The organism is Paenarthrobacter sp. MSM-2-10-13, assembly GCF_011605365.1.
Taxonomy (GTDB): domain Bacteria; phylum Actinomycetota; class Actinomycetes; order Actinomycetales; family Micrococcaceae; genus Arthrobacter.
This window is the reverse complement of sequence record NZ_JAAOXO010000001.1, coordinates 575260-632930: the sequence shown is the minus strand read 5'-3', so window position 1 is coordinate 632930 and position 57671 is coordinate 575260. Positions and strand designations below refer to the sequence as shown.

At 62.4% G+C, this 57671-nt stretch carries 47 protein-coding genes, 3 tRNA genes and 1 pseudogene (1 of these 51 running past the window's edge); 27 read left to right on the top strand and 24 right to left on the bottom strand.

All coding sequences use genetic code 11. The annotated features are described in order from the left end of the window. Positions 1 to 17: 17 nt before the first annotated feature. Complete coding sequence (locus tag HAV21_RS02960; protein ID WP_166840286.1) at positions 18 to 1070, bottom strand: 3-isopropylmalate dehydrogenase; 1053 nt, start codon at positions 1068 to 1070, stop codon at positions 18 to 20. Between the two features lie 136 nt (positions 1071 to 1206). On the opposite strand from HAV21_RS02960, the gene HAV21_RS02955 reads away from it, so the two are divergent. From HAV21_RS02955 to HAV21_RS02940, 4 genes are all read left to right on the top strand, one after another. Beyond that, complete coding sequence (locus HAV21_RS02955) at positions 1207 to 2391, top strand: histidine kinase (RefSeq protein ID WP_166840284.1); 1185 nt, start codon at positions 1207 to 1209, stop codon at positions 2389 to 2391. Between the two features lie 2 nt (positions 2392 to 2393). Further along, a complete protein-coding gene (locus HAV21_RS02950) occupies positions 2394 to 3107 on the top strand; it encodes a response regulator transcription factor (RefSeq protein ID WP_208095797.1) in 714 nt (237 codons plus the stop codon). A 110-nt stretch (positions 3108 to 3217) separates the two neighbouring features. Next, positions 3218 to 4012, top strand: a complete 795-nt coding sequence (locus tag HAV21_RS02945; RefSeq protein WP_166840281.1) for an ABC transporter ATP-binding protein — start codon at positions 3218 to 3220, stop codon at positions 4010 to 4012. Between the two features lie 3 nt (positions 4013 to 4015). Further along, the gene (locus HAV21_RS02940; RefSeq protein ID WP_166840279.1) at positions 4016 to 6481 is read left to right on the top strand and encodes an FtsX-like permease family protein; all 2466 of its coding nucleotides are present in this window, start codon (positions 4016 to 4018) and stop codon (positions 6479 to 6481) included. A 118-nt stretch (positions 6482 to 6599) separates the two neighbouring features. Here the strand turns inward: HAV21_RS02940 and metG are convergent, their stop codons facing one another. The 8 genes from metG to ilvD form a co-directional block, all read right to left on the bottom strand. Next, positions 6600 to 8159, bottom strand: coding sequence for a methionine--tRNA ligase (gene metG / locus HAV21_RS02935; protein ID WP_166840277.1), 1560 nt, complete (start codon positions 8157 to 8159; stop codon positions 6600 to 6602). A 34-nt stretch (positions 8160 to 8193) separates the two neighbouring features. Further along, positions 8194 to 8949: an ATP-binding cassette domain-containing protein gene (locus HAV21_RS02930; protein WP_166840275.1), complete on the bottom strand. Its 756-nt coding sequence runs from the start codon at positions 8947 to 8949 to the stop codon at positions 8194 to 8196. Then, complete coding sequence (locus HAV21_RS02925) at positions 8946 to 11756, bottom strand: FtsX-like permease family protein (protein WP_166840274.1); 2811 nt, start codon at positions 11754 to 11756, stop codon at positions 8946 to 8948. Before HAV21_RS02925 ends, HAV21_RS02930 begins: the two co-directional genes overlap by 4 nt. A 210-nt stretch (positions 11757 to 11966) precedes the next feature. Next, positions 11967 to 13562: a phosphoglycerate dehydrogenase gene (serA, locus tag HAV21_RS02920; RefSeq protein ID WP_142938727.1), complete on the bottom strand. Its 1596-nt coding sequence runs from the start codon at positions 13560 to 13562 to the stop codon at positions 11967 to 11969. A gap of 284 nt (positions 13563 to 13846) precedes the next feature. Continuing rightward, positions 13847 to 14872, bottom strand: coding sequence for a ketol-acid reductoisomerase (gene ilvC, locus HAV21_RS02915; protein WP_142938726.1), 1026 nt, complete (start codon positions 14870 to 14872; stop codon positions 13847 to 13849). Between the two features lie 68 nt (positions 14873 to 14940). Beyond that, a complete protein-coding gene (gene ilvN, locus HAV21_RS02910; protein WP_011775174.1) occupies positions 14941 to 15453 on the bottom strand; it encodes an acetolactate synthase small subunit in 513 nt (170 codons plus the stop codon). A gap of 2 nt (positions 15454 to 15455) precedes the next feature. Further along, positions 15456 to 17360, bottom strand: coding sequence for an acetolactate synthase large subunit (locus tag HAV21_RS02905; RefSeq protein ID WP_011775175.1), 1905 nt, complete (start codon positions 17358 to 17360; stop codon positions 15456 to 15458). A gap of 294 nt (positions 17361 to 17654) precedes the next feature. Then, complete coding sequence (gene ilvD, locus HAV21_RS02900; RefSeq protein WP_142938725.1) at positions 17655 to 19376, bottom strand: dihydroxy-acid dehydratase; 1722 nt, start codon at positions 19374 to 19376, stop codon at positions 17655 to 17657. 230 nt (positions 19377 to 19606) lie between these two features. Between ilvD and HAV21_RS02895 the strand changes: the two genes are divergently transcribed. From HAV21_RS02895 to HAV21_RS02880, 4 genes are all read left to right on the top strand, one after another. Further along, positions 19607 to 20623: a hypothetical protein gene (locus tag HAV21_RS02895; protein ID WP_243753088.1), complete on the top strand. Its 1017-nt coding sequence runs from the start codon at positions 19607 to 19609 to the stop codon at positions 20621 to 20623. Positions 20624 to 20639: 16 nt separating this feature from the next. After that, on the top strand, positions 20640 to 21854 hold the full coding sequence (locus HAV21_RS02890) for a PQQ-dependent sugar dehydrogenase (RefSeq protein ID WP_166840270.1): 1215 nt from the start codon (positions 20640 to 20642) through the stop codon (positions 21852 to 21854). 117 nt (positions 21855 to 21971) lie between these two features. Continuing rightward, a tRNA-Lys gene (locus HAV21_RS02885) sits at positions 21972 to 22044 on the top strand. A 198-nt stretch (positions 22045 to 22242) separates the two neighbouring features. Continuing rightward, positions 22243 to 22318, top strand: a tRNA-Lys gene (locus tag HAV21_RS02880). 91 nt (positions 22319 to 22409) lie between these two features. Here the strand turns inward: HAV21_RS02880 and HAV21_RS02875 are convergent. Next, positions 22410 to 22877 (bottom strand): MarR family transcriptional regulator, encoded by a 468-nt coding sequence (locus tag HAV21_RS02875; RefSeq protein ID WP_142938722.1) that lies wholly within the window; start codon positions 22875 to 22877, stop codon positions 22410 to 22412. 84 nt (positions 22878 to 22961) lie between these two features. Here HAV21_RS02875 and bcp point away from each other — a divergent pair, with 84 nt between their 5' ends. The 7 genes from bcp to HAV21_RS02840 all read left to right on the top strand — a co-directional run bounded on the left by bcp (position 22962) and on the right by HAV21_RS02840 (position 32032). Continuing rightward, a complete protein-coding gene (gene bcp / locus HAV21_RS02870; RefSeq protein ID WP_142938721.1) occupies positions 22962 to 23435 on the top strand; it encodes a thioredoxin-dependent thiol peroxidase in 474 nt (157 codons plus the stop codon). A gap of 63 nt (positions 23436 to 23498) precedes the next feature. Beyond that, positions 23499 to 23580 (top strand) — tRNA-Leu (locus HAV21_RS02865). A 180-nt stretch (positions 23581 to 23760) separates the two neighbouring features. Beyond that, positions 23761 to 25413, top strand: coding sequence for an ABC transporter substrate-binding protein (locus HAV21_RS02860; protein WP_208096105.1), 1653 nt, complete (start codon positions 23761 to 23763; stop codon positions 25411 to 25413). A gap of 79 nt (positions 25414 to 25492) precedes the next feature. Next, a complete protein-coding gene (locus HAV21_RS02855) occupies positions 25493 to 26998 on the top strand; it encodes a malate:quinone oxidoreductase (protein WP_142938719.1) in 1506 nt (501 codons plus the stop codon). Between the two features lie 66 nt (positions 26999 to 27064). After that, positions 27065 to 30289 (top strand): efflux RND transporter permease subunit, encoded by a 3225-nt coding sequence (locus HAV21_RS02850; RefSeq protein ID WP_166840268.1) that lies wholly within the window; start codon positions 27065 to 27067, stop codon positions 30287 to 30289. Between the two features lie 151 nt (positions 30290 to 30440). Continuing rightward, on the top strand, positions 30441 to 31571 hold the full coding sequence (locus HAV21_RS02845) for an LLM class flavin-dependent oxidoreductase (RefSeq protein WP_142938717.1): 1131 nt from the start codon (positions 30441 to 30443) through the stop codon (positions 31569 to 31571). Beyond that, positions 31571 to 32032 carry a MarR family winged helix-turn-helix transcriptional regulator gene (locus HAV21_RS02840; protein ID WP_166840266.1) on the top strand — a complete coding sequence of 154 codons (462 nt, stop codon included), beginning with the start codon at positions 31571 to 31573 and terminating at the stop codon, positions 32030 to 32032. The genes HAV21_RS02845 and HAV21_RS02840 overlap by 1 nt, the downstream gene beginning before the upstream one ends. Here the strand turns inward: HAV21_RS02840 and HAV21_RS02835 are convergent. Both HAV21_RS02835 and HAV21_RS02830 read right to left on the bottom strand, forming a co-directional pair. Next, on the bottom strand, positions 32029 to 32835 hold the full coding sequence (locus tag HAV21_RS02835) for a transglutaminase family protein (RefSeq protein WP_166840264.1): 807 nt from the start codon (positions 32833 to 32835) through the stop codon (positions 32029 to 32031). The two genes, HAV21_RS02840 and HAV21_RS02835, sit on opposite strands and share 4 nt — an antisense overlap. Positions 32836 to 32905: 70 nt before the next feature. After that, entirely contained in the window at positions 32906 to 33745 is an 840-nt protein-coding gene (locus tag HAV21_RS02830) for a hypothetical protein (protein WP_166840262.1), read from the bottom strand. Positions 33746 to 33799: 54 nt separating this feature from the next. Between HAV21_RS02830 and HAV21_RS02825 the strand changes: the two genes are divergently transcribed. Further along, entirely contained in the window at positions 33800 to 34468 is a 669-nt protein-coding gene (locus HAV21_RS02825) for a DUF1684 domain-containing protein (protein WP_166840260.1), read from the top strand. Here HAV21_RS02825 and HAV21_RS02820 read toward each other — a convergent pair. After that, the gene (locus HAV21_RS02820) at positions 34465 to 35661 is read right to left on the bottom strand and encodes an SLC13 family permease (protein ID WP_166840258.1); all 1197 of its coding nucleotides are present in this window, start codon (positions 35659 to 35661) and stop codon (positions 34465 to 34467) included. The two genes, HAV21_RS02825 and HAV21_RS02820, sit on opposite strands and share 4 nt — an antisense overlap. Positions 35662 to 35809: 148 nt before the next feature. Here HAV21_RS02820 and HAV21_RS02815 point away from each other — a divergent pair, with 148 nt between their 5' ends. From HAV21_RS02815 to HAV21_RS02805, 3 genes are all read left to right on the top strand, one after another. Next, entirely contained in the window at positions 35810 to 36295 is a 486-nt protein-coding gene (locus tag HAV21_RS02815) for a DM13 domain-containing protein (RefSeq protein WP_243753087.1), read from the top strand. A gap of 162 nt (positions 36296 to 36457) precedes the next feature. After that, on the top strand, positions 36458 to 37336 hold the full coding sequence (locus HAV21_RS02810; protein ID WP_166840256.1) for a fumarylacetoacetate hydrolase family protein: 879 nt from the start codon (positions 36458 to 36460) through the stop codon (positions 37334 to 37336). Between the two features lie 18 nt (positions 37337 to 37354). Further along, on the top strand, positions 37355 to 37846 hold the full coding sequence (locus HAV21_RS02805; RefSeq protein WP_142938709.1) for a GtrA family protein: 492 nt from the start codon (positions 37355 to 37357) through the stop codon (positions 37844 to 37846). Between the two features lie 15 nt (positions 37847 to 37861). Here the strand turns inward: HAV21_RS02805 and HAV21_RS02800 are convergent, their stop codons facing one another. The 6 genes from HAV21_RS02800 to HAV21_RS02775 form a co-directional block, all read right to left on the bottom strand. Further along, positions 37862 to 39031, bottom strand: a complete 1170-nt coding sequence (locus HAV21_RS02800; protein WP_166840254.1) for a cysteine desulfurase family protein — start codon at positions 39029 to 39031, stop codon at positions 37862 to 37864. Positions 39032 to 39038: 7 nt separating this feature from the next. Then, complete coding sequence (gene nadC, locus HAV21_RS02795; protein WP_142938707.1) at positions 39039 to 39911, bottom strand: carboxylating nicotinate-nucleotide diphosphorylase; 873 nt, start codon at positions 39909 to 39911, stop codon at positions 39039 to 39041. After that, positions 39904 to 41736 carry an FAD-binding protein gene (locus HAV21_RS02790; protein ID WP_166840252.1) on the bottom strand — a complete coding sequence of 611 codons (1833 nt, stop codon included), beginning with the start codon at positions 41734 to 41736 and terminating at the stop codon, positions 39904 to 39906. The genes nadC and HAV21_RS02790 overlap by 8 nt, the downstream gene beginning before the upstream one ends. Positions 41737 to 41808: 72 nt before the next feature. After that, a complete protein-coding gene (nadA, locus tag HAV21_RS02785) occupies positions 41809 to 43116 on the bottom strand; it encodes a quinolinate synthase NadA (RefSeq protein WP_166840250.1) in 1308 nt (435 codons plus the stop codon). Then, entirely contained in the window at positions 43113 to 43832 is a 720-nt protein-coding gene (locus HAV21_RS02780; protein ID WP_166840892.1) for an NUDIX hydrolase, read from the bottom strand. The genes nadA and HAV21_RS02780 overlap by 4 nt, the downstream gene beginning before the upstream one ends. Positions 43833 to 43942: 110 nt before the next feature. Then, a complete protein-coding gene (locus tag HAV21_RS02775; RefSeq protein ID WP_014922130.1) occupies positions 43943 to 44416 on the bottom strand; it encodes an Lrp/AsnC ligand binding domain-containing protein in 474 nt (157 codons plus the stop codon). A 174-nt stretch (positions 44417 to 44590) separates the two neighbouring features. Here HAV21_RS02775 and HAV21_RS02770 point away from each other — a divergent pair, with 174 nt between their 5' ends. From HAV21_RS02770 to HAV21_RS02750, 5 genes are all read left to right on the top strand, one after another. Then, on the top strand, positions 44591 to 45976 hold the full coding sequence (locus HAV21_RS02770; protein ID WP_142938699.1) for an amino acid permease: 1386 nt from the start codon (positions 44591 to 44593) through the stop codon (positions 45974 to 45976). Positions 45977 to 46114: 138 nt separating this feature from the next. Beyond that, positions 46115 to 47167 carry a thiamine pyrophosphate-dependent enzyme gene (locus HAV21_RS02765; RefSeq protein WP_166840248.1) on the top strand — a complete coding sequence of 351 codons (1053 nt, stop codon included), beginning with the start codon at positions 46115 to 46117 and terminating at the stop codon, positions 47165 to 47167. Then, the gene (locus HAV21_RS02760) at positions 47160 to 48233 is read left to right on the top strand and encodes an alpha-ketoacid dehydrogenase subunit beta (RefSeq protein ID WP_166840246.1); all 1074 of its coding nucleotides are present in this window, start codon (positions 47160 to 47162) and stop codon (positions 48231 to 48233) included. Before HAV21_RS02765 ends, HAV21_RS02760 begins: the two co-directional genes overlap by 8 nt. Beyond that, entirely contained in the window at positions 48226 to 48555 is a 330-nt protein-coding gene (locus HAV21_RS02755; protein WP_014922133.1) for a biotin/lipoyl-containing protein, read from the top strand. The genes HAV21_RS02760 and HAV21_RS02755 overlap by 8 nt, the downstream gene beginning before the upstream one ends. A gap of 1 nt (position 48556) precedes the next feature. Then, the gene (locus HAV21_RS02750) at positions 48557 to 49387 is read left to right on the top strand and encodes an alpha/beta fold hydrolase (protein WP_166840244.1); all 831 of its coding nucleotides are present in this window, start codon (positions 48557 to 48559) and stop codon (positions 49385 to 49387) included. 3 nt (positions 49388 to 49390) lie between these two features. Here HAV21_RS02750 and HAV21_RS02745 read toward each other — a convergent pair whose 3' ends face one another. Continuing rightward, positions 49391 to 49804: a MarR family transcriptional regulator gene (locus tag HAV21_RS02745; RefSeq protein ID WP_142938695.1), complete on the bottom strand. Its 414-nt coding sequence runs from the start codon at positions 49802 to 49804 to the stop codon at positions 49391 to 49393. 86 nt (positions 49805 to 49890) lie between these two features. Here HAV21_RS02745 and HAV21_RS02740 point away from each other — a divergent pair, with 86 nt between their 5' ends. Then, positions 49891 to 50559 (top strand): phosphoribosyltransferase family protein, encoded by a 669-nt coding sequence (locus HAV21_RS02740; protein WP_208096097.1) that lies wholly within the window; start codon positions 49891 to 49893, stop codon positions 50557 to 50559. 72 nt (positions 50560 to 50631) lie between these two features. Here the strand turns inward: HAV21_RS02740 and HAV21_RS02735 are convergent, their stop codons facing one another. Beyond that, positions 50632 to 51966: an MFS transporter gene (locus tag HAV21_RS02735; RefSeq protein WP_142938693.1), complete on the bottom strand. Its 1335-nt coding sequence runs from the start codon at positions 51964 to 51966 to the stop codon at positions 50632 to 50634. 129 nt (positions 51967 to 52095) lie between these two features. On the opposite strand from HAV21_RS02735, the gene HAV21_RS02730 reads away from it, so the two are divergent. Further along, positions 52096 to 52842, top strand: a complete 747-nt coding sequence (locus HAV21_RS02730) for an IclR family transcriptional regulator (protein WP_142938706.1) — start codon at positions 52096 to 52098, stop codon at positions 52840 to 52842. Positions 52843 to 52849: 7 nt separating this feature from the next. Here the strand turns inward: HAV21_RS02730 and HAV21_RS02725 are convergent. After that, a pseudogene (locus HAV21_RS02725) lies at positions 52850 to 54324 on the bottom strand (APC family permease). 235 nt (positions 54325 to 54559) lie between these two features. Here HAV21_RS02725 and HAV21_RS02720 point away from each other — a divergent pair. Continuing rightward, on the top strand, positions 54560 to 55534 hold the full coding sequence (locus tag HAV21_RS02720) for a helix-turn-helix domain-containing protein (protein ID WP_142938691.1): 975 nt from the start codon (positions 54560 to 54562) through the stop codon (positions 55532 to 55534). Positions 55535 to 55537: 3 nt separating this feature from the next. Here the strand turns inward: HAV21_RS02720 and HAV21_RS02715 are convergent, their stop codons facing one another. Further along, on the bottom strand, positions 55538 to 56917 hold the full coding sequence (locus HAV21_RS02715) for an MFS transporter (protein ID WP_166840242.1): 1380 nt from the start codon (positions 56915 to 56917) through the stop codon (positions 55538 to 55540). Between the two features lie 86 nt (positions 56918 to 57003). After that, on the bottom strand, positions 57004 to 57671 hold the 3' portion of the coding sequence (locus HAV21_RS02710; RefSeq protein WP_166840240.1) for an SMC family ATPase. Its footprint extends 2383 nt past the window's final position; the window shows 668 of its 3051 coding nt (coding positions 2384–3051); the start codon falls outside the window, past its right edge — the gene reads right to left on this strand; it ends in the stop codon at positions 57004 to 57006.

Sequence of the window (57671 nt, the reverse complement as noted above, 5' to 3'; positions counted from 1 at the left end):
ACGCCTGAGTATTGGGCCTAAAGTGCGGCCGCAATAGCGTCGCCAATGGCAGCTGTGCTGCGTGGCTCGCCGGTGCGGCTTTCGACGTCGGCGACTACTGCCGCTTCGATCTTTCGGGCCGCCGTGGTGTAGCCAAGGTGGTCCAGGAGCAGCACTGCGGAGAGGATGGCCGCGGTGGGATCGGCTTTCTGCTGTCCGGCGATATCCGGGGCTGAGCCGTGGACGGGTTCAAACATGGATGGTGCCGTACGGTCCATGTTGATGTTGCCCGATGCCGCCAAGCCGATGCCGCCGGTAATGGCTGCGGCGAGGTCGGTGAGGATGTCGCCGAACAGGTTGTCGGTGACGATGACATCAAAGCGGGAGGGGTCGGTCACCATGAAGATGGTGGCTGCGTCAATGTGCAGGTAGTCGTGGGTGACCTCGGGGAATTCCTTGGCCACGGCCTCGACGGTCCGCTTCCACAGGTGCCCGGCAAACACGAGCACATTGTGCTTGTGGACAAGGGTGACGTGCTTGCGCGGACGCTCGCTGGCGCGGCGGAAGGCATCGCGTACCACGCGCTCCACACCGTGGGCGGTATTGAGGGAAACTTCCGTGGCTACCTCATGGGGTGTCCCGCCTCGCAATGTGCCGCCGTTGCCCACATAGGGACCTTCAGTGCCTTCGCGGACAACGATGAAATCGATGGCGCCGGGGTTGGCCAACGGGCTGCCGACCGTACCGAAGAGGCGGGACGGGCGCAGGTTTACATAGTGGTCCAGGCTGAAGCGGAGCTTGAGCAGCATCTCGCGTTCAATAATGCCGGACGGGATGCGGGTATCGCCCGGAGCTGCGCCTACTGCGCCAAAGAGGATTGCATCGCGGGTGCGCAGATCCGCCAGGACCTCGTCCGGGAGGGTCTCGCCGGTCTCAAGCCAGTGCTGGGCACCGAGCTTATAGTTGGTCAGTTCGAGGGCGACGCCTTCGGCGGCTACAGCCTTTTCGAGGACCTTGACGGCTTCGGCGATGACCTCTGGGCCAATGCCGTCGCCAGGGATGACAGCGAGATTGATGGACGTTGCACTCATGGTTCTATCTAGCCAAGCAATCCACATGCTGGTCAAAATCGTCTCACTCCTTGAACAACGGCATCTGGTTGCAGCAACGGAAGGCTCAGACCACGGCATGATGCCCATGCCAGGACCCAGCGCATAGAGTCATAGCGTGGATAGAAGGCACGCAGCTTACGAATGGTTCCGGATCAACCGCTTTAAAGTGGACATGACGGCTACCTGCCTGCTGATTCTCCTCTTCGGTCCCGTATATCTGGTCGCCGACAGGCCCTGGCTGTTCCTTCTGTCCTGCAGCCTCCTGTTTCCCCTCGCCTGGCGACGTACGCGCCCGGCTGTGGCGGCCGGCGTCGTGATCCTTGTGTGCCTCATCCAGTGGGCCGTGGGTGCGGAACCGGTAGCGGGCCAAATCGCGGTCCCGCTGGTCATCTACGCAACGGCTGCCTACGGACCCGCGTGGGCGAGCCGGACGGTTCTGCTGGCCGGGCTCGTCGGTGGGGTCATGCTCACCACACGGCTCTTTTCCACTACCGCCGAATCCGGAATTCTGGGCCTGACCATAGGCGCGCTCTATACCGTGCTGATATGGATGCTTGTATTGGTGAGTTGGACACTTGGTGACCTGACGCGCGTCCGCCGCCTCCAGCTTCAGGCACTGGAGGACCGAACACGGCGACTCGAAGTGGAGCAGATGCAGGAACGGAAACTGGCCGCTGCCGACGAACGCTCCCATATAGCCCGCGAGATGCACGACATCGTGGCGCATTCGCTGTCCGTCATCATTACCCAAGCGGACGGCGCACGATACGCGGCTGCGGCACAACCCGAGCTCGCCACCGAAGCATTGGCCACCATCGCAGCTACAGGCCGGGATTCCTTGGGCGAAATGAGAAGGCTGCTGGGGGTCCTCCGCTCGGACGCGGACTCCCCTACCCGCCCACAACCCCGGCTTTCGGATCTCGATGAACTCCTCCTCGGCTTCCGCGCTGCGACACTTCAGGTGGCCTTCGAACAGACCGGTGTGCCCCGCAGGGCCCTTCCTGCCGGCGCCGAACTCACTGCCTATCGAATCATTCAGGAAGCACTCACCAATGTGATGAAACACGCCGGCCCCAAGGCGACGGCGGCGGTAACGCTCACATGGCAGGCCCGAGGCCTGCAAGTGGACATCATCGACGACGGCCGGGGTGCCGCTGCTGATCCGCCAACGGCAGGCGGCGGTAACGGGCTTCCGGGAATGGGCGAGCGAGTCTCCCTCTACGATGGTTCCTTGACCGCAGGCCCGGTACAGGGCGGCGGTTTCCGTGTGTCCGCATTCATCCCCTATTCGGAGGCCTAGCCATGCCTGAAGTTCCTGCGCCCATTCGTGTGGCACTCGTTGATGACCAGCAATTGGTGAGGTCCGGTTTTGGCATGTTGATCAATTCCCAGCCGGACCTGGAGGTGGTGGCTGAGGCAGGAAACGGGATTGAGGCGGTACAGGCTCTGAGCGCCACTGCCGCCGACGTAGTCCTGATGGATGTCCGCATGCCAGGGATGGACGGCATTGAAGCAACCCGTCGACTTTTGGAACAAGCTGCGGCACAGCCCTCCGGCTCCCAGCGGGCCGAAATCAAAATCGTGGTGCTCACCACCTTCGATTTGGACGAGTACGCCCTTGCCGCGATTCAGGCCGGTGCCAGCGGGTTCCTCCTCAAAGATGCACCGCCAGAGGAACTACTCGAGGCCATCCGCACCGTCTACCGCGGTGACGCCGTGATCGCTCCTTCCACCACCCGGCGCCTGCTTGACCACGTGGCACCGCTCCTGAGGACTCAATCGCCGGAGCAAACTGAACATGCAGCCGCAGTCGAGCGCCTGACCACCCGCGAGCGCGAGGTATTCCAGCTGATCGCACAGGGACAGTCCAATCCGGAGATAGCAGCGGGCCTGTTCCTTTCCGAGGCAACGGTGAAGACCCATGTGGGCCATATTCTGGCCAAGCTTGGTGCACGGGACCGCGTCCAGATTGTAGTCATTGCCTATGAGACCGGCGTGGTGGCGCCGGGTACTTAGGCAGCCCTGCACTGCGGCGGCCAGTCTCAGACCACGGTATGAGCAGGCCCCCGGAATAATGGGCCCGCAGCCCGATCCTCCAGCGTAGGGCTGAAACATAGCGTGGAACCATGACAACATTCACGTCTCTCCCCCACCCGTCAGGAACCGATCGTCCGGCAGGCTCGGCAGGCGCTCAGGCCCGTCCCGCTGTGGAGGCTCATGAGCTGACCAAGAGCTACGGCCGCGCCGATACCACCGTGACTGCCCTGAACAAAGTGTCGGTGAGCTTCGACGCCGGAAAGTTCACTGCCATCATGGGGCCGTCCGGCTCCGGCAAATCCACTTTGATGCATTGTCTCGCCGGCTTGGATACGGCTGATTCCGGACGGATTGTGCTGGGCGGCACGGAACTGACAGGGCTCAACGACCGCCAGCTCACGGCTCTCCGCCGTGAGAGGATCGGCTTCGTTTTCCAGGCATTCAACCTGGTGCCCACCTTGACTGCCGAACAAAACATCACGCTCCCCCTCGCCTTGGCAGGAACCACTGCCGACGCCGGATGGCTGGATACCGTTGTCACAACCCTTGGGCTCAAGGACCGTATGAAGCATCGGCCACATGAGCTCTCCGGTGGCCAACAGCAGCGCGTGGCTGTTGCCCGGGCGCTGCTGACTCGTCCCGACGTCGTGTTTGGTGACGAACCAACCGGCAACCTCGACTCAAAGGCCGGCGGGGAAGTATTGGCACTGCTGCGCCGGAGCAGCCAGGAGATGGGGCAGACCATCATCATGGTCACCCACGATCCCGTGGCCGCCAGCTACGCGGACCGCGTAGTACTGATGAGCGACGGAGGCCTGGTGGGCGAGATTCACCATCCAACGGCAGACTCTGTGCTGACCGCCCTCGGCAAGCTGGGGGCCTGAGGCATGTTGCGTGTTGCCGTCTCGCAATTGACGACGCATTTCCGACGATTCGTCGCTATCGGGCTTGCAGTCATGTTGTCCGTCATGTTTCTCTCGGCCACCCTTATGGTGGGCGCCAGCACCAATGCCTCACTGGGCGCGAGTATCGGCGAGGCGTACCGCAACGCCGATGTTGTGGCTACGTCCAAGAACGGGGAGCCGTTCACCCAGGCTGCGGTGGATGCAGCCGTTTCATCCCCTGCAGTCCAGGACAGCTACGCCGAGCGTTCCACGTATGTGACGTTCGTGGCCGGTGGCGGTGAGCAGTACGGGCGCCTGCGCAATGCGGCGCCGGTTTCCCTGGAGAGTGGCATGCTGTCCTCAGGGTCCATGCCATCGAGCGGCTTGGAAGCCGCAATTGACGTCAAGACTGCCGAGCATTTGGGCCTCACAGTCGGCAGTGCCGTGGAGTTGCGCGGCGCGGGACCGGTCAAGACAGCGAAGGTCACCGTATCGGGCCTCATGAAAGCCACCAACGATCCTTTCTCGTCATCGGCTGCCCAGTTGGTGGGTTCGGAATCGGTTCTGAACGCCGTGCAGGACGCGGGCGCCGGGTATTCGGGGCTTCAGTTCGCGCTCAAGCCCGGGGAAGACGTCACCGCAGCCAAGGACTTCATCGCACACCGTATGGAAGCGGCCGGCACCGTTGGACCCGTGCTGGAAACGGCGCAGGAGAAGGTCACCTCCACAGTGGCCATGCTCAGTGCCGGCCAGGATCAGTTGACCGTTGTGTTGCTCGCTTTCGCTGGAGTGGCCATCCTTGTTTCCACTTTGGTGGTAGCCAATACGTTCTCAGTCCTGGTTGCCCAACGGACCAGGGAGTTGGCTTTGCTTCGGTGCCTTGGTGCCGGCCGGTCACAGATCCGCGGATCCGTCATGCTGGAGGCGCTGGTGGTCGGTTTCATTTCCTCGGTTGTGGGCGTCCTCGCTGCCACCGGCCTGATGACCGGCTTGATTGCCTGGGCCAAGTCCCAACCTGAGCAAGCCTTCGCCACACTGGCGGTACCGCCGTCGGCCATCATTGCCGGCCTGGTAGCCGGCACGCTCCTGACGGTGGTGGCTGCCCTGGTACCCGCGAAAGCGGCAACAGCCGTGGCACCACTGGCGGCCCTCCGACCGGCCGACGACGCCACCGTGGGCAACCGGCGAGGCAAGATCCGCCTTATCCTGGGCCTCGTGGCCGTGCTGGGCGGAGCCGTCGTGCTGGTGTACGGCAGCCTGACGGTCTCCTTGCTGGTGGCGTTGCTCGGGGGTGCTGCCTCGTTTGTGGGCATCCTGCTGTGCTCCACCCTGTTCATCCCATCCGTGGTAGCCATGGCAGGCCGGTTGGCAGCACCGGCCGGTGTGCCCGGCAAGCTCGCAGCCGTCAACGCGACGCGAAACCCTGCCCGCACTTCCGCTACGGCCGCTGCACTGCTGATCGGGGTCACGCTGGTCTCCCTCATGATGACGGGGGCGGCGACGTCCAGGCAGGCATTCAACGACACCTTGGCGGAAAACTATCCGGTGGACCTGTCCGCTCAGACAGCAGTGGACGGCACCGACCCCACGCAGGCCCTGTCTCGAATCAAAGCCCTCGACGGCGTCAGCGCTGCGGTGCTGCTCCAACCGTTGGGAACGCTGCAGGACGGAGCGACGCCTGACGCCGCCACCACCGTCTACGGGCTCTCCGCCGTTGATGCCGCATCCGTACTGCGCGACAACAAACTCAAGCCGGCGCCAGGCACCGTCTACCTGCCTGAAGACTCCGGGCAGGGAGCAGCAGACATCTCGACGGCGGCAGGCAGCGTTACGCTCGATGCCAAGGTTCTGCGAACCCGCCACGTACCCGCCTTCGTGGAGAGTTCGAGCATCTCTTCAGCTGCGTTGCCGGAAACGCCGGGCATGGTGTGGGTGAAACTGGACGATTCGGTATCCGGGGACCGGGTTCAGGCCATCCAGAAGGACATCGCGTCCGCTCTGGGTGTTCATGAGCGCACTGTCAGCGGTGCAGCAATTGAGCGAGTGACCTTCAACAGCATCATCGATGTCCTGTTGCTGGTGGTCACTGGGCTCCTTGGTGTCGCAGTGGTGATCGCGTTGATCGGCGTGGCCAACACCTTGTCGCTGTCGGTCCTGGAGCGGACACGCGAGAACTCGTTGCTCCGCGCCCTTGGCCTGACCAAGGGGCAGCTTCGCGGGATGTTGGCTATTGAAGCCGTGCTCGTCGCGGGCGTGGCAGCGATCATGGGAGCCGGCATGGGCGTCGTTTACGGATGGCTTGGAGCGCAGGCAACCCTGGGCGGCGTGGCCACTGTTGTTCCGGCGGTGCCGTGGCTGCAGTTGGCAGCTGTCTTTGGCGTAGCCGTAGTTGCCGGACTTCTGGCATCGGTGGTGCCTGCCCGGCGGGCGGCACGGTTGTCACCGGTTGAGGGGCTAGCTACCGCCTAAGCCCCCGACGCTCTATCAGCTAATCACCCTTAAACAGAAACGCTCTCTCACTTCCCTGGATAGACCGGCAGGAAGTGAGAGAGCGTTTCTTGTTTACGGCTGTGATGTGAGAGAAGGTTTATGCCTCGGCGGGTTCTTCGTAACGCGGGAAGACCGGGGCAGGCGCCGGAAGCTGGGTGCCGGCAACAATGGGTATTGCCACCGCGGCGAACTGGCGGGACTCGCCTTCCGGTTGCCCAAGAACTTCCAGGAGCTTCGCGGACGACGACGGCATTACCGGTTGGGCGAGGATCGCCACAATACGGACAACCTCCAAGGTGACGTACAGGACGGTGTTCATGCGCTCAAGGTCAGTCTTACGCAGCACCCACGGAGCCTGCTCCGCGAAATACGCATTGGTGTCGCCCAGGACGGTCCAGATCGCTTCGAGGGCCCGGCTGAATTCCTGCTTTTCGAAGGCAGCGCGTGCAGTGTCCAGCAGCTGGCCGGCCTGGGCCAACAAAGCGTTGTCCTCAGCGGTAAAGGTTCCGGGAACCGGGACCTTACCTTCACAGTTCTTCGCCACCATGGACAGCGAACGCTGAGCAAGGTTGCCGAAGTTGTTGGCCAGATCCGAGTTCATGCGGCCCACGATTGCTTCATGGTTGTAGTTGCCATCAGCACCAAAGGGAACTTCGCGGAGGAAGAAGTAGCGGCACTGGTCCAGGCCGTACTGTGCCACGAAGTCCTGCGGTGCCACAACGTTGCCCAAAGACTTGGACATCTTCACACCATTGTTGGTGAGGAAGCCGTGGATCATGACGCGCTTGGGCAACTCCAGGCCTGCACTCATGAGGAAAGCGGGCCAGTAAATAGCGTGGAAGCGTGAGATGTCCTTGCCGATCACGTGGACGTCGGCAGGCCAGAACTTCTTGAATGATTCCGACTCGATGTCCGGGTAGCCCACGCCGGTCAGGTAATTGGTCAGGGCGTCGACCCAGACGTACATGACGTGCTTTTCATCGCCGGGGACGGGAACGCCCCAGTCGAAGGTGGTGCGGCTGATGGACAGGTCTTCCAGGCCGCGCCGGACAAAACTGATGACCTCATTAAAGCGCGACTGCGGCGCACCAAACTCCGGTTGTTCCTCGTACAGGGCAAGGAGTTTCTCCTGGTAATTGGAGAGCCGGAAAAAGTAGCTTTCCTCGGCGGTCCACGTCACCAGAGTGTCCGTTTCCTTGGAGTAGCGAAGCCCGTCCTCCTTCACCACGGTGTCGTCCTCGACGTAATATGCCTCGTCACGGACGGAGTACCAGCCCTCGTACTTGGACAGGTAGATATCGCCGTTGGCTTCCATCTTCTTCCAGATGGCTTGGGAGGCGGCGTAGTGGTCCTGGTCCGTGGTGCGGATGAAGCGGTCATGGGAGATGCCCAAGTCCTGGCTCATCTGCTTGAAGGCTGCCGAGTTGCGGTCAGCGAGCTGTTTGGCAGAGATGCCTTCCTTCTCGGCTGACTGCTGCATCTTGAGTCCGTGCTCGTCCGTTCCGGTCATGAAGAACACTTCATGGCCGTCAAGGCGCTTGAAGCGTGCCATGGCATCAGTCGCAATGACCTCGTAAGCGTGGCCGATGTGCGGCACGCCGTTGGGGTAGCTGATTGCGGTGGTGATGTAGAACGGGGATTTCTCTGGAGACGTCACTCTAAGAAGTTACCTTTTTTTGGGATGAAATAGCTTAGTTAAGTTCGGTCAGCGTATCGCTGAGCCGCACGAGCTCGTGGTCGTGGGAGGCAACCAGGACGGCAATGCCATCGCTGGTGGTGTCCTTCAGAATGCCGATGATGCGGTTGGCCGCCGCACGGTCAAGGCTGGCCGTGGGCTCGTCCACCACCAATACGCGGGTTCCCAGGATCAGGGCGCGGGCAATAGCCACGCGCTGACGTTCACCACCGGAAAGCTGCGCAGGACGGTGGCGCATGCGGCGTCCCAGGCCCACGAGGTCCAGGAGGTCCTTGGCCATCTCGGTACGCTGTTCCACTTCGCCATCGGGCACGGCGGGGAGCAGGACGTTTTCCAACGCGCTCATGCCGTCAATCAAGGCACCGCCCTGATCCACGTAGCCGATCAGCGCCCGGCGGCGGTCCGCGATCTCGTCGTCGCCCATGCTGTCCAGGGGCTGGCCCTCCCAGAAGACTTTGCCCGACGTCGGGAGCGTCAGTCCTGCGCTGACGGTCAGGATGCTGGTCTTACCGGAGCCGCTTCGACCGGCAACACAGTGCATTTCGCCGGAATGAAGGGTGAGGTTGAAGTCGTCCACCACGTCAACTTCCTCGGCTCCGCCTTTGTCGCCACCGTAGTGGATGGTGACCCGGCTCAGTTCCAGGGGTGTTGCGTGATCCGTGGCCCTCACGATGGTGTTGGCACGGGTCTGCAATGACTCTTCCGCCGATTCCGGGGTGGCCGTCAGCTCGGGGTTGGGATTGTCAGTCATTTGACTACTTTCGTTGCAATCGGAATCCAGCAAATTACGGCCAGCAGACCGGCCAGCCCGGCCCAAAGAGCCGCGTAGGGAGCCAGGAGCAGCCCCAGCCCCAAGGCGCCGAGGACACCCAGCGGAAGTGCCACCGTGCCCACAAGTGCGTTTTCAAAGAAGCGGACCTGGCCCAGCATGTCCGGGTTCCAGCCCATGGCACGCAAGGTACCGAGGTACTCCCGTTTGGCATGGAGTTCGAAGCGGCCGGTGACCAAGGTCAACAGGAGCCCGACAACCACACCGAAAACAGCGAGGATGACGCTCGGCAGGGCGATGCTTGCTGCGGCGAGACCACTCAGTGCGCTGGCGCCGGCTGCCCGGGGAATGTCGATCAGGAGCGCGATGAGGGCACCCACTGCGGCACCAAACACACCCACTGCCACGGCCAGAGAGATCGAGTTGAACCGGTTGGTTGTCAGCTGCCTGTTCGCAAATGTCAGCGGCGAGTCCACGGTGACCAGCCGGTCGTCGTGCTGCGGCTCCTGATCAATCACCACGCGGTGGCGCAACTGCTGGGCGGCCAGCAATGCAGCACCACAGTAAATGACAAGCATGGTCACCGAGACGATCACGGTGGCGATATTCCAGCTCAGCAGGCTCAGGACAATGCCGGCGGCAGCGAGAGCAGCGGCACCTACGCCGAACTCTTCCAGGACCCAGGATCGTATGCGTTTTTGCGTCCACCCCATGGCGCGAAGAATTCCGGCTTCGCTCCTGCGCTGGCGGATGTAGCTCACGGTGGAGGCACCCGTCAGGAGTGTGGCGCCAAGAAGGGTCAGGAACAGCAGGGTGATATTGGTTCCGGTGAGGGAGCCGGAGACGGCGTCGGCCGCGTCCTGCCGTACCCACGACTGCTGGACGGTGCCCAGCGGTGATTCCTTACCGGCGTCGTCTTTGCTATAGCCGGGGACAAAAATGTTGGCGTCCTCGCGGGCGGATCCAGCCACCACAGTGGCCTCAAGGCCCAGCTCGCGGATCTGGGTGGCAAGTTTCTCCACCTCGGGCTGTGCCGTCTTCCAGTTGCCGCTTGCTGATGCTTTGACCCGGATGGCGTCAATGACATCTGCGTTGCTGTCGTAGCCACGAGCTGCTGCCAGACCGTAGTAGTCGGTGATGGCTCCGGCGGACTGGCTGACCAGGCCCGTAGCGCTCAGGGACGGCTTCAGTTCCGTGCCCTCCAACTCTTTGCCCTCAGCGTCCTTGCTCAGCGTCATGGGAGTGGGGTCATAGCCGCCCAAGGGAAGCTTGTTGACGTCCCCGGCCGCAGACTTTACGGCGGCAGGGTCGAAGGTTCCGTACACCATGGGCAATGGTGTAGCCGGCTTCTTGCCCGTCTCCAGGTCCTCCCGGTAGGAACGTTCGTCAACCGGCTTGCGTTGCGTCTGGTCCACGGCTGCCCCGAAGGAGGACTTCTCAGGCAAACGGTTGACCGTCACCCAGTCTCCCGGGATGGCGCTCTTGTCTGTTGCACCGTTGGCGGCTTCATCGCCGTCCTTGTACTGCGGAGCGGCGGCAAAAGCGGTGCTCCAAGCGGCCGGGTTGTACAGGCCCTGGCTGAAGGAAGCCGTGCTGCCCAGCAATTGGCTGTGGTCAGTGGATCCCGGCCATTCGAGGGCGAACGGGGACTTGGATACGAACGGGAGGTAGTCCTTGTCCAAGGACCGCGTTACGGTGCCAACATCCTTGACCACCTTGCCACTTGCATCAAGTTCCTCGATCTTTACCGAGTACTGGAGGTCAAGGGAGGTGCCGGAACGGACAATCAGCGGGATGGCCTTGGAATCATTGGTCAGTAGGCCGTCGCGCTTGGCTTGCTGGTACTGCGTCATCAGCGGCGCCCAGTATTTGAGCTTTACACCCAGGAAATCCGGTCCTTCTTCCAGCTGGTCCATGCTGAGGCCGGTGGTGAAAAGACTTTCGAAGTGGCGTCCGATTGCACCGGCGTCACGGGCGTCTGCCGGAGGAGCTTTCTCCAGTGGTGCCAGGAAGTCTCCTGCGGAGCCCAGCAGCGCGCGCTCAGCGGCGGGGTCGACGGCGACGACGGACTCTGTCACCTCGGGCGCCAAGGGAAGCGCTACGGAGAGATTGAAGAGGTTATGCTCGGAGCCCAAGGCGGGGGCCGGGAACTTGACGCCGGTCTCGCCCTCGGGGCCCGCGATCCGGACGTTGGTGCCGCCCGCAGTCTGTTCCTGGATCAGCCGGCCCTTGCCCAAAGTACCTTCGGCGCTGGTCTTGAAGAGAGTCTGCTGGTTAACGCCGTCAGAGCTGGTGGCAGAGGCGGTCAGACGATACTTCTTGGGGGAATCAGAGAGCACGGATTCCGCTGCAGGCCATTTGCTGGAGTCCATGGCGGAGGGGTCCCCCGCCGTTACTGCCCCGGCAAGTCCCGCGTTGTACCCCAGGTAGTCCATGGCGTTAAGGCGAGGGGCCTCAAGGTTTTGCGATACGCGCGAGACCAGGCTGATGGGCGCGGCCACGGCCGTTTGGCCCATGGTCCGAATCTTCTCCAACTGTTCAAAGCTGATGCCGCCCTGGCCGTTGGCGATTTCCGGCTGGATCAATGCACCGCCGTCGCCATCTTGTGACTGGTCAGGCTTTGCCTGGACCAGGATGTCGTAGAGTCCCCGCGAGTTCTCGTCCACTGTCCTGTTCAGAGCCGCCTGCGACTGGCTCTGGACGAGGACGGACAAGCACATGGCGACGATCAAAATGGCCGCGGTCAGCAGCAGCACACGGCTTCTGATGAACCTTTGGACGGCGTTCATTGGGCTCCCTGAGACCTTGATTACGGGCGCGCACACATGCTCCGTGATTCCTCAAAAGACACAAAGGAATACCGGGCTGTATGTGCAAAAAAGTTGTGGCCGGCCTGCTGCCGGGTCCGAATTCCGGACCCAGCCATTGTAAGCAGACCGGCCACTCCTGCGTGCCAAGGTGTGTCGCCGGCACGCGAACCTAACTGATACGGATCAGTGCTAGTCCTCCAGGTCCACTTCGCGAACCATCTCAGCGCCAATACCGGCCTTGATGGCTTCCAGCACTTGCTGCGGAACGGAGCTGTCGATGGTCAGGAGTGCCAGTACCTGGCCGCCTTCGGTCTGGCGTGCCACCTGCATCCCGCCGATGTTGATGTTGTTCATGCCCAGGATGTGTCCAATGGTGCCAATCACGCCCGGACGGTCGGCGTAGGCTACAACCACCAGGTGTTCGCTGATGGGAATTTCGACGTCGTACCCGTTGACGCCCACAAGCTTCTCCACCTGCTTGGGACCGGTCAGGGTTCCGGCGACGGAAATCTGGGAACCGTCGCTGAGCGCACCACGGATGGTCAGGACATTGCGGTAATCCTCAGCGTCCGGGGTGGTGATGAGGCGGGTGTTGATGCCGCGCTGTTCGGCGATCACCGGAGCATTCACGTAGGAGACCTGCTCCGTGACGACGTCCGCGAAAACGCCCTTCAGTGCGGCGAGCTCGAGCACCTTGACGTCCAGTGCGGCAATCTCACCGGCTACCTCAACGTCGATCTGCGTCAAGGAAGCGTGGGTCAGCGCGGTGAAGATCCGCCCCAGCTTCTCGATCAGCGGGATGCCAGGACGCACGTCCTGAGCAATGACTCCGCCGGCTACGTTCACGGCGTCCGGTACCAGCTCGCCGGCGAGGGCGAGGCGCACGGACTTGGCAACTGAAACGCCTGCCTTCTCCTGGGCCTCATCCGTGGACGCCCCTAGGTGGGGGGTCACAATGACGTTGTCGAACTCGAAGAACGGCAGATCCGTACTGGGCTCCTTGACGAAGACGTCAACGCCTGCTCCGGCAATCTGGCCTTCCTTCAGCGCAATGTGAAGTGCTTCCTCGTCCACGAGGCCACCGCGGGCCACGTTGACCACGTAGGCCGTTTCCTTCATCTTGCGGAAAGCATCGGCGCCGAGCATCCCCACCGTTTCAGGTGTCTTAGGCATGTGAATGGTGATGAAGTCCGAGTTTTCCAGCAACTCATCCAGTGTGACCAGCTTGACGCCCAGCTGGGCTGCGCGGGCGGACGTGATGTAGGGGTCGTACGCCAGGATCTGAGTGTCGAAACCCTGGAGGCGTGCAGCCACCAAAGCACCAATGCGTCCCAGGCCGATGATGCCGATCTTCTTCTCAAAAAGTTCGATTCCGGTGTACTTGGAACGCTTCCACTCGCCGTTCTTCAACGCAGAGCTGGCCTGCGGAATGTGGCGGGCGAGGCTCAGGATGTGACCCACGGTGAGCTCAGCGGCAGAGACAATGTTGGACGTCGGGGCGTTGACCACCATAACGCCGGCCTGCGTTGCAGACTTGATATCCACGTTGTCCAAGCCCACGCCAGCACGGGCGATGACCTTGAGGTTCTTAGCCGCCGCGATTGCTTCGGCATCCACTTGGGTGGCAGACCGGACCAGGATGGCATCGACGTCGGCAATGGCGGACAGCAGCTGGGAACGGTCGGCGCCGTCGGTCTGTCGGATTTCAAAGTCCGGGCCCAATGCCTCGACTGTGGCGGGCGAAAGTTCCTCGGCGAGGAGGACGACGGGTTTGCTGGCTGACACGGGTGGCACCTTACTTTGGACAACTTTGGACAGAACTGGACAAGGAGCGGATGCGTGGCCCGGGGCACGGCGCCGGGACCAGCCCAGAATATCGAATCCGGGCCGGGATTCCGTTGCCGGGGAGCGATGTTACGGCCGGACCGGCGGCGGTTGTGAAGAAGTTCACAGCCCACACTGCTGTGCTATTCGGTGGAGAAACAGTGGATCATACGCAACAACGCCCGCCCGGCTGTGTTCGCCGGACGGGCGTTGTAGTGCGCGGCCTTCAGGCCGGCACGGAAGGATCAGCGGGCTGCGGAACCTTCAACGTAGTCAGCGTCCTGCTGCTGCCAGGAGAACAGGGAGCGCAGTTCGCGGCCGACCTCTTCGATGGGGTGCTGCTCAGCCTTGGCACGCAGTTCCTTGAACTCGGCGCCACCGTTATCCTGATCATCGATGAAGCGCTTGGCAAAAGCACCGCTCTGGATGTCCGCGAGGACAGCCTTCATGTTTTCCTTCACCTCGGGGGTGATGACGCGCGGGCCGGAAACGTAGTCGCCGTACTCTGCGGTGTCGGAAACGCTCCAGCGCTGCTTGGCAATGCCGCCTTCCCACATGAGGTCAACAATGAGCTTGAGCTCGTGGAGAACCTCGAAGTAGGCGATCTGCGGCTGGTAGCCGGCTTCGGTCAGGGTTTCGAAGCCGTACTGGACCAGCTGGGAAACGCCGCCGCAGAGGACGGACTGCTCGCCGAAGAGATCGGTTTCGGTCTCTTCGGTGAAGGTGGTCTTGATGACGCCGGCGCGGGTTCCACCGATTGCCTTGGCGTAGGACTTCGCCAGGTCCCAAGCGGAACCGGATGCGTCCTGCTCAACAGCGATGATGTCCGGGATACCGCGGCCGGCTTCGAATTCGCGGCGCACAGTGTGGCCGGGAGCCTTCGGGGCGATCAGGATGACGTCAACGCCGGCCGGAGCTTCGATGTAGCCGAAACGGATGTTGAAGCCGTGTGCGAACGCAAGTGCCTTGCCCTCGGTCAGCTTGTCCTTGATGGAGTCGTTGTAGATCGCACGCTGGTGCTGGTCCGGTGCCAGGATCATGATGACGTCGGCCCATTCGGCGGCGTCAGCAACGTTCTTGACAGTGAAGCCTGCGTCCTCTGCCTTGGCGGCCGACTTTGAGCCGTCCTTGAGCGCGATAACGACCTCGACGCCGGAATCGCGGAGGTTCAGTGCGTGGGCGTGGCCCTGCGAGCCGTAGCCAACGATTGCTACCTTGCGGCCCTGGATGATCGACAGGTCTGCGTCATCGTCGTAGAACATTTCAGTCACTTGCGTAACTCCTCTTGAGTGGTTTTTCGTAGATATTGATAGTGGTGCTGCGGTACTGGACGCAAGGCTCACGCGGAGCGGAGCGCCCTGTCACTCATGGAGCGGGATCCCCGTCCAACGGCCAAGGTGCCGGACTGCACGATTTCACGGATGCCGAACGGCTCGAGCACTGACAGCAGCGCGGCGAGCTTCTCGGGGGTACCGGTTGCCTCAATCACCAACGAGTCTGTGGACACGTCGACGACTGCGGCACGGAACAGGTCTGCAGCTTGGGTTACCTGCAGACGTGTCGCGGCATCCGCACGTACCTTGACCAGGATGTGGTCACGTTGTACGGAAGATTCTGAAGTCAGTTCAACAATTTTGATCACGTTGACCAACTTGTTGAGCTGCTTGGTGACCTGCTCAATGAGGTCGCCGTCGGCGTCGACGACAACCGTCATGCGGGACATCCCCGGAACCTCAGTGGGTCCCACAGCAAGGGAATTGATGTTGAACGCGCGCCGGGCGAAGAGGCTGGCCACGCGGGTCAGCACGCCGGGCTTGTCTTCGACCAGAACGGACAGTGTGTGACGGCTCATGCCTAGTCCTCCTCTTCCCATTCCGGGGTCATGTTGCGGGCAACCTGGATCTGGTCATTGCTGACGCCCGAAGGCACCATCGGCCACACCATCGAGTTGGGGCTGACGACGAAGTCGATAACCACCGGGCGGTCGTTGATTTCCAGCGCCTTCTGGATGGTGGCGTCAATGTCTTCGTCGCGCTCACAACGCAGTGCGGCGCAACCGTAGGCATCAGCCAACTTGACGAAGTCCGGAATCCGGATGGTGTCGTGGCCTGTGTTCAGATCCGTGTTCGAGTAACGGCCCTCGTAGAACAGCGTCTGCCATTGGCGGACCATACCCAGCGAGGAGTTGTTGATGATGGCCACCTTGATGGGGATGTTGTTAATGGCGCAGGTGGCCAGTTCCTGATTGGTCATCTGGAAGCAGCCGTCCCCGTCGATGGCCCACACCACACGGTCCGGTTCACCAACTTTGGCGCCCATGGCTGCAGGAACCGAGTATCCCATGGTTCCTGCGCCACCGGAGTTCAGCCAGGCGTGGGGGCGCTCGTACTTGATGAACTGCGCGGCCCACATCTGGTGCTGGCCCACGCCGGCCACGTAGATGCCTTCCGGTCCGGTGAGTTCGCCGATGCGCTTGATCACGCGCTGCGGGGCGGTCAGGCCGTCCTCGGGCTCCGTCCAACCCAGCGGGTAGGTGTCGCGGAGGTTGCCCAGGAAGGCCCACCACGAATCCAGGTCCGGGGTCCCGCTCAGCTCAAACTGTGTCTTCACGGCCTCGGTGAGTTCCGGAATGATTTCCTTGACCGAGCCAACGATCGGAACATCGGCAGTGCGGTTTTTGGAGATTTCCGCGGGGTCGATGTCAGCGTGAATGACCTTGGCAAACGGGGCAAAGGTCTTCAGCACGCCGGTGACGCGGTCATCAAACCTTGCACCGAGCGTTATCAGGAGGTCGGCCTGCTGGAGCGCGGTTACGGCAGAGACGGAACCATGCATGCCTGGCATGCCAACGTGCTGCGGGTGAGAATCCGGGAAGGCGCCGCGGGCCATCAAGGTAGTGACCACGGGAGCGCCGGTAGCAAGCGCGAGTTCCATGAGCTCGGCAGAAGCATGGCCCTTGACCACACCGCCGCCCACGTACAGGACCGGCTTGCTGGAAGCAGCGATCAGCTTGGCAGCTTCACGGACCTGCTTGTTGTGTCCGCGCACGACGGGACGGTAGCCCGGCAAGTCAACCTTCGGCGGCCAGGAGAAGGTCATCTGGCCAACTTGGGCGTCCTTGGCAATGTCCACCAGGACAGGTCCCGGGCGGCCCGTGGATGCGAGGTGGAAAGCCTCTGCCATGACGTGCGGGATGTCATTGGGGTCAGTGACCAGGAACGAGTGCTTGGTGATGGGCATCGTGATTCCCACGATGTCCGCTTCCTGGAAGGCATCGGTTCCGATGACTCCGCTGGAAACCTGGCCGGTGATGGCTACCATCGGCACGGAGTCCATGTGGGCGTCCATGATGGCGGTAACGAGGTTGGTGGCACCGGGTCCTGAGGTGGCGATGCAAACGCCAACCCGTCCGGTAACCATGGCGTAGCCTTGCGCGGCGTGGCCGGCTCCCTGTTCGTGACGGACCAGGATGTGATTCATGCTGGAGGCCATCAAGGGGTCGTAGGTGGGCAGGATCGCGCCACCGGGCAAACCGAAAATATCGTCCACGCCGAGTTCTTCGAGCGAGCGGACAATTGCTTGTGAGCCGGACATCACCGTTGGGGGTACAACAGTGTTCGGCCCAAGTACAGGAGAGAGAGGTGCAGCAGCGTCGACGACGACGGCTTCAGCCGTACGGTCGATCTTTTCCGGAGCTTTGTGGGCTCCAGCGGACTTTGCAGCCATCAGCGAGGGGCTGATCGGCGATCCTTTGCTCATCGGACTCTTCCTTAGTGGATCTTCATTAGATGGGTCTTGCTTCGGGGAATAAAAAAACCCCTCAGCCTTGCGGCTCTTCGAGGGGTTTGCGCGTGACGGTTCGTTACCAGTCGGGCTAAGCCACGCGCTTGGTAAGGACGACGACGCCAACGGTAACGAATGTGATCATGCGTTCAGTGTTCCCTCAAAGTGAGATACGTGTCAATTGACCACTATCGTATCTCACTATTTGGACAGCCATGTCCGCCTGCCGGACTTCGACTGTGTCTCAACAGTCGGAGTCCACGGCAGGAATTATCCGCAGTACGCCCCGGTGGAGGCACTGTGGACGAGCTTTGCGTACTTGGCCAGCACGCCCTTGGTGAACTTTGCGGGCAGCGGCTCCCAGCCCTCCTTGCGGGCTTCGAGTTCGGCGTCGTCCACCAGGAGGTCGAAAGAGCGCGCGGCGATGTCCACACGGATGCGGTCGCCATCCTTCACGAAGGCAATGGGCCCGCCGTCGACGGCTTCCGGCGCAACGTGGCCGATGCACAATCCTGTTGTGCCACCCGAGAAGCGGCCGTCGGTCAGCAGCAGAACGTCTTTGCCAAGCCCTGCGCCCTTAATGGCTCCTGTAATGGCCAGCATTTCGCGCATGCCCGGCCCGCCCTTGGGCCCTTCGTAGCGGATAACCACCACGTCACCCTTGCTAATCTCACCGTTATCCAACGCGCTCAGCGCGCCCTGCTCGCGCTCGAAGACACGAGCAGTTCCTTCAAAGACATCCGCATCGAACCCGGCGCTTTTCACTACGGCGCCTTCCGGGGCCATGGAACCGTGCAGGATGGTGATGCCGCCGGTCTTGTGAATGGGATTGTCCAAGGCGCGGAGGATCTTGCCATCAAGGTCAGGCGGGTTGATGGAGGCGAGGTTTTCGGCGAGGGTCTTGCCGGTCACGGTGAGGCAGTCACCATGCAGCAGTCCGGCGTCGAGCAGTGCTTTCATGATGACCGGCACGCCGCCAATTTTGTCGACGTCGGTCATGACGTAGCGGCCGAAAGGCTTGAGGTCCCCCAAGTGCGGGATTTTGTCGCCAATGCGGTTGAAGTCGTCCAGCGTCAGTTCTACTTCGGCTTCCCGGGCGATCGCGAGCAGGTGCAACACAGCGTTGGTGGAACCGCCGAAGGCCATGGTGACCGCAATGGCATTCTCGAACGCCTTTTTGGTCATGATGTCGCGGGCCGTGATCCCCAGACGCAGCAGGTTAACTACCGCTTCGCCGGACTTGCGTGCGAAATCATCACGACGGCGGTCTGCCGACGGCGGGGCGGCTGAACCCGGAAGGGACATGCCCAAGGCCTCACCGATGCAGGCCATGGTGTTGGCCGTGTACATGCCACCACAGGCGCCTTCGCCGGGACAGATGGCCTTTTCGATCCGGGTGAGGTCTTCCATGCTCATCTTGCCCGCAGCGCAGGCACCGACTGCCTCGAAGGCATCGATGAGGGTGACCTCCTTCTCGGAGCCGTCTTCAAGCTTGACCCAGCCCGGCATGATGGAGCCTGCGTAAAGGAAGACTGACGCGAGGTCCAGGCGGGCAGCAGCCATGAGCATGCCCGGGAGGGACTTGTCACAGCCTGCCAGCAGCACAGAGCCATCGATGCGTTCGGCCTGCATCACTGTCTCCACGGAATCCGCGATCACCTCACGGGAGACCAGGGAGAAGTGCATGCCCTCGTGGCCCATGGAGATACCGTCCGAAACGGAGATGGTACCGAACTGCATGGGGAAACCGCCGCCGGCGTGGACGCCTTCCTTGGCGCCCTGGGCAAGGCGGTTCAGGGAAAGGTTGCAGGGTGTGATCTCGTTCCACGAACTCGCGACACCAATTTGAGGTTTGGCAAAGTCGTCGTCGCCCATGCCCACCGCACGGAACATGCCACGGGCCGGCGCCGCGTGAATGCCGTCGGTCACCACCCGGCTGCGGGGTTTGATGTCCGGGGTATTCTCTGTCGCAATCTGGGTGGCGTCACTCATGGTCCAAAGTCTATGTCTACCGGGCCTCTGCCGACGCTGTTGCACGCCGCATTAAGCCCATACTTTTTCCATGGTGCGGTCTTTGCGTCATCCATCCGCCGCTCCACAAATGGTCAGTAGGGAGATGTTTTCGGGCGAAGCAGCAGGTCAAACGCTGGACAGCCCATTAGCAGGCACGTAACGTCGGGAATACCACGAGCTGCAACCCTGTGAGCAGAAGGGCCTCCACCATGGACTGGTTAATTTGGGTCATTGTCATTGTTTTGGTCGTCGCTATTGTTTGGTGGCTGATGAACCGCAACAAGACGCGGAATACCGATCCCACCTCAACCCACGCCACCGCCGAGGATCGCACCGCCGGGGTATCCGGCACCACTCCCCCGGCAGCGACGGCGCCCGCCAGTACGGGATCCATCCCGGATGCCGGTGCAGCCGCAGCAGGGGTGGCAGGCCTGGCAGGTGTGACCAATCTCGGCAAAGCGGCCTCCGAGGGCAGTGGCCCCCGTGCCGACGAACCCGATGTCAGGGAGCCTGAGGTCATCGAAGCCCGTGCCGACGAACCCGCCCCACCCGTACCCGCACCTTCCGGAGAAGCGCACGGGGCCTCCCCCGCCGCGGCCGATGTAGAGACCGAGCCGCGTACCGCCGTCGACGATTCACCCGCCGTTGCCGCCTCTGACGTCCACCCGGCTTCCACACCCGGATTGACGGTGGAGGAACCCGTCATCGCAGCCCCCTCAGTGGCCGATCCTGTCATTGACGAACCAGTGGTGGACGAGCCCGTCGTGGATACTGACGCCAAGGTCCACGCGGCTGACGCCGGCGATGTTGACGACTGGGACTCGGGTTCCACAACGGCAACCTCCGCCCCCAAGGCTGATGACACGGCCGCAAGGGATACCGCTGAGGACAAGGCGGAGTGGGAATCTTCATGGACCGATGCAAGCGGTACCCCGGTCCATCACCACGAGTACACCGATGCACATTCACCCACCCTGCCGGGCGCCGAGTCCGCTGCCGCCGAAGACTCGGCGGGCACTGGTCATCTGGCCGTCGAGCACCCTTACGGCACGGGCTCCTCCAGCGCACCCGGGGACTCCTATCCCGTCAAGGCCAGCGCGTCCGCCATGACCTACTTCGACGAAGACACTGCAGGCTATGACGACGCTGCCGCCGACGTCTGGTTCGAATCATCCGCCCACGCCGAAGCTGCCGGTTTCCGGCCTCCACGTCGCAACAGGCACTGACTTTCCGCCAGCGGTCATGAACGCAGCGGTCGGGGATACAAGAAGGCGCCCCTCGGAAACCCGCGATCGTTGGGTGCCCGCTTCTTCTTATGCCCTGTTGCTGGCAATCCTGGTTGTCCTGCCTGGATGTACGGGCAGTCCGTCATCTCCGGGCACAGCGGCAACACCAGCGGCATCGGCAAGTCAGGGCACCGCTACCGCACTGGGCGGGCCCCTTTCGCCCGGGTCTCAGTCCACGCAAGCCGGCGAATCCAAGCCCGCCGCGCCACAAACTCCGGAAGTCACCCAAAAACTCGACGTCGGACTGCAGCTGCCGTGGTCGGTGGTCTTCCTGCCGGACGGCACTGCCGTGGTGTCCGAGCGGGACACCGCTCAGGTAAAGAGCATCCGGGACGGTCAAGCCACTACCTTAGGCGAGGTGCCCGGCGTCGAACCCGGCGGAGAAGGCGGGCTGTTGGGCCTTGCCCTCTCGCCGGAATTCGTAACGGACCGCTGGATGTACGCATATTTCACGTCCTCGGACGACAACCGGATTGTGCGCATGAAACTGACCGAGGATCCAAGCGGCATGGTGACTTTGGGGAAGGCTGAAGTGATTTTCTCCGGAATGCCCAAGGCTTCCACTCATAACGGCGGCCGGATTCGATTCGGCCCGGACGGGTTCCTCTACGTCGGAACCGGTGACTCTCAGCGTCGGGAGCAGCCGCAGGACACGAACGCCTTGGGCGGCAAAATCCTACGACTCACTCCGGAGGGGCGCCCGGCGCCAGGGAATCCTTTCGGCGACAATCCCGTGTACAGCTACGGGCATCGGAATGTGCAAGGCCTGGCCTGGGACAACGCCGGACGACTCTGGGCCAGTGAATTTGGTCCTGACGTGGATGACGAACTGAACCTGATTACCCCTGGAGGCAATTACGGTTGGCCCACCGTGACTGGAGCGCCCGGCCGCAGCGGCCTGATCGACGCGAAGGTCGTCTGGCCCTCAACGTCCGACGCCTCACCCAGTGGGCTGGAAATCGTGGACGGCGTTGCCTACACAGGGGCGCTCCGGGGACAACGGCTTTGGGCGGTTCCCCTTAACGGGGAGACCGCAGGCTCCCCTGTGGCCTACTTCACAGGAGAATATGGGCGCCTCCGGGATGTAGCCCGCGCTCCTGATGGCACACTCTGGGTCATCAGCAACAACAGAAACCCTGATTTTGCGCTGATTTTGAGGCCTGCGCCGTGATGCCAGTGGCGGTATGCCGCGGATTTCACACTTGGACAGAAGTGGTGTAGAGTTACATGTCGTTGCGGAGATCGCCGGGGAAATAAAAGCTTGCCCTTGGGATCGAAATCAACAGCTGCACCTCTAGCTCAACTGGCAGAGCAATTGACTCTTAATCAATGGGTTCCGGGTTCGAGTCCCGGGGGGTGCACAAAACAAAAGGCCTTGGTGTGAATATCACTCCAAGGCCTTTTTTGTGTTAATTCATGCCGCTTCCTGCACCGACCACATGGCGTTCATCACGCAGGGCCGAATGTGGTCCGTGACCACAAAAAACTGGTGTAGAGTTATTTGTCGTTGCAGAGGCCAACGGGGAATGCAAATTCCCTCATAAGCCGAAACAATAGCTGCACCTCTAGCTCAACTGGCAGAGCAATTGACTCTTAATCAATGGGTTCCGGGTTCGAGTCCCGGGGGGTGCACCACAAAGTAAAGGCTCCGGATCGCATCTACGATCCGGAGCCTTTCGCGTTTCCATGCCGAGCTTCCCGCAGGAAGCCCGGCAACGGGCTCAGGTCAGGCCTGCGGCAAGTCGGTGTTTTCCGTGTGGGCTTCCTGCTCCGGCGCGGGCAACCCCGCCAGGCCCCGGACGACCAACCGAAGTTCCTCCCGCAGCCGGACGGTGTCCACGGCAACGGGGGACAGAACATCCTGCTCAAGCTTTACTGCCTCTGCAAGAGCTGCAATGCCGGCGTCAGTAAGAGTCACCACGTGACTTCGGCGGTCGGAGTCACTGCGTTGTCGGGTGACATGCCCGTGCAGCTCCAGCCTCGCGAGGGTGGTACCCATTGTTTGGGCCTTGACCCGCGCAACTTCGGCCAGAGCCGCCTGCGTGATGGCACCCTTGGCAGCCAACACCTGCATGGCAATGACACCGGCGTGGGTAAGACCGATGGACTTCAATTTTTCGTTCCACGAGATTTCCACCAGGCGCGCGGCTGTCGAAAGCAAACGGGTGGTGGGCCATCTCTCCATATCTGGCATGCCGACAGTATATGCGCGGAAGCGGTGAGGACGCGGCCTCGCCCACTAAACTGGAAAATCGCGACCACTGGTAAGGAGAACATTTTGGCTGAACGACTTATCCCGGGAGATGCCGCCCCGGACTTCACACTTCAGGATGAGACCGGCAAAAGCGTGAGCTTGTCGGACCTCCGCGGACGAAAAACCATCCTCTACTTCTACCCGGCCGCTTCCACTCCCGGGTGCACCAAGGAAGCATGCGATTTCCGCGACTCCCTGGGGTCACTGCAGGCTGCAGGATACGAAGTGGTGGGTGTCTCCCCCGACCCCGTCAAGGCACTTGCCAAGTTCTCCGAAGAAGAACAACTGACCTTTCGGCTGCTATCGGACGAGGATCACACCGTCGCCGAGGCATATGGGGCCTGGGGTGAGAAAAAGAACTACGGCCGCAGCTACATGGGATTGATCCGATCCACCTTTGCGGTTGATCCCGATGGAAAGGTTTCCCTGGCCCAGTACAACGTGCGCGCCACCGGGCACGTAGCCAAGCTCCGGCGGGATCTCAAGCTGGACAAGTAACGGGTACACTGGAGGCCGGTATATGGCAGCGACCGTCCTTTCAGGCGGTCGGATTGCCTGCCAGCGCGAGTGGTGAAATTGGCAGACACGCAGGATTTAGGTTCCTGTGCCTTCGGGCGTGGGGGTTCAAGTCCCCCCTTGCGCACAGATACGGAAATACCCCCGGTTGCAAGACCGGGGGTATTTTATTTTCATGCAGCCGGGGCACCTGAAAGTCCGCTGGGAAGCGCAGTCAGGACGTTCAACTAGACTGGAATGCGGTCTGGCCGAAGCCGGCCACAGCACTTCCAACCGGCTTGAGGGGACACGAGTGGCAAGCAGCAAAATGCGGCGCCTGGGCATGCAGTTCGGAGCTGCCGTACTGGCTTTGGGACTGGCAGGGTGCACCGGAACCCCGGGCCCGTCGCCGTCGTCATCCACCGGCAGCTCCCCCGCGGTTGAACCGACAGCAACCTTCAATTTCGGCACGGCGTCCATGCCCTTGGGCCTGGATCCCGCCATGACCGCCGATTCCGAGTCCTACCGTGTCACCCGCCAAGTCCTCGAAGGACTTGTGGGGGTGGATGGCGAAACAGGTCAAACCACGCCCCTCCTCGCCACCGAGTGGAAAGACAGCAACAACGGGCTCAGTTACGACTTCACGCTCCGGTCCGGTGTGACCTTCCACGACGGCACTACCCTGGATGCAACCGCCGTATGCGCCAACTTCAACCGCTGGTTCACGTTTCCCGAGGAGCTCAGGAATCAGGCGCCGGGCATCTCCTTTCAGAGCGTTTTCAAGGCGTACTCGGATCAGCCGGTATTCTCCATTTTCAAAGACTGCAAGGTGGTTTCGGCCACCGACGTCCAGATCAATCTGACGCGGCCCTTCACTGGATTCCTTCAGGCGTTGACCTTGCCAGCCTTCGCAATATCTTCCCCGGCTGCTTTGCAGGCAAAGACAGCCAATGTCCTTGACCAAGTACGCAACGGCCAAGCCATGTCCACCTACGCCGGCCATCCCGTGGGCACAGGCCCCTATGCATTCACCGCGTGGGATGAGAAAAAGCTCACGTTGTCCAGCTACAAGGGCTACTGGGGAAACAAGGGACAGATCGCAACCATCAACTTCATCCCCTACGATCGCGCGGAATCACGCCAGCAGGCCCTTCTGGATGGCAAGATCGACGCCTACGACCTTGTGACCTCAGGGACTTTTGACCAACTGGTCAAAAAGGGTGTCCAGATCATCCAGCGCGACCCTTTCTCGGTGATGTACCTGGGGATCAACCAGGCTGTTGCACCGCTGGAAAAGCCCGAAGTGCGCCAAGCAATCGAGATGGCGATCGACAAGGAAGCGTTGATCCGGAAGTTCTTCATCGACAACACGGCGCAGGCATCACAATTCGTGCCACCCAAGCTCAGCGGCTTCAACAACAATGCCCCCTCTCTGGGGTACAACCCTGAGAAGGCCAAGGAGCTCTTGAAGAAAGCCGGCTACAAGGGTGAAGAGCTGAAGTTCTATTACCCCCTCAACGCCACAAGGGCATACATGCCCACCCCGGAAAAGATTTACGCCGAGCTCAGCCGCCAACTCGTCGCCGTCGGCTTCAACATCAAACCGGTTCCCATCGACTGGGAAGATGGCTACCTCCAAAGAGTCCAGTCGGCCGGCGACCGGGGCCTTCACCTCCTGGGCTGGAACGGTTCGTACGCGGACGCAGACAACTTCCTCGGACCCCTTTTTGGCGAAACCCGCGCCGAGTTCGGATACGCCGACTCGGAAGTCTTCCACAAGATAGAACGCGCACGGGCAATGCCCGAAGGCGATGAACGCAACGCCCAGTACCAGGCCATCAATGCTGAGATCGCGGCGTCGGTACCGGCTGTGCCCATAGCCTTCCCCATCTCGGCGCTGGCTCTGTCCAACAAGGTTGAAAGCTACCCGGCTTCCCCCGTCCTCAACGAAGTTTTCACAAACGTCCGCCTAAAGCCTTGACGATTCCCCGCAATTTCAGTATTGAGACTGCACGGGGATATTCTGTGACAGCCAGTGCCGCCGCTAACGGAGATTGATCGTGACCTTCATTTCCAAGACTCAACATGCCGACGTCGTCCTTATTGGCGGCGGAATCATGAGTGCCACCCTTGGTGCGTTCATCAAGCAACTTGAACCCACCTGGACCATCTCCATGTTCGAAAGACTCGACGAAGCAGGGCTTGAGAGTTCCGGACCCTGGAACAACGCCGGCACCGGCCATGCCGCGCTGTGTGAGCTGAACTACTCCCCCGCAGCAAAAGACGGTTCCGTAGACCCGTCCAAGGCCCTGCACATCAACGAACAGTTCCAGCTGTCCCGCCAGTTCTGGTCCCATCTTGTGGACAGCAAAGTGATCGGGTCTCCCAAAGGCTTCATCAACACAGTTCCGCACATGAGCTTCGTCATCGGCGATAACCACGCGAACTTCCTCAAAACGCGGTACCAGGCACTGAAACCCAACACGCTGTTCCGCAGCATGGAGTACACCGAGGACCAGGACCAGATCGCCAAATGGGCACCGTTGATCGTCAAGGGCCGCGACCGCAAGCAGCGCGTGGCCGCAACCCGCGCAGCTGAAGGCACCGACGTCGACTTCGGCGCCTTGACCCGCGAGCTGACGGGCTACCTGCAGAGCAGCGGCGCCGAGGTCAATTATGGCCACGACGTCACCAACATCCACCGCGCAGCAGGCGGTGGATGGGATCTGTCCATCAAGCACCCCAAGTCAGGCGAACACGGCCGCATCCATGCCAAGTTCGTCTTCGTAGGAGCCGGCGGCGGTGCACTCCACCTGCTTCAGGCATCCGGCATCCCTGAAAGCAAGGGCTACGGCGGCTTCCCCGTCTCCGGCCAATTCTTCCGCTGCACCGACGACGCCGTGACTTCCCAGCACAGTGCAAAGGTCTACGGCCAGGCTTCGGTCGGCGCGCCGCCAATGTCCGTCCCGCACCTGGACACCCGCTATGTGGACGGAAAACGCTCCCTCCTCTTCGGCCCGTACGCCGGGTTCTCCACCAACTTCCTGAAGACCTCCAGCTACCTGGACCTTCCGCTGTCCATCCGCCCGGGAAACATCATTCCCATGCTGGCCGTGGCCAAGGACAACATGGACCTCACCGCCTACCTCATCAAGGAAGTTGCCAAGCGGCACGAGGCCAAGGTTGAGGCCCTGCGCGAGTACTACCCTGAAGCATCCGGCGGCAATTGGGAACTGATCACCGCCGGTCAGCGTGTACAAATCATCAAGAAGCACCCACAGAAGGGTGGCGTCCTGCAGTTCGGCACCGAAGTCATCGCTTCCCGCGATGGTTCGATCGGCGCACTGCTGGGCGCTTCTCCGGGCGCGTCCACCGCCGTGCCCATCATGATCGAACTGCTACAGAAGTCCTTCCCCAAGAACTTCAAGGGTTGGCAGTCCAAACTCAAGGACATGATGCCGGGCTACGGCGTCAAGCTCAACGAGAATGCGGACCTGGCGGCCGAACTGGAAGCAAGCACTGCAAGGTCCCTGCAATTGGAAGTGGCTAACGCCATCCAAAGCTAGGCCACACCCGGGGCTGCGGCCGGTTCCCTCAGCCGAATCGTTACGTAGACCGCAGGAGTCAATGCAATGTTCCGCTTGGCCAAACTGTCCCTGGGAAACCGGGCCCTGATCGCGCTGATTACCGTCTTTGCGGCGGTGTTCGGCGTGATCACCATGGGGTCGCTCAAGCAGGAACTCATTCCGTCCATCGAGTTCCCGCAGATCACCGTGGTGACCTCCATGCCGGGCGCTTCCCCGGAGGTTGTGGACAAGCAGTTGAGCCAGCCCCTGGAAACAGCTTTGAACAGCGTGGAGGGGCTTGAATCCACCACATCGACGTCCCGCAACGGCGTTTCACAGATCACTATGGTGTTCACGTACGGCTCCAACCTGGACCGGGCGCGGAACCAGATTGACCGGGCGATTTCCAATGCCAAACGGGTGCTGCCGGCCGACGTCGAGCCCCAGTCCATCGCCGGTAACATCAGCGACTTCCCGATTGTCTACTTGGCGGTGTCGTCGGACAAGCCGCTGAGCGAACTCAACGCCGACCTCCTTCGACTCAGCGTTCCCCGCCTGCAGAAGATCGACGGCGTCCGTGGTGCCGACGTGACCGGCGGCTCCAGCCAGCACATCCTGATCCAGCCCCGCCCCGCTGATCTGGCAACTACAGGGGCCTCTGTCCAGTCCATCAGCAATGCGCTCAAGAACAACGGCACGTTGGTCCCCGTGGGCACCATTGAGGACCAAGGCAAGACCCTTTCCCTCCAGCTCGGCAGCCCAGTGGATTCCCTGGACATCATCAAGGGACTCCCTTTGGCCGGCGCAAAAACGGCTGCAACCATTGGGGCTGTTGCCGATGTCAGCATCGAGGACGACGCCGCCACGTCCATCACCCGCACCAACGGCAAGCCCACATTGGCCCTGTCCGTCACCAAGAAGCCGGAAGGCGATACGGTGGCGATTTCGCACGCCGTGAGGGACGCCGTCGGCCCTATGGAGGAGGAACTCGGCAACAACGCGACTTTCACGCCGGTCTTCGACCAAGCTCCTTTCATTGAAAAGTCCATCAAGGACCTCACCACCGAAGGGCTCCTTGGCCTTGGCTTCGCCGTAGCTGTCATCCTGGTCTTCCTGATGTCCGTACGCTCAACGTTGGTCACGGCCGTCTCCATCCCGCTGTCCCTGCTGATTACCTTCATTGGCATCTCCGCCACGGGATACTCGCTGAATATCCTTACTTTGGGCGCCCTCACCATTGCGATCGGGCGGGTGGTTGACGATTCCATCGTGGTGATCGAGAACATCAAGCGGCATTTGAGCTACGGCGAACACAAGCTGACAGCCATCCTGACGTCCATCCGGGAAGTGGCCGGGGCCATCACGGCTTCCACTTTGACCACTGTGGCCGTATTCCTGCCCATCGCTTTCGTCGGCGACCTCGCCGGTGAGCTGTTCCGGCCCTTTGCCCTGACCGTAACCATTGCTTTGTTGTCATCACTGCTGGTTTCCCTGACAATCGTTCCGGTCCTGGCCTACTGGTTCCTTTCCTCGCCCGGAAGAGGCGCTGAGGCACAGGCATCCGCCAAGGAAGCCGCCCGGAAAGCCCAAGAGGCCGAGGAGCGCAGTCGCCTCCAGCGAGGCTACCTTCCTCTTCTCGCCAAGACGCAAAAGCATCCGGTTATCACCTTGTCGGCAGCAGCACTGATTCTGGTGGCCACCATCGCCGTCTCGCCCCTTCTGTCTACCGATCTGTTGGGCCGCTCCGGCGAGAACAGCATGACTGTGCGCCAAGTCCTTCCAGCGGGCACCAGCCTGCAGGCCACCAGCGATGAAGCCTCCAAGATTGAGGAGTCCCTCAAGGGCATTGCGGGCATCAAGGACGTGCAGGTCACTTCCGGAAACGCCCAGACCGGCTTCGCTGCACTCACTTCCACTGGTTCCTCCAACTCGACATTCACCATTGTCACTGACGAGAAAGTGAACCAAACCAAACTCCAGGATGAGGTTCGCGCCAAGCTGGCAGGGGCCCCCGGGAAGGTGACGGTGGGATCGCAGCAGGGCGGATTCGGGACATCCTCAACGGTGGATATCACCATCAGGGCCGCTAATTCCGCTGACCTGCAGACAGCAAGTGATGCCATGGTCAAGGCTATGGAAGGCGTTCCTGGGAGCTCGGAGGTCGCCACGAACCTTGCTTCCAAGCAGTCGGTGGTCCAGGTCCGTGTTGACCGGGCCAAGGCCGTGGCGGCAGGCCTGACGGAAGAACAAGTAGGAGCCTTCCTGGCCTCCACGGTCAGCCCCATTCCGGCCGGTACCGTTCGGATCGAGACCAACGACTACCCTGTGCAGATCGGTGAGGGCACGCGCTTTACCAGCATTGCCGCAGTTCGGGCACTCCAGCTTCCCACAGCCCGTGGCGGCGTGGCACTGGAGACGATTGCCGCCGTCGAGCAGGTTGACACCCCGGTGTCCATCACCAGCAGCAACGGGCAGCGAACCGCCAAAGTGACCGTGACGCCGTCCGGATCCAACCTGGGGAGTGTCAGCGCAGCGGTGCAGGAGCGGCTGGCGGCTGTGGACTTGCCTGCGGGGGTCACCGCCACCATCGGTGGTGCCACAACGCAGCAGGCGGAGTCTTTCCGGCAGCTTGGCTTGGCCCTGCTGGCGGCAATTGCCATCGTCTACGTGATCATGGTGGCCGCCTTCAAGTCCCTCATCCAGCCGCTCATCCTGTTGGTTTCTGTACCGTTCGCCGCGACCGGCGCCGTGGGACTGCTGTTGATCACCGGCGTTCCCTTGGGGCTGCCGTCACTGATCGGCATGCTGATGCTGGTGGGCATCGTGGTGACCAACGCCATTGTGTTGATCGACCTGATTAACCAATATCGCAAGCCACATGACGGCTCTCCGGGCATGAACGTTGCCGATGCCATCACACACGGTGCGCGCCGGCGCCTGCGGCCCATCCTCATGACCGCCTTGGCGACGGTGTTCGCCCTGACTCCCATGGCTTTAGGCCTTACTGGTGGCGGCGGCTTCATTTCCCAACCCCTGGCAATCGTGGTGATCGGTGGCTTGGTTTCGTCCACGGCCCTGACGTTGGTCCTGGTTCCGGTGCTCTACAAACTCGTGGAGGGGCGCCGGGAAAAGAAGGACCTGCTGAAGGCTTTGCAGGACAAGTCCACGGCTGCTCCCGGCGACGGACCCGGTGGGAACGGCGGCTCCGCATCGGGAGATTTCCAGGACTGGACCACGGGCATGATTCCACGCGTCACTGGCCGCCGTGCGGCCCATAATCCCGCAGAATAGCGGGCTCCCCCAACAGAAGCACTGGTAGTGGACAGGCCCGGGAACAATTCCCGGGCCTGTCCTGTTACAGGTATCGATACATGCAAATGCATCTAGTTTGAGGTACACTGTTTACAGAGCCCGGGACTTCGGGCAGGGAGAAAGGCACATCATGCAGATCGGCGTATTCAGCGTCAGCGACATCACCACTGACCCCACCACGGGCCGCACGCCCACGGAAAACGAGCGCATCAAGGCCTCCGTCGCCATCGCCAAAAAGGTCGAAGAAATCGGCATGGATGTGTACGCCCTGGGCGAGCACCACAACCGGCCCTTCTTCTCCTCCTCCCCCACCACCACCCTGGCCTACATCGCAGCCCAGACCGAGCGCATCACGTTGTCCACGGCAACCACCCTGATCACCACCAATGATCCGGTCAAGATCGCCGAAGACTTCGCCATGCTCCAGCACCTCTCTGATGGCCGCGTGGACCTGGTGCTCGGTCGTGGCAACACAGCTCCGGTGTACCCCTGGTTCGGAAAGAACATCCAGGACGGCATCGAGCTGGCTATCGAGAACTACAGCCTGCTCCGCAAGCTGTGGGACGAGGACACCGTCAACTGGTCCGGCAAGTTCCGCACACCCCTGCAGAACTTCACCTCCACGCCGCGTCCGCTCGACGACGTCGCCCCCTTCGTGTGGCACGGTTCCATCCGCACGCCTCAGATCGCAGAAGTGGCCGCCTACTACGGCGACGGTTTCTTCGCCAACAACATCTTCTGGCCTAAGGAGCACTACCAGCAGCTGATCGGCCTGTACCGTGAGCGCTACGCACACTACGGCCACGGAACTCCGGAGCAGGCAATCGTTGGCTTGGGCGGACAGTTCTTCATGAGGAAGAACTCGCAGGACGCCGTGAAGGAATTCCGGCCATACTTCGACAACGCGCCCGTCTACGGGCACGGACCGTCCCTGGAGGACTTCACCTCGCAGACTCCCCTCACCGTGGGCAGCCCGCAGGAAGTCATCGAGAAGACGCTGACCTTCCGCGAGGCCTTCGGCGACTACCAGCGCCAGTTGTTCCTGATCGACCACGCCGGACTGCCGCTGAAGACCGTCCTGGAGCAGTTGGATCTCTTCGGCGAAGAGGTGTTGCCGGTTCTTCGAAAGGAGTACGCCGCCATGAAGCCTGCGAACGTGCCGGACGCACCCACGCACGCCTCACGGGTTGCCGCCGCGTTGGAGGCCAAGGTCAGCGCGTCCGCTACTGCTGGTGCTGGTGCTGCGGGGCAGGACGCCTGATGTCCAGCCCTTCGGCATCCTCCGCCGTGCGCCTCGCCGCCGAGACCTGGGAGTCGTTGTTCCGCTCCCAGGTGGCGGTGATGCGGAAGCTTCAGTCCGGGCCGGCGTTCAAAGCACTTCCTGTCAAGGAGTACGACGTCCTGTTCACGCTTTCCCGCTGCCCTTCGGGCCAGCTGCGCCTGAATGAGATCAATGACAAGGTCCTGCTCAGCCAGTCCAGCTTAAGCCGCTTGGTGGACCGCCTGGAGAAGCGCGGCCTGGTGGAGCGGACCATAGCGCCCGACGACGGCCGCGGAGTCCTGCTCTCACTCACCGAGGCCGGAAGCGAGCTCCAAAAGGCCATCGGCCGCGAACATGTCCGCGACATCGCCAACTTGGTGGCGCCCGCGCTCACGGCCGAGGAGCAGCAGGAGCTTCTGCGGCTCACGGAGAAACTCCGCGCCTCGGTGGCCGGACACTAGCGCAAGCTGATGAGCTCCCGGGGGTCCTCCACCGGGAGCTCCCCGTTGACCGATGCGCTGACCTTGAGCGTTTTGAGGGTCAGGCTGCCGCCCACGGTGGACAGGAAGGCCGTATCCGAGGAGTCCCGGCCTGCGGTGATGCGAAGCATGGATTCGCGGGGCGCGAGACCAGTGGGATCAATGATGTGCCAGGCGCCGTCGATGTGCGCCTCCGCAACAGCATGGAAATCCATGGGACTTAGCCCGGGGGCGTACACCGCCGCCAACCGCGCGGGAACATCCTTGGACCGCAGGAGGGCAATGGCAAGGTGTGCGAAGTCGCGGCACACACCTTTGCGGTGCAGCAGGGTTTCCACGGCGCCGTCTGTCCCCCGGGAGGACCCACTGACGTAACGCAGTTCCCCGTTGACCCAATTGCGGACGGCATGGAGCAGCTCGGCACCGTGCAGGCTTCCAAACTCGGCATAGGAGGTAGGCAGCAGCCTGTCCGACTCCGCATACCGGCTGGGCCTGACGTACCTGATGAGTTCCATCGGACGGGATGTATCCGGCTCCCCAAAGCCATGAACCGTTGCCCGGTAGTCCACAGTCACCTCGCTCGGCTCGCTGAATTCCAGGTAGTGAAAGCGGCCGCCGTGGTGATCGCTGAGTTCAGCAAAGGGGACCTCGGCACCACCACTGGTGATGGACAGGTTTTCGTTCACAGAGCGGTAACCACGATTATTGGCCACGGCTATGGCCATGGCCACCTTGGTGTTGGCTGCAGTCTTGAACACGAGTGAGGCAGCAACATTGCGTTCCATTGATCTCCGGGGTGGGTTGCGGCGGACAGCCCCCATTGCCGCCATTTATGTGAATCAGCCAATCGCAGAGCTACAGATTAACCTTCAGCGACAGTAGCATCCGCTGGACATTGGCGAATTCAGAACCGTGGACCGCATACTTTGCAGCCAGGTCCAAGGTATCGAAAGACTTGGCCGGTGCCACCTTCTCATCAGCGGCAAAGGCATGGATGACCGGGACATCCCCAAAGGTGATGTCGCCCTTGCCGGCTGGGCCCTGAACCCGGTTCCTCAGTTCGCAGGCCTGTCCGTCCACTCCCGCCACCATATTGGTGATGCCGTAAGAGCCGAAGAACTTGTAGCCCTGAACCACGCGGAAGACTACTCGCGGATCAATGGTGTCCTGGCCATCCGAGTGGGGAATGTCCAATGGCACACTGCTGATCACCACATAGGGGCGTGCCTGACCGGCCGGGCAGGCGGCAGGCGACGTCGTAGGCAACCCGGTGTGTAGCGTGGCTATGTACCGCCCCTCGGCATCCTTGACCTCCACCTTCACAGCGTTGGCCAACGATCCCGCCTCCGGCGTTACCGACTGGGCTATCCACTCCTGAGGTAACTCGAAGCTGACGGTTTTGGCGGAGTCCGTGTACGTCTTCCAGGACACCGCCGTCGCCACCGGGCTTGACCCGGGGCTGGCCGAAGTACTCCCGCCGGTGCTTGGAGTTTCGCCGGTGCCTGTCGCCGGCGTCGTGCTGCCCTGTGTTGCCGTTCCCGATTCCGAACTATTTGGTTGGGAGCCGGTAGTGGAGTTGACTTGCGGGCCCTTGTTCTCGGCGGAGCAGGATGCTGTGCCGGCGAGGACTGTGACCGCCACGGCAAACACGGCAAGCCGCATCGGATTGCAGCGCAGGTTCAGGATGCCCTTCATGCCCACAGCCTATCGGCGGCAGTCCTGCGACACGCACAGGACTAGGCTGAGTGTATGGCTCCTGACCAGAAGGACTATTTCGAAGACGACATTCCCGCCATGTCAGCTATTGATATTGCTGATTGGCGCCTGCGGACGTTCGCCCTCTACGACAAAGTGCGCCAGCTCGCGGCCACCAACCCGTTCGACGCCCACGTGTTTTGGCGGCAGGAACGGGACCTGATGTTCGCTACGCATCCGGCTTCCGCGCTCACCGCCGATATGAAGGCTTCCTTCTCCGGACTGCCAACAGCTGACTACGATTCCTCCTTCCGGAGGTACGCCGCCTTGTCACCCGAGGGAGCCGGCCAGGAAATGAACGTTGAGACGGGGACTGACGGGTTGGTGCCATTCGTCCGAATCGGCACTTTCGACCTCCCCGGGCTGGGCTCGTTGGCGGCCTGGAAGCTCAGGAGCTACGGGGGCGGGATCTTCGTGCCGTTCCGCGACGCCACTGCAGGCAAGGACGGCGGAAGCTACGGCGCCGGACGGTACTTGGTGGACACGGTCAAGGGTTCGTTCCATGGGACGCGGGGATCCGGCGCAGACCAAGAGTTTGTCCTGGACTTCAATTTCGCGTACAACCCATCTTGCGCCTACAACGAGGCCTGGGCGTGTCCGCTGGCGGGACCAGCAAACCGCCTGGCTGCCGAGGTCCCAGTGGGCGAACAGTATCTCGGCTAACCAAACACCCCTCCGGGGCCGACAACTGCGAGGGCCGCAATGGCCGCCACTATTGTCAGCGGCGCCACCATCAGGCCGAAGACCGCGTACCCCCTCCACTTGAACAGTACATTCATCCGCACCAAGCGGTCGTGCCATAGCAAGGTGGCCAAAGAGGCCCACGGAGTGATCAGGGGTCCCGCGTTCACCCCCACCAACAGCGCAGCCATCCTGGTAGGAGTTCCGGCCAGTGGCTCGGCCAGAAGGTAGGCCGGCAGGTTGTTGACGACGTTTGAGCCAAGGGCGCCTGTCATGGCCAGCCTCAGCAGCTCAAGGAATCCGTTCCCCTGCCCTGCCACCTGGCCAAGCAGCACTGATGCGCCAAGATATTGCGTTGCTTCCACTACAAGGAAGAGGCCGCAGGTAAAGAGCAGCAGGGACCACGGGATCAAGGCCACCTTGAGCACCTTGGGTCGGCGGACGGCGAAGGTCACGGCGAGTATCGCGGCAGCCAACGCGGCGGGAATCCAAATGGCGACTCCGGATACCAACGCCGGCAACAGCAACACCAGGACGATCGCACTGACCAGGAGCAGGACTTTGTCCGGCGCTGCCGTGGATGAGGTGGTCGGGGCCGGACGGGCGGAATCGAGCGCGTAGGTTTTGCGAAGCTCCCGCCGGAAAACCACAGCAACAAATGCCAAGGGCACCACAATTGCCGCGAGCGAGGGCGCCCACATCAGTTGCGCGAACTGTGCCGGGCTGATGCCACCGAGATTGTGCTGCGCCAAAAGGTTGGTCAGGTTGGAGATGGGAAGCAACAAGCTGGCAGTGTTGGCCAGCCAAACCGTGGTCAGGGCGAAGGGCAGAACGGGGAGGCCCGCCTGGCGGGCCACGGTGACCACCACCGGGGTGAGCAGCACCGCCGTCGTATCCAGTGACAGGAAAATGGTACTGAGTGTGGCAAACAACGCCAACAGCAACCACAGCATGACACTGCGTCCACGCCCCCACCCCCGCACATGGCGGGCAATCCACTGGAAGGCGCCGGCCTCACTGACAAGTTCCGTAACCACCGTCATGGCAATGACAAAACCCAGGATGGGTGCCACCCGGTCTGCAAGGACTGCCACCTCCTGCCAGGGCAGGACACCCGTAACCACTGTGACCCCACCAGCCACAAGGAGGACCAACCCTATAATCGCCAGACGCATGGAACGGATTCTAAGCCCGGGTCCTGTGTTCATCCTGCACGGCGCTTCCTTCTGCACAGGAGTTCCTTCCACGGCACTGGAAGAAGGCGTCACCGGCCTGTAAGCAAAAGAACCCCCAAAGCCCTGCCGCGAAGCCTAACTTTGAAGCATGAACAGACTGCAGCGCATGATCCGGGCCCACAGGATCCTTGCGGTTGTGGCAGGGGTGGTGGTCCTTTCCGTAGTGGTTGTGGGGGCCGCCCTGTTCCAGCCGTGGCGCATCTTCACCAGCAGCAGCGTCTACGAAGCACTGCCTGCCGCGCCCGCTCCCGCGAGCGCACAGGCTCCCGCAATTCCCTTACCCGCAACTTCCGAGGCACCGGTGGTTCTTGGCTCGGGCACTTTCCAATCCCAAGAGCATGAGACCACAGGCACTGCCCGGTTGGTGAGACTTGACGATGGCAGCCATCTGTTGCGGCTCGAGGACTTGGCCAGCAGCGACGGCCCGGACGTCAAAGTCTGGTTGAGCAGCCTGCCGGCCGGCGGCGACTGGTTCAAATATCGGTCCGGCCGATACGTGGATCTCGGTGCGGTCAAGGCCACGCACGGCAATCACAACTACCTACTCCCGCCAGGAACGGACATCACGGGCTGACATCCGTGGTGCTGTGGTGTGACCGCTTCAGCGTGGCATTCGGATCCGCGCCCCTCACCTGATGCGTTGTGAGGCCCGCTCTGCGCGCTAAGGGAGTGGCAAAGCATGCAGAGCGGGCCCCACAACGCAACCCACCGGCCAGGAAGGACGTAGGATGTCATCATGACTTCGCCTTTTTCCCGTCGCATCGCCCGAGTCCGGCCCGTCCCGATCGCAACTGACACCGATCAAACTTTGGCCCGCCAGTCTCCTGACGAGCAGTTCTTTGTGGCCAACGACGCCCGGGATTTCGACTCGGCGGAAGGCACACAGTGGACTGTGGTGGAGTCCCCCTTCCCGACGTCGAGGGCCAATGCCAGCAGCCCGGCCAGAAACGGGTGGGAACCCGGGGCGGTGGTCAGCCAGGATGCGTTCACTTTTCTGGCCCCCTCGGTACCTGCAAACGTCTTCGGCATGGCGCACAACACCGGGCAGCCTGGCCGGGACCTGCCGCCACAGGCCTTCCACAAAGCAGCATCAAGCGTGATCGGACCGGGCGAAGCAATTCAGTTGAGCTCCACCGTTGGTTACGTGGACCCGGAGGCTGAACTGACGGTCGTCGTCGGCCGTGCCTCCCGAGGCCTGACCTTGGAAACAGCGAGGTCGGCAATTCTCGGATACACCATCGGTAACGACGTCTCCGCCCGCGACCTCCAGAAGTCCGACGAACTCTGGATCAGCGCCAAAAGCCAGGACACCTTCACTCCCGCAGGTCCGTGGATAGTCACCAGCCTGGATGACTCAAACCTGGAGATCGGGATTGTGCATAACGGCAAGGAGCTGCAGACTGCGAGTTCAGCGGACCTGGGCTGGAAAGTGGACGAAATCATGGTCTATCTGAGCTCATTCATGACGCTCCACCCCGGCGACCTTGTGCTCACAGGGTTCCCCGCGGAGTGCGCACGAATCCAACCGGGAGACACCGTGGTGTGCCGCGTGGAAGGAATCGGCGAGCTTCACAACCCCGTCACCGGTGCTTCATGGGAGCAGCAGCCTGCATAGTGTGTCAGGCTTAACCCCATGGAGATAGCTGCGGAGGCCACTGAGCTACGCCCGTCTCCCTCTCAAAAGCCCCCGCGTCAACGCAAACGGCACCGCGGCGTTCTGAAGTACCCAGTTGTGCGGCAATTAATCCGCTTCACCGGAGTCGGAGTGGTGTGCACGGCGAGTTCGCTCGCCATTTACGCTGTGCTGCGTCCGTGGATCGATCCCCAGCTGGCCAACGCCGTTGCCCTTGTTCTGACGTCGTTGATGAACACGGCCCTGAATCGACGGTTGACGTTCAAAATCACCGGCCGCAGGAAACGTGCGCAAGACCACCTCAGTGGGGTTATTGTGATTGGCATCGCGCTGATCATCACCGGCGGGAGCCTGGGTGTTTTGCATCTTCTTCGGCCCGAAGCCACGGTCACCGAAGAGTTGTGGACAACCACGCTCTCCGGTTTCGTGGCTACGGCCGTCCGGTTTACCCTGCTGCGGCATTGGATTTTCAGGCGCGCGCGGCACGTGTAATCACCCAGGTAGTAATTACTGCTTTTCTTGCGGGACAGCCAGGTTCCGGACGCGTCCGACGGCGGTTTCCACGGCAACGGCTGCCCGTTCCAGTTCCGCGTCGGTGACAGTTGAGGTGAAGCTGAAACGCACCGCTGTCTGGGCCGTTTCAGGGGCGATACCCAGGGCCACGAGCACCGGCGAGGGTGCGTCGGATCCCGCCGCGCAGGCCGATCCACTGGAACACACCACGCCGAGCCGCTCCAGCTCAAGCAGCACAGACTCGCCGCTGGTTCCGGGGAAGCAGAAAGAAGCTACGGAGGGCAGGCGTTGGATGGGGTGTCCTGTGAGCAGGGCGTGAGGTACGGTGGCGAGGATCCGCTGGATGAACTGATCCCTGAGATCCGAAACGCGCGCTGCTTGATGGGGCTGCTCAGCGTGGGAGAGCTTGAGCGCCGTGGACAACGCAACAGCCCCTGCCACGTTCTCTGTGCCCGAGCGCTTTGCCTTCTCCTGGCCGCCACCGTGCACCAGGGGCTCCACCCGAAGCCGCCCCTTGGTGAACAGGACACCGGATCCCTTGGGCGCACCAAGTTTGTGTCCGGAAATACTCAACGCGTCCACACCGAGCGCTTTCACGTCCACCGGCAACCACCCAGCGGCTTGCACTGCGTCCGTGTGGAACGGCACTCCGTGTTCCCGGGCCACTGCGGCCAAGGATGCAATGGGCTGGACGGTTCCGACCTCATTGTTCGCGTACATGACACTCACCAGAGCGGTGTGGGGGCCGATGACCGACCGTAAGCCATCAATGGAGACCAGACCTTTTCCGTCCACGGGGAGCACATCCACGGTGAATCCATGCACCCGTTCCAGGTAACGGGCTGATTCTTCCACTGCGGGATGTTCGATGGCACTGATCACCACACGGTTCAGCGACGGATCAGCCGCCTGCCGCGCCAACGCTATGCCTTTGACGGCAAGGTTGTCCGCTTCCGTGCCGCCGGAAGTGAAGGTCACCTCGCCGGCACGGCAGTTCAGGACCTTCGCGACGCCGGAACGGGCTTCGGCAAGCGCACCCGCTGCCGTTTCGCCCAGGCTGTGGTGGCTGGAGGGGTTGCCGAACTCGCCGCTCAGGTAAGGCCACATGGCTTCAAGGGCCTCACGGCGAACCGGAGTGGTGGCTGCGGCGTCAAGGAAGATCATGGGATGGTCAGGCTGTCTCTAGAACGACGTCCAGCCCCAGGTCGAGGGCGCTCACGCTGTGGGTCAGGCCACCAATGGAAATAACGTCCACGCCGGCGGAAGCGATCTCGGTGACGGTATTGATGTTCACGTTGCCGCTGGCTTCCACGATGGCCCGTCCGTCCACCTGTTTGACCCCGGCACGGAGCTGTTCGATGGAGAAGTTGTCCAGCATGATGGTGTCCACACCGGCAGCCAACACGGGTTCAATCTGCTCGGCCCGGTCCACTTCCACCTCGAAGTGGGTGGTGTGGCCAAGCTGGGCCTTGGCTGCAATCAGCAGCTCGGTCAGTTTGCTGGAGTCGCCTCCGGTCATGACGGCCAGGTGGTTGTCCTTGGCCAGCACGGCGTCGGAGAGGCTGTAGCGGTGGTTGGCTCCCCCACCACAGCGCACCGCATAGCGCTCCAGCACACGAAGTCCGGGGGTGGTCTTGCGGGTGTCCGTGATCCGGGCGCGCGTCCCTTCCACAAGCCGCACGAATTCCGCCGTTTTGGTGGCTATGGCACTCATCCGCTGCACCAGGTTCAGGCCCACCCTTTCGGCGAGGAGCACCGAGCGGGCGCTGCCGCTGACCCGCGCGAGGTGTGTTCCGGCGTCGAACGCTTCACCGTCGGCGAGGAGCAATTCCACGTCCGTGTCCGGGTCCACGAGCTTCATGGCATCACGGAAAACGGGACCGCCGCTGAAGACCCCGGGGACTCGCGCATTCAACACTGCAGTTGCCCGGGCGTCGGCGGGGATCAGTAGTTGCGAGGTGATGTCGCCGCTGGGCGCGTCCTCCGCGAACGCCCGTTCCAGGATGTCCCGGACGGGGGCAGCGGGGAGGGTCAGGTTAGTCATGGACGAGGCTCACTTTCCGGCTCATGGTGTAACGCTTGTCAATATCTTCGACGACTCCGGGGTCCTCCCAGCTGTCGCTGCGGTAATGAGCCCCCAAGGACTCACGCCGTTCCCGGGCAGCATGCACCAGCAACTGCGCCGCCAACAAGAGGTTGGAATCCTCATGCTCCCGAACATCCAAAGACTCAGGAACATTCAGTGGAAGCACATCCTCTGCCCAGGCAGCCAACGCCACACCGGCCTCACGAATCAGAGCACCATCACGCAAGACCCCGGCCTTGGCAGTCATCAACCGCCGCAGAGCCCCCCGCGAAAACACCCCCGCCCGCGCAAAAGAAACCTCCCGAGCCCCCGGCCCCGGCAGAGACTCAAACTCCCAGGAAACAGGAGCAGGCACCGGCTCAAGTTCCAATTCCGAACCCAGTAGCGCGGCCGGAGGCCCCGACCGCGCCGTTGTCGCGTGAGCGGCCGAACCGGCCGCCGAGCCTGCGAGGCGATCGCCGGTACGAGGCGCGAGCGCAGGCGCCAAGGGGCCTGCGGCGTCGCGGTCACCAACGAGGAACGCTTCAACAGCCCGCCGCCCGAACACGAGGCCCTCGAGCAGGGAGTTGCTGGCCAGCCGGTTGGCACCTTGCACCCCGGTACACGCCACTTCGCCGGCGGCCAGTAGCCCGGGAACAGAGGTGCGGCCGTAAAGGTCGGTGACCACGCCGCCCATCCAGTAGTGGGCCGCGGGTGCTACAGGAACAAGCTCGGTGGTCCAGTCAACGCCGGCTTGGCGGGTGCGTTTGCTGAGGGTGGGGAAACGTTTGGCCAGGAAGCCTTTTCCTCGGCTTTCCTCAATCACGGTGGCGTCCAGGAACACGTGGCCGTTGGGGTCGCCGAGTTTTGTGAGGTGAAGGGCGATGCTGCGGGAGACGACGTCCCTGGGTGCGAGTTCGGCATCAGGGTGGTAGTCGGGCATGAAGCGGTGACCGGTGGCATCTACCAGGATGGCGCCCTCGCCCCGTACCGCTTCGGAGATAAGCAGGGGGTCGTTGTTGCCTTCTGCTTCCCGTGCCTCAGTCGGGAGAACCATGCACGTTGGGTGGAATTGAAAGAACTCAAGGTCTGCCACGGCCGCCCCAACACGCCACGCCAGGGCCAGGCCATCCGCTGTTGCCACTGAGGGATTGGTGGTTTGGGCGAACAGCTGGCCGGCTCCCCCGGTGGCGAGCAGCACAGAGTCGCCGTGGACGCCGAGGTGGCGGCCATCGTGGAGGAAGTTCGCTCCCACTACACGGCCGCCGCCCGGTCCCCCCAAGGAGAGCGATGTCACGTGGGCGTGCCCTATGACCTGGATCTTTCCTGCGGCTTGGAAGTCCAGCACGGTTTTGATCAGCGCGGCCGCCACTCCGGCTCCAGTAGCGTCGCCACCGGCGTGGAGGATGCGGGGAGCTGAGTGGGCGGCTTCGAGACCCAGTGCGGGATCGCCGTCGTCGTCAAGGTCGAAGTGGACGCCGAAACGTGCCAGTTCTGCGATGTCCAACCGGGCCTCAGTGCACAGCACCCGTACTGCTTCTTCATTGCAGTGGCCGGCCCCGGCTTTGAGTGTGTCGGCGATGTGGGCTGCCACAGTATCGCCGGGGGCCGGCTCGTCCAGCACAGCGGAAATCCCGCCTTGGGCGTAGTAGGTGTTGCTGTCTGCGAGCGCACCTTTGGTCAGCAGCACCACTTCCGCGCCGGCATCGGCAGCAAGAAGGGCTGAGTACAGACCTGCGATGCCGCTTCCGACGACGACCAGCCTTTGGGGGGCGGCCCCGCCGGTAAGGCTCTCTGTAGTCATATGAGGCTCGATTCGGCTAGTCGGGTGTTGATGTGCCCGGACGGTGATGCCGGCTTTGTGGTGCCGTCGGTTTTAGGCAGGTTTGGCTGCCAGCATGCGTTCGAGCGCAATTTTGGCGTTGTCCTGCACGGAGTCGTCAACGGTGATGCGGTTGACGATGCGTCCTTCCACGAGTTCCTCCAGGACCCAGGCGAGGTATCCGGGGTGGATGCGGTACATGGTGGAGCAGGGGCAAATGACGGGATCGAGGCAGAAAATGGTGTGCTGCGGATATTCGGCGGCGAGCCTGTTCACCATGTTGATCTCGGTGCCGATCGCGAACGTGGTGGGTTCGGTGGCGGCGGCGATGGCCTTCTTGATGAAGTCGGTGGATCCTGCGGAGTCTGCGGCGTCCACTACTTCCATGGGGCATTCGGGGTGGACAATCACGTTGACGCCCGGGAAGTCCTGCCGGGCTTTCTCGATCTGGCCCACGTTGAAGCGCTTGTGGACTGAGCAGAAGCCGTGCCAGAGGATGACCCGGGAGTCCTGCAGTACTTGTTCGTCATTGCCGCCAAGTTCCTTGCGCGGGTTCCACATGGGCATCTGCTCAAGCGGGACGCCCAGTGCCTTGGCGGTGTTGCGGCCCAGGTGTTGATCGGGGAAGAACAGAACGCGCTGACCGCGTTCGAACGCCCATTCCAGAACCACTTTGGCGTTGGACGAGGTGCAGACGATCCCACCGTTACGGCCACAGAACGCCTTGAGTGCTGCAGAGGAGTTCATGTAGGTGACAGGGATGACGGGTACCCGGCCGGAGGCATCCGGGTCCGTGCCGAAGATTTCTTCAAGCTGCTCCCAGCATTCCTCCACGGAGTCTTCATCTGCCATGTCAGCCATGGAGCATCCCGCGGCAAGGTTTGGCAGGATGACGGCCTGTTCGGGCGTGGAGAGGATGTCCGCTGTCTCGGCCATGAAGTGCACACCGCAGAAGATGATCGCTTCGGCGTCGGGCTTGGTCAGGGCAGCGTTGGCGAGCTGGAAGGAATCGCCCACGAAGTCCGCGTACTGGATGACTTCGTCACGCTGGTAGAAGTGGCCCAGGATGACGGCCCGGTCCCCGAGTGTCGCTTTGGCGACCCGGATGCGGGCGTCAAGTTCGGCGTCGGTGGCTTTTTTGTACTCATCGGGCAGCTGGCCCTGGCGCGGTGTGGCTTTGGGAGCGACATCCTCGCTGGAAGCACCCGGGCCATAAGCAGGTTCGCCGGCAAGTGCTTCGGCGAGGTCGTACTCCCATGGGCCCCTGGCCAAGGCCGGGCTGCACGTGGCCCCTGCGCGGGAGAGGCCTTTCTCGGCTTCTTCGCGAGTGATCAGCTGGACGGCAGTGTTAACGCTGCTCATGGTGTACTCCTGTTATCTGGCCCGAGGCCGGGCGTGCCGGTGAAGCGGTAGAGGCGTGGCGGGCGGTGTTTTCCGCCTTGAAGGTATTCACCGGTTTCTTCGATTTCCGGTGTTGCCTTGATGTGCCTGCGGAAGTTAGCGGGATCGAGCTGGCGGTCCAGCACGGCCTCGTAGACTTCGCGGACCTGGGCGAGGGTGAAAAACTCTCCCAGCAGGTGGTAAGCGATGGATCCGTAGGCCATCTTGTTGCGCAGCCGCCACAGGGCGTAGTCCACGATTGCGTTGTGGTCGAAGGCCAGTTCGGCGAGCTTGTCTGCCCGGAACCAGCGCACATTCTCGGACTCGTCAGCGAGGGCCGCTTCAGTGGGTTGCACTAGTGCCCAGTACACGATGGAGACCACTCTTTGGGTGGGCGATCTATGGAGGCCGCCGAAAGCGTAGAGCTGCTCAAGGTAGTGAGGGGCCAGGCCGGTGGTTTCGCGGAGGTTCCGTGCAGCCGCATCCTGAAGGGATTCGTCGTGGGCCAACGGTCCACCCGGGAGCGCCCACATGTCTTTGCAAGGCTCACGGATACGCCGTACCAGCGGCAACCACAGGGTTGGGCGCCCGGATGTCTCGCTGGGGCGGAGGGCGAAAATCACTGTTGAAATAGCCAGCGACGGCGGTGCAAGCCGCCGCTCGGCAACGTTGGCTGAGTTGGTGTTCACGGCGTTCACCTCGCTCCATCGCCGTCCGAAACGCTCCCCGGTCAGTGAAGCGCTAGTTAAAGTCATATTGACTAGAACTAATGGTACGGCTCGATCGACGCGGAGCAAAATGCTTTACGTCACACTGGCTTGGCGGCAGCTTCCATCAGCGGGAGCGTGCGGCCCTGGATGTGGCTGTTTAGGACGATGACCGACGAACACCGGACCACGGACTTGGTGGCGATCATGGCATCAAGGACGCGTTGCATATCAGGGTTGGACCGCGCGGCGATCCGCACCATCAGGTCCGAATTTCCCGTGACAGTATGAACCTCGATAATTTCCGGGATGGCACTGAGGCTTTCGATGATGGCATCATGGCCGATCTCCTGGGTGATGGTCACCGAGCAGAACGCCACCACCGGAAAGCCGAAGTTGGCGGGATCAGGCTGGGGAACCCAGGAACCGATGACCCCGTTTTCAATCATTCTGTCTATCCGGGACTGCACCGTCGCCCTGGCAACCCTGAGCACGCGGGAAGCTTCCAGCACTGAAGATCGCGGTGAATCAGTGAAGAAACGTACAATTTTTGCATCAAGCGCATCCACCAGCATCAAAGTTCCTGTCCCCGGGGTAACTTACCCATCACATCGCTACAGCAAAAAGTGATGTATCTTACAAACTGCGAGAATTATTCCACGGCTCTTGCTGCGTCGTCGACGCCCGCGTGCCAAACCCATGAGGCCAGCACGCCAAACCAGCATGTAATCCATAGAAGGTAGACACGTATGACAACGAAGTCCATCGCGGCTCCTGCGCCAACATCCGGCCTCGGCCATTCGCTCAAGCCGCGCCAGCTCACCATGATGGGGCTAGGCAGCGCGATCGGCGCGGGCCTCTTCCTCGGCTCGGGGGCGGGCGTTCAGGCGGCCGGTCCGGCAGTCCTTATTTCCTACCTCGTCGCCGGTACGCTGATCATCCTGGTCATGTGGGCCCTTGGCGAGATGGCGGCAGCCAACCCGAACAGCGGCGCGTTCTCCGTTTACGCGGAGAAAGCCATGGGCAAGACCGCAGGCGGAACCATCGGCTGGTTGTGGTGGTTGCAGCTAGTAGTGGTCATTGCAGCCGAAGCCATCGGAGCAGCCGGTCTGCTGTTCTCGATCTGGCCCGTCATCCCCGTCTGGGTCCTGGCGCTGGTCTTCATGGTGGTCTTCACGGGCATCAACCTTGTGGGCGTCCGCAACTTTGGTGAGTTCGAGTTCTGGTTCGCCATCCTCAAGGTCGCAGCGATCGTGATCTTCCTACTGATCGGCGCAGCCCTGCTCTTGGGTTGGCTGCCTAACGTGCCCTCCCCCGGGTTCTCAGCGTTCAGCGACTTTGCCCCCAACGGCATCGGCGGCATCGCGGCCGCCTTGTTCGTCGTGATCTTCGCCTTCGGTGGAACCGAGATCGTCAGCGTCGCTGCCGCCGAAACCGAGAACCCCGCCCACAGCGTAGGCAAGGCCATCCGTACAGTTGTTTGGCGCATCCTGGTCTTCTACATCGGCTCGGTGTTCGTGATCGCAGCCGTCCTTCCGGTGGGATCGGAAGGATTGAAGTCCCCATTCGCCGGAGTGCTGGACCTTGCAGGAATCCCCGGCGCCGGAGCGGCCATCACCCTGGTAGCCGTCGTCGCCCTGCTGTCCGCCCTCAACGCCAACCTCTACGGCGCCTCCCGCATGATTTTCTCCCTCTCAGAGCGCGGCGAAGCTCCACGCTTCCTGTCCCGCCTGAGCGGTTCAAAGGTTCCCGTCGCCGCAGTCGGCATCTCAGTTGCCTTCGGCTTCATCGCCACGGTCCTTGAGTTGCTGTTTCCGGAGAAGATCCTGCCGGCACTGCTGAACCTTGTGGGATCCACATGCCTCGTGGTGTGGGGCACCGCACTGGTCTCGCAGTTCATCCTGCGCCGTAGGGCTGACCGGGACGGCACCGAGCTGCCGCTGCGCATGAAGGGATTCCCCTTCCTCACCATCGTGGGCCTTGTCCTGTTGGGCCTCATCCTGGTGGTGGGCTTCGCCAACCCGGAAAGTGCCGGGCAGCTGATCGGAACGTTCATCCTGATCATGGTCATCGCCGCCGGCTGCTTCCTCAACGCCAGGGCCAAGGCTGGCAGGCAGACCACGCCGGTCGAGTAGCCAGCTGCTCATCATCATCAGGAAGCCCTGCACAGTTTGTACTGTGCAGGGCTTCTTTGTGTGCCCAAAATGTACAAAGTGTGCCGCTAGAACTGCACTGATTGCGCACAGGCGTATTGGGTGACTAGGGTCACAGCCATGACTACCAAAGCCGTGCTGGCCGCCGTCGATGATGACGCGGCCCCGCTCACCCACCATCAACTCCGTGAGCTGTACACCCTGATGGCAGCCGTCCGGCACCTGGACACCTCAGCCGTCGCCTGGCAGCGCCAAGGCATCATCCCGGGATACGCCCCGGAGCTCGGCCAGGAGGCCGCCCAGGTAGGCAGCGGCTACGCCGTTGACCGGACCCGTGACTTCGTCTTCCCCACCTACCGTGAGATGGGCGTTGCCCGGGCGATGGGCCTGGACATGGTGGGCTACATGTCCACCCACAAGGCCACGTGGCACGGTGGCATGTACAACCCTTTGGAATCCAGGTTCGCACCCATTCAGGCCGTGGTTGCGGGCTCCGTCCTGCACGCTGTCGGCTGGGCCCATGGCCAAACCCTTTCCGGCCACGCGGCGGGTGAAACGGGCGTTGCCATGACGTACTTCGGCGACGGCGCCTCCTCGCAGGGCGACGTCCACGAAGCCATGAACTTCGCGGCAGTCATGAAGGCTCCCGTGGTGTTCTTCATCCAGAACAACGGCTGGGCCATCTCCGTCCCCACGGAACGCCAGGTAGCCGGCGGCTCGGTCGCGGCTCGCGCTGCCGGGTACGGAATCCCGTCCCTGCAGGTGGACGGAAATGACGTGGTAGGTGTTTTCGAAGCCACTCGTTCCGCCTTCGCGCACTGCCGCGCCGGCAACGGACCCGTGGTGATCGAAGCCATGACCTACCGCCGCGGTCCGCACTCCACCGCCGACGATCCCGGCCGCTACCGCACGCTGGATGAGGAACGCCTCGACGCCGGCGAGGATCCGCTGGAGCGCTTCAGGCAGCGGCTGCTCGACGAAGGGGTTGCAGACGAGGCCTTCTTTGCCGAAGCGCAGCGGAAGGCCGAAGAAGAAGAGGAAGCCATCCGTACCGGCATCGAGGACCTGGGCCCCCGCCCCGGCGCCGAAATGTTCGGCCTGGTCTTCCAGGAACCAACGCCCGCCCTTCAATCCCAGGCCACCGCGTGGCGCGAGGAGTCCGAACATGTCTGAGACCATGACTGCCTTGCCAGGCATTGAAGCTGCCGCCGCCGGCGTTCAGCAACTGTCCATGCAGCAAGCACTCAACCGTGCCCTGGACGAGATCCTGGCCGAGAACCCCAAGACGTTCATCTTTGGCGAGGACTGCGGCCGGCTGGGCGGGGTCTTCCGCATCACCGACGGCCTCCAAGCGAAGCACGGCGAGGACCGCGTCTTCGACACCCCGCTTGCCGAATCCGGCATCCTCGGAATGTCCGTGGGCCTGGCCATGGCAGGCTTCCACCCCATCCCAGAAGTCCAGTTCGACGGCTTCGCGTATCCGGCCATCAACCAGATTGTCTGCCAGATCGCACGGATGAACTACCGCAGCCGCGGCACCCTGCCCATGCCCATCACCCTGCGCGTGCCCAGCTTTGGCGGTATCCGTGCACCCGAGCACCACGGAGAGTCCTTGGAGGCGCTCTTCGCCCACGTTCCGGGGCTCAAAGTGGTATCACCGTCCACCCCGAACGATGCCTACCACCTGCTCAAGTACGCGGCGACCCGGCCGGACCCGGTCATTTTCATGGAACCGAAGTCCCGCTATTGGCAGAAGGGACCGGTGGACCTCACCTCGGTGGATGCGGCCTTTGCAGCGCACGACGGCGGAGCGGACAACGGCAGCAACCTCACCGGCGCCCGCGTGGCGAGGGAAGGCAGGCACCTCACCCTCGTGGCGTGGGGCGCCATGGTGGCCCGTTGCCTGCAGGTTGCCGAACTGGCGGCTGAAGACGGCATCGACGTCGAGGTCCTGGACCTTCGCTGGCTGAAACCGATTGACGCCGAAGCGTTGGCGACCTCCGTGGGGAAGACGCGGCGCGCCGTCGTCGTCCATGAAGCACCGCTGACCTCAGGCCTGGGCGCCGAAGTGGCCCAACTCATCACGCAGAGCTGTTTCGCGACGCTCAAGGCGCCGGTGGAACGCGTGACGGGCTTCGACGTGCCCTATCCCTCCGGAGACCTGGAAGACGAATACATCCCCAACATCGACCGCATCCTCTTTGGGATCCAACGCGTACTGGAGTACCGCCGTGGCTGAAATTTCCTTCCCCCTTCCGGACCTTGGCGAGGGCTTGATTGAGGCAACAGTGCTGGACTGGCTCGTGGAGCCCGGTCAGCAGGTGGAACGCAACCAGGCGATCGTGGAGTTGGAAACCACCAAGTCGGCCCTCGAATTGCCCAGCCCGCAGGCGGGTAAAGTGGTGCGTATTCACGGAGCGCCCGGTGACACGATCAACGTTGGCGAGCCGCTGATCGTGTTCGAGGTTCCGGATGACACTGCCGGGATCGTGGGCACTGTTCCGAAGGACGAAGCACCCAAGCGCCGGGTCCGCCTGAGCGCCGTACTGGATGAGGACTGACATGATGACCGGCAGGCACACCATGGAACAGCACAGGCACACAGTGGAGGGAACCGACCCCGGACTGTTCGTGGAAGTCCATGAGCCGGCTACCGACGCCGGGCTGCGCCCCGTCCTGCTGATCCATGGCTTCTCTTCCTCCACGAAACTGAACTGGGTGGACAGCGGTTGGATCACCACGCTTCAGGACGCAGGGCGCCGGGTCATCACCATAGACCTGCCCGGTCACGGCCGGAGCCACTCCCCTGAGGACCTGGATTCTTACACGCCCAGCCGCATCCGCGCCGACCTTCTCCAAATAGTGACCGACGCCGGCGCCCGGCCCCTGCGCGAAGGCGATCCTTCCACGGGACTGGACGTCATTGGCTACTCGCTCGGTTCCAGGCTGGCGTGGGAGTTCGGCGCCACCCAGCCGGACCTCGTTCACCGCATCGTCCTGGGCGGGCCGAGTTCGGCGGATCCGTTGGCAGCTTTCGACCTCGTGGCCGCGCAGCGGCATCTGGCCGACGGTACACCCATCGAGGACGGGTCCACGGCAGGCCTGCTGAAGATGGCCCAAATGCTTCCAAGCAACAACCTGTTTGCCATGTTGTCGCTCATCGAAGCCATCAAGGGCGAACCTTTCGATCCTGCGGAGGCCGCCCCTCACATGCCACTGCTGCTCGTGGCCGGGGAGAAAGACGAACGGGCAGCCACCATGCCGGAGCTGGCCTCCATTGCCGGCAAGCGTGGCGGCATGGTGGAGACCCTGGTGATCCCGGGACGCACCCACACCAATGTCATTACTAGCCGGGCTTTCAAGGAAGCTGCGGTCGAGTTCCTCGGCGTGTAGGTCTCAGCGGGCCAGTCGCTCCGCGTTCAGGCTCATGCGCTCCAACACGCTCAGGGCCATCGCGTACTCGTCAATGCCTATGCCCATGGACAGGTCCTGACGCGCATCTTCCACCAAGCGCTGGGCCTCGTGGTATTTCTCGCGGCCCCGGTCGCTCAGCGCCAGCCTGTCGTCGATCATGATGATCATTCCCCGCCCCACCAAGGCCGCAAGTTCGCGTTCGCGCAGCCGGGAATCGCCGCCCCACAGCGGCTGCAGGATGTCCTCCAATCGATCCGGCCGCATGGCACCCTCCGATAGCGTGCCCAAGGTGTGCCATTGGCGGCGGGTGAGTTTGATCCTGGCCAGGGTGGCGTCCAGCTGTATTTCCAGTGCGGCGTCGAGCCTCTTGATCCAATATCCGATGGGCTTGTTCACAAGGCCATGCTTTCAGTGGGCGCGCCACCGGGCAAGGTGTGGACTGTAGGCTTGGGAGGGCAACGAATTACGTGGAAGTGGAGCAGATGGGCATGCGTTTCAAGGACCGCGCGGAAGCCGGTCGACGCCTGGCTGAAGCACTCCCCCAACTGAGGGAACGGCCAGACACCATCGTCCTGGGCCTGGCCCGTGGTGGAGTCCCGGTAGCCGCAGCCGCGGCCGCAGAACTGTACCTGCCGTTTGGCGCCGTGCTGGTCCGAAAATTGGGGATCCCCGGCCGTGACGAGACCGCTTTCGGGGCGCTGGCGTGGTCGCAGGGCGACGTCCTGCGAATGGTCAACAGGCCCCTGAAGGAGCTCATTCTCGCGCACGGAATCTCCCAGTCCGCTTTGGATGCCGTGGAAACCCATGAACGTTCCGAACTCATCCGCCGTGCCCACAAATACCCCGGCATCGAGCACGATCTTCGCGGAAAAACAGTGGTGTTGGCCGACGACGGACTGGCCACCGGCGCCACCATGCGGGCAGCCGTGGAGGCCGTCCGGGCCGGCGGGGCCGGCACCGTCATCGCTGCAGTGCCGGTCGCCTCCCTGGAGGCCTCAACCTCCTTGGCCCGGGTCTGCGACGTTGTGATCGCGTTGCACACGCCCGGCAAGTTCCATGCAGTTGGCGCATTTTATGAACGCTTCGAGCAATTGTCCGACGCCGACGTCGTAGGCCAGTTGGAAGGTGCCGGTGCCAGCGGCCGTAAGTAGCCGCCGTCGTGATCTCAACGCAAAGACGGGTGCGGTCCCTGTGGACCACACCCGTCTTTTGTTTGCCATTTGTTAGTGGTGGACGCTGTACCCCAGCGGACGGCCACGGGTTTCCTTGGCCAAAATCACGCCAATTGCGGAGATCACGCAGAGAACCATGATGTAGATGCCCACCGATCCGGACCACTTGGTGGTATCCAGGAGAGCTTGGGCAATGAGCGGAGCGAAAGCGCCGCCCAGGATTGCACCGAGCGCGTAGCCAATGGAAATTCCCGAGTACCGGACCTGGGCCGGGAACATCTCCGCATACATGGCGGACATTGGACCGTAGGACAGACCCAGTCCGATAGTGAGGACGAACAGTGCAGTTCCGTAAAGCACGATGTCCTTGGAATCGATCAGCACAAACATGGGAATCATCCACGCGAAGACCAGGCCATAACCGATCAGGAACGTCTTGACGCGACCAATCTTGTCCGACAACCAACCGCCCACCATGGTGAAGATGAGCCACCCGAAGGACGCAATGGTGGTGGCCAGCAAGACCTGAGGCGTAGGCATCTTCAAGGTACGTGTGGCGTAGGAGATGAAGAAGGCGATCAGCAGGTAGCCGGCAGCGTTGTTGGCGATGAAGATCAAGGCAGCAAGAACAACTTCTTTCTTGTTCTTACGGAACAGTTCACCCAGGGGCGCCTTGCTTTCAGCCTTGCGCTGGGCGATCTCCTTGAAGACGGGGCTCTCACCAACGGCGCGACGGATCAGGTATCCCACCACAATGAGGACCACGGACAGCAGGAACGGCACACGCCATCCCCAAGAGGCAAAGTCTTCCTTGGACATCCCCGACTGCAGCAGGAACAACAGCCCCGTGGCCAGGATCATGCCGATCGGAACACCGATCTGCGGGTAGGCGCCGAAAAGCCCGCGCTTCTTCAGAGGTGCATGCTCCACGGCCATCAGCGCAGCACCGCCCCATTCCCCACCGGCCGAGAATCCCTGGACAACGCGCAGGGTGATCAGCAGGACGGGGGCCCAAAGGCCAATAGTGGCGTAGGTGGGCAGTAGGCCGATCAGCGCAGTGGCAGCACCCATCATCACCAACGTCATGACAAGCACAGCCTTGCGGCCCATCCTGTCGCCGAGGTGTCCGGCCACAAAGGCCCCGAGGGGACGGAACAGGAAGCTGATGCCGATCGTGGCGAAAGATAGGAGCTGGGCTACTCCCGGGTTGGACTTCTCCAAGGGAGAAAGGAACAACGGCGCCAACAGGGTGGCGGTGAGCTGGGCGAAAATGAAGAAGTCGTACCACTCAATGGTGGTGCCCACCAACGTCCCGGCCAGTACCCTGCGCTCCTCGCGCTTGCTGCTGGGTCCTGACGGAGAGTCGACAGTGGAAGTTGCGGTCATTGGAACTCCATGGGGTGAGAGTGACTGGTCGGCGCTTGACTTGCATTAACCGACAGAACGGTCAGTTAGGAAAGAATACTACAACCTGTGAGCCAAAGCACAGACCCCTGCGGTGTGGGCCACCATAGAATGGTTCGCATGAACCCCCGCAGCGACGTCAAGGGCCCAACGGAAGCACCAACGCAAGCTCCGCCGTCGCAAACCCTCTCACGCGGAATCCGCGCGCTGGAGATTCTGGCGGCCGCCGAAAGGCCCCTCAGCATCGCCGAACTCACCGAGGCCCTTGGCGTACACCGTTCCGTGGCCTACCGGATCCTGCGGACGCTGGAAGACCACTCGCTGCTGGTGCGCGACGACTCCGGGCGCGTTCAACCCGGCCCGGGCCTGTCCGTCCTGGCCCGCGGTGTTTCAAGAAGCCTGCAAACTGCGGCGCTGCCCGAGCTCACCCAACTTGCCAACACGCTGCATATGACCGCCTTCGTCGCAGTGTGGGACCACCAGGAGTGTGTCAACCTTGTCACCGTTGAACCGCGGCACTCCGGCGCCGCCCTGGCCCAGCACCCGGGCAACCGCCACCCCATCGCCACCGGCGCCCCCGGGATCGCCATCCAATCAACCATGACCGAAGAGCGCTGGCAGCAGGTAGGCGCTCCGAACCCCTACCGCGCCGAAGCCCACGAAGCCCGCCGCCTGGGGTACGCCACCAGCCACGACGAAGTCATTGCAGGATTGTCCTCCATTGCCGCCCCCATTAGGGTCCCGGGCGGGCGGCCGGCAGCGATCGCCGTCGTCTATATCCGCTTGGATCAGGACCCCGACGAAGTCGGCAAAGCGCTCGCTGACAGTGCTGCCCGAATCGAAAGCCAGCTGGCCTGACGCTGCGTTAGCCCTCCGAGCCATGGCCGATCCGGGCGTAGACGTCAGGCTGCGAGCGCCGGAGCCGCAATCCCCACATGACGCCAACCAGCCCAGGCAGAGCACCAGCATCGGGAGGACGAACGTCGCCGCCGTTGACTCGGTCTGCCCCAGCAAGACGTTGAAGTTGGCCATGATGAGCACAAAGACGATAGCCAGAAGCACGAACCCCAGGCCGGGAGCGATCACCCTGACCCACACGCCCGCCCCGTGCTGCTGCCGGCGGAAGAACCCGATCACCGCCACGGACACTACGGTCATGAGCAGCACGAGCCCCATGGCGCCGCTGTTGGTGAGCCATGTGAACATGGTCAGCACGGGGTACAGCTCGCCCAGTTCGGAACCCGCACCGGCAATGGCAAAGGCGACGGTTACGACGACGGCAATCACCGTCTGCGCCAGCGAACCGGCGAACGGCGCCCCGCTTTCGGTCCGCACCTTCGCCAGCGCAGACGGCAGGACACGCTCGCGACCCAGGGAGAAAAAATAGCGGGCCACCGCGTTGTGGAAGCTAACGAGTGCGGCGAAGAGGCTGGTGACAAAGAGGACCTGGGCGATGTCGCTGAGCAACACGCCACCGTGGTCGCCCAGGAAGGCGAAGATCATGTCCGGGCCATTGGTGGTGGCAGTCTCAATCACGGCGGACGGTCCCGTTCCCACAGTCATGGCCCAGGCAGAGACTGCATAGAAGACAGCGATGATGCCAACCGCAGCAAACGTTGCCCTTGCGACCGTGCGTTGCGGGTCCTTGGACTCTTCACCATAAATAGCGGCGGATTCGAATCCCATGAAAGCGGCGATGCCGAAGGAGAGTACCGCTCCGATACCGGGAACGAACAGGCTTTCGGGGCTTAGAGTTGCAGCGCTGATACCTTCTGGAGCCACCGCGAGGCTGATGACGTCGTACACAATGACCACCAGGAACTCCAGTGCCACCAGGACGCCAAGGACTTTAGCGGACAGGTCCACCCTGTTCACCCCCAGCCATCCGACGATCGCGATGCACACCAGCACGGGGAGCCACCACGGCATGCTGATACCAAGGCGGGCGGACAGCAGTGACGAGACCGTAAAGCCGAACAGCCCGTAGATGCCCACTTGCATCAGGTTGTATGCCATGAGGGCGATCAGTGACGCGCCCACCCCGGCTGGTCTTGAGATGCCCTGCGCAATGTATGCGTAAAACGCTCCTGCGTTGGTGACGTGCCGGCTCATGGCGGCGTATCCCACGGCGAAAAGCGCCAGAATTGCACCAAGGATCAAGAATGACAACGGCACGCCGGTGACCCCGGTGACCGCGAAAGTGGTGGTCACGCCGCCCGCCAGCACGGTCAGCGGCGCCGAGGCCGCGATAATCATGAAGGTTACTGCCGGTACGCCGAGCCGACCCTTGGTGCTTACGGCTCCGGGGGCGCTGCCCTTGACGGGGTTGTCCACGCTCATAGTGTGCTCCTGCCTCGGTGCCGCTGGAGATTGCGCGGCACGGTGTGTGTCATTCCGCAATCTTCCACCGCAGCGGCGTCGCGTGACTTGTCTCACACGGCAGGGTGTTTGTCGCTGCACGCAAGCACGAGCCCACGCAGGCGCCGGTGTACAATCGTGGGCAAGCTCACGCCCGCAAACCCGGCATTCCCTGCCCCAGTGGCACCGGCGCCGCGGGCCACTGAAAAGGAGTTTGATGACCGTCGCGGCTGATATGGGCCCCGCAACTGTGGAAACCATTGTGGCGGAGTCGTTCCAGGAGTGGAGCAAAGCAATCTCCAGCTCTTTCGTGCCCCTGCTGGCTACGGGCCCCAACAGCTCTTCCTTCCCGGGCACTGACTTCCACGGCATGATGAGGGCACGAGTGCTGGGGCAGATCTCCGTGGTGGAGATTACAGCCGGGCCTCACACTGTGCTTCGCACGCCGGAGCTGATTGCCAAGTCCACGGGGCGCTTTTTCAAACTCAGCATCCAGCTCGGTGGATCGGGCCGCCTGGTTCAGGACGAGCGCGAGGCCGTGCTCCGCCCCGGGGACCTCTCCATCTACGACACCTCGCGTCCGTATCAATTAACCTTCGACGACGACTTCCGCACGTTGGTGCTCATGTTCCCGCACGTTTTGTTGGACTTGCCCGCCGAAGCCATGGGACATGTGACAGCCTTGCGAATTCCGGGCGATGAGGGCCTGGGCGAGCTCATCAGCCCCTTCCTGGTGAAACTGGCCGACAACCTTGAGGCCCTCTCCGGGGCCAATGGACTCCGGTTGGTCCACAACGCCTTGGACCTGGTCACTACACTTTTCAACGGTGAGCTCGATCAACTGATCGAGACGGGCAGGGATCCGCATCTGCTGCTGCTTGGCCGCATTCACGACTACATCGAGGCCAACCTCGGTGATCCCGGACTCTCCCCCGGAAGCATTGCCGCGGCCCACTACATCTCAACGCGGCATCTGCACGACCTCTTCCAGGAAATCGGGACCACGGTAGCCTCCTCCATCAGGCAACGGCGACTGGAACGGTGCCGGCGGGACCTTAGAGATCCTGTGCTGGCCGATCGACCTGTAACAGCCATCGCGGCGCGGTGGGGGTTCACCGATGCCGCCCATTTCAGCCGCATCTTCCGCGCAGCTTTCGGGAACTCTCCCACCGGCTACCGCAGTGCCGCATAGCGGTTACCCCTGAGGTGGGCGCTTCATCACCAAGGATGTGAGGACACCCAGCAGCAACAGCCCCGCTGCAGCCGCCATCGAGACGACAAAGGCTGCGCCCGGCCCCTGCGTTTGCGCCAATTGCCCGGCCAGGTAGGAGCCCAACGCTGTTCCTGCCACGATTCCGCTGGCGAGCGCCGTCATCACAGTGGCCATGCGACCGGCTGGAGCCACCACGCCGCCGATGCTGAAGACGGTGACCATCACTGGCCCCACGGGGATTCCTAGTATCAGCAGGACAAAGATCATGGGCCAAATACCAGCAGGGAGAAGCAACAGGAGCGACAAAACGGACATCGCCAGCGCTGCGGCGACCCAACGGGAAGCCAGACTGAACCGTTGCGGCCAGAAAGCTACAGACAGCGCCGCCACAGCTGAACTAAGCCCCATCACTGCATACAGCAGTCCGGCGATCTCGGCCGTAGCGTACTGCGCCGAGAAGGCACTCAGCGCGTTCTGGGTAGCTCCAAAGAACGTACCCATGCACACCATGGCCACCACGGGAACGGCCACCACGGCTCCGGCCCAACGATGACGCCGCTGCGCAGGGACTTGGGCGGAGTGCTCGCCAATACAGGCTTGTCCATTGGAAGGCGCGACGCCGGTACGCGGCTTGCGGGGTGCGGGCACCACCGCGTGTTGGCTTGGATGGACGGCGAAGGCCGGAACCAGGGTGATGGTCATGACAGCGGCCAAAGCGAGCGGCAACCAGGGTGCCACCAAGCTGGCAAGAACACCCACCAAGGCGGGGCCCAGGACAAAAGTGACCTCGTCAGCGGTGCCTTCATAGGACAGAGCGGTATCAAGGTCGGCCCGGTTGGCTGCTACGCTTCTGGCCCCGTTTGCTGCAGCCGGGGACAAATTACGGGTGGTCAGCGCCATCCACCGAACACGGGCCATGGGCCCCACCTGGGGACAACTGGCGCCAGCGAGAAAGGCCACAATGAGGACACCAGCCGCCTCGCCCCCGGAACCGTAACCGGTAGTGAGGTACGCAGCAGCAAGGAGCCCCACTACAGCAAGGGTGTTGACCACTGCCGCCACAAGCAGCACGATCCGTTGCCCGGCTCTGTCGGCCAGGGAGCCCAGGACGGGAGCCCCCACCGCCGAGCCGATACCGACGGCTCCGGCTGCCATGCCGCCGATGGCGTAGGAGTGGCTGACGGCTGTGACCAAGGTCAGGGTGCCCACGGTCAGCATGGCCAAGGGTAGCCTGGCGAAGAGCCCCAAGGGCAGGAAACCAGGTCCCGCCAGTTCAGGCAGCCGAGCGAAACGGCCCGGCAGGCGGGAGGGGCGGGAGGGAGCCTGGGGTGCAGGCTGTGACGTTACAGAAGTTTTTTCCATCAATCCGGGTTCGCTAAAGGATGCGCATCGTCCCTCCTCCCGATGCGCGCGACCCTGTGTAACGGGTTAAGTCTATCGGATACGCCTCAGACCGGTACAGCGTCGGCAATCCGCACGCTGGAACCATGCCTGCCCTTGATCACCTGCAGCTGGTTGGTGATCCGTTGCTTCATCTCCGCGACGTGACTGACAAGGCCAACTACCCTGCCGCCGTCGCGCAGTCCCTCAAGGGCGTCCATCACTTGCTCCAGGGATTGCTCATCCAGGCTGCCGAAGCCCTCGTCCACAAACAGCGTCTCAATATCGACTCCGCCGGCCTCCTGCTGCACTACATCGGCGAGGCCCAGCGCCAGGGATAATGACGCCATGAAGGATTCACCGCCCGACAACGTGGAAGTGTCCCGCCGCTGACCGGTCCATTCATCCACGACTTCCAGCCCAAGGCCCGACTTTGCGCCTCTGGCGGCCTTGGCGTCCGTATGCTGCAAGGTGTATCTGCCATCACTCATGGCCACGAGCCGCTCGGAGGCTGCAATGGCTACCTGTTCCAGCCTTGCCGCCAGGACATAAGTGTTCAGACTCATGCGGTAGTTGTTATCACCCGAGCCCCTTACGGTGTCGGCCAATTCTGCGAGCATATGTGCCCGGCGCCGAGGTTCCCTTCCCGATTGGGCCAGGGTCCGGTACTCCTTCCCCAGGCGGGCAACAGCGTCCGCTGACTTGCCGGCAAGGCCGGCTGCCAATTCCTTGGCCC

Bases quoted from the DNA above. Each gene is read 5' to 3' on its own strand.
- HAV21_RS02860 (WP_208096105.1), top strand. From the start codon at position 23,761: ATGCGGCGCCTGGGCATGCAGTTCGGAGCTGCCGTACTGGCTTTGGGA.
- HAV21_RS02945 (WP_166840281.1), top strand. From the start codon at position 3,218: ATGACAACATTCACGTCTCTCCCCCACCCGTCAGGAACCGATCGTCCG.
- HAV21_RS02960 (WP_166840286.1), bottom strand. From the start codon at position 1,070: ATGAGTGCAACGTCCATCAATCTCGCTGTCATCCCTGGCGACGGCATT.
- HAV21_RS02890 (WP_166840270.1), top strand. From the start codon at position 20,640: ATGAACGCAGCGGTCGGGGATACAAGAAGGCGCCCCTCGGAAACCCGC.
- HAV21_RS02950 (WP_208095797.1), top strand. From the start codon at position 2,394: ATGCCTGAAGTTCCTGCGCCCATTCGTGTGGCACTCGTTGATGACCAG.
- nadC (WP_142938707.1), bottom strand. From the start codon at position 39,911: ATGACTAACCTGACCCTCCCCGCTGCCCCCGTCCGGGACATCCTGGAA.
- HAV21_RS02895 (WP_243753088.1), top strand. From the start codon at position 19,607: ATGGACTGGTTAATTTGGGTCATTGTCATTGTTTTGGTCGTCGCTATT.
- nadA (WP_166840250.1), bottom strand. From the start codon at position 43,116: ATGAGCAGCGTTAACACTGCCGTCCAGCTGATCACTCGCGAAGAAGCC.
- HAV21_RS02835 (WP_166840264.1), bottom strand. From the start codon at position 32,835: ATGGAACGCAATGTTGCTGCCTCACTCGTGTTCAAGACTGCAGCCAAC.
- HAV21_RS02905 (WP_011775175.1), bottom strand. From the start codon at position 17,360: ATGAGCAAAGGATCGCCGATCAGCCCCTCGCTGATGGCTGCAAAGTCC.
- HAV21_RS02715 (WP_166840242.1), bottom strand. From the start codon at position 56,917: ATGGAAAAAACTTCTGTAACGTCACAGCCTGCACCCCAGGCTCCCTCC.
- HAV21_RS02740 (WP_208096097.1), top strand. From the start codon at position 49,891: ATGGGCATGCGTTTCAAGGACCGCGCGGAAGCCGGTCGACGCCTGGCT.
- HAV21_RS02770 (WP_142938699.1), top strand. From the start codon at position 44,591: ATGACAACGAAGTCCATCGCGGCTCCTGCGCCAACATCCGGCCTCGGC.
- HAV21_RS02825 (WP_166840260.1), top strand. From the start codon at position 33,800: ATGGCTCCTGACCAGAAGGACTATTTCGAAGACGACATTCCCGCCATG.
- HAV21_RS02765 (WP_166840248.1), top strand. From the start codon at position 46,115: ATGACTACCAAAGCCGTGCTGGCCGCCGTCGATGATGACGCGGCCCCG.
- HAV21_RS02790 (WP_166840252.1), bottom strand. From the start codon at position 41,736: ATGACTACAGAGAGCCTTACCGGCGGGGCCGCCCCCCAAAGGCTGGTC.
- HAV21_RS02820 (WP_166840258.1), bottom strand. From the start codon at position 35,661: ATGCGTCTGGCGATTATAGGGTTGGTCCTCCTTGTGGCTGGTGGGGTC.
- HAV21_RS02805 (WP_142938709.1), top strand. From the start codon at position 37,355: ATGGAGATAGCTGCGGAGGCCACTGAGCTACGCCCGTCTCCCTCTCAA.
- HAV21_RS02875 (WP_142938722.1), bottom strand. From the start codon at position 22,877: ATGCCAGATATGGAGAGATGGCCCACCACCCGTTTGCTTTCGACAGCC.
- HAV21_RS02840 (WP_166840266.1), top strand. From the start codon at position 31,571: ATGTCCAGCCCTTCGGCATCCTCCGCCGTGCGCCTCGCCGCCGAGACC.
- HAV21_RS02850 (WP_166840268.1), top strand. From the start codon at position 27,065: ATGTTCCGCTTGGCCAAACTGTCCCTGGGAAACCGGGCCCTGATCGCG.
- HAV21_RS02730 (WP_142938706.1), top strand. From the start codon at position 52,096: ATGGTTCGCATGAACCCCCGCAGCGACGTCAAGGGCCCAACGGAAGCA.
- HAV21_RS02925 (WP_166840274.1), bottom strand. From the start codon at position 11,756: ATGAACGCCGTCCAAAGGTTCATCAGAAGCCGTGTGCTGCTGCTGACC.
- HAV21_RS02810 (WP_166840256.1), top strand. From the start codon at position 36,458: ATGACTTCGCCTTTTTCCCGTCGCATCGCCCGAGTCCGGCCCGTCCCG.
- HAV21_RS02750 (WP_166840244.1), top strand. From the start codon at position 48,557: ATGATGACCGGCAGGCACACCATGGAACAGCACAGGCACACAGTGGAG.
- HAV21_RS02845 (WP_142938717.1), top strand. From the start codon at position 30,441: ATGCAGATCGGCGTATTCAGCGTCAGCGACATCACCACTGACCCCACC.
- HAV21_RS02815 (WP_243753087.1), top strand. From the start codon at position 35,810: ATGAACAGACTGCAGCGCATGATCCGGGCCCACAGGATCCTTGCGGTT.
- HAV21_RS02735 (WP_142938693.1), bottom strand. From the start codon at position 51,966: ATGACCGCAACTTCCACTGTCGACTCTCCGTCAGGACCCAGCAGCAAG.
- HAV21_RS02760 (WP_166840246.1), top strand. From the start codon at position 47,160: ATGTCTGAGACCATGACTGCCTTGCCAGGCATTGAAGCTGCCGCCGCC.
- HAV21_RS02720 (WP_142938691.1), top strand. From the start codon at position 54,560: ATGACCGTCGCGGCTGATATGGGCCCCGCAACTGTGGAAACCATTGTG.
- ilvN (WP_011775174.1), bottom strand. From the start codon at position 15,453: ATGAGCCGTCACACACTGTCCGTTCTGGTCGAAGACAAGCCCGGCGTG.
- HAV21_RS02940 (WP_166840279.1), top strand. From the start codon at position 4,016: ATGTTGCGTGTTGCCGTCTCGCAATTGACGACGCATTTCCGACGATTC.
- HAV21_RS02930 (WP_166840275.1), bottom strand. From the start codon at position 8,949: ATGACTGACAATCCCAACCCCGAGCTGACGGCCACCCCGGAATCGGCG.
- HAV21_RS02800 (WP_166840254.1), bottom strand. From the start codon at position 39,031: ATGATCTTCCTTGACGCCGCAGCCACCACTCCGGTTCGCCGTGAGGCC.
- HAV21_RS02775 (WP_014922130.1), bottom strand. From the start codon at position 44,416: ATGCTGGTGGATGCGCTTGATGCAAAAATTGTACGTTTCTTCACTGAT.
- ilvD (WP_142938725.1), bottom strand. From the start codon at position 19,376: ATGAGTGACGCCACCCAGATTGCGACAGAGAATACCCCGGACATCAAA.
- HAV21_RS02830 (WP_166840262.1), bottom strand. From the start codon at position 33,745: ATGAAGGGCATCCTGAACCTGCGCTGCAATCCGATGCGGCTTGCCGTG.